Origin of the sequence: Shinella daejeonensis (assembly GCF_024281235.1) — a bacterium.
Classification (GTDB): domain Bacteria; phylum Pseudomonadota; class Alphaproteobacteria; order Rhizobiales; family Rhizobiaceae; genus Shinella; species Shinella daejeonensis.
On record NZ_JAHWXY010000015.1, the window covers coordinates 1 to 52,065 of the forward strand.

61 protein-coding genes and 3 pseudogenes are annotated in these 52,065 nt (G+C 58.6%); 34 read left to right on the plus strand and 30 right to left on the minus strand.

What is annotated here, in order from left to right; all coding sequences use genetic code 11:
• Positions 1-127 precede the first annotated feature (127 nt).
• The 3 genes and pseudogenes from KYK29_RS22585 to KYK29_RS20830 all read right to left on the minus strand — a co-directional run.
• Positions 128-427: pseudogene (locus KYK29_RS22585) on the minus strand (FRG domain-containing protein); the annotation flags it as partial.
• A gap of 93 nt (positions 428-520) precedes the next feature.
• The gene (locus KYK29_RS20825; protein ID WP_254692828.1) at positions 521-1,264 is read right to left on the minus strand and encodes a hypothetical protein; all 744 of its coding nucleotides are present in this window, start codon (positions 1,262-1,264) and stop codon (positions 521-523) included.
• On the minus strand, positions 1,261-1,506 hold the full coding sequence (locus KYK29_RS20830) for a helix-turn-helix domain-containing protein (protein ID WP_254692829.1): 246 nt from the start codon (positions 1,504-1,506) through the stop codon (positions 1,261-1,263). Before KYK29_RS20830 ends, KYK29_RS20825 begins: the two co-directional genes overlap by 4 nt.
• A 117-nt stretch (positions 1,507-1,623) precedes the next feature.
• Here KYK29_RS20830 and KYK29_RS20835 point away from each other — a divergent pair, with 117 nt between their 5' ends.
• From KYK29_RS20835 to KYK29_RS20845, 3 genes are read left to right on the plus strand one after another with little or no spacing between them, the layout of a single operon-like run.
• The gene (locus tag KYK29_RS20835; protein ID WP_254692830.1) at positions 1,624-1,875 is read left to right on the plus strand and encodes a hypothetical protein; all 252 of its coding nucleotides are present in this window, start codon (positions 1,624-1,626) and stop codon (positions 1,873-1,875) included.
• Positions 1,872-2,162: a hypothetical protein gene (locus tag KYK29_RS20840; protein WP_254692831.1), complete on the plus strand. Its 291-nt coding sequence runs from the start codon at positions 1,872-1,874 to the stop codon at positions 2,160-2,162. Before KYK29_RS20835 ends, KYK29_RS20840 begins: the two co-directional genes overlap by 4 nt.
• Entirely contained in the window at positions 2,162-2,362 is a 201-nt protein-coding gene (locus KYK29_RS20845) for a GcrA family cell cycle regulator (protein WP_254692862.1), read from the plus strand. Before KYK29_RS20840 ends, KYK29_RS20845 begins: the two co-directional genes overlap by 1 nt.
• A gap of 707 nt (positions 2,363-3,069) precedes the next feature.
• Here the strand turns inward: KYK29_RS20845 and KYK29_RS20850 are convergent.
• From KYK29_RS20850 to KYK29_RS20895, 10 genes and pseudogenes are all read right to left on the minus strand, one after another.
• Positions 3,070-5,058, minus strand: coding sequence for a heavy metal translocating P-type ATPase (locus KYK29_RS20850; protein ID WP_254692832.1), 1,989 nt, complete (start codon positions 5,056-5,058; stop codon positions 3,070-3,072).
• A gap of 114 nt (positions 5,059-5,172) precedes the next feature.
• Positions 5,173-6,408: a chromate efflux transporter gene (gene chrA / locus KYK29_RS20855; protein WP_254692833.1), complete on the minus strand. Its 1,236-nt coding sequence runs from the start codon at positions 6,406-6,408 to the stop codon at positions 5,173-5,175.
• A 184-nt stretch (positions 6,409-6,592) separates the two neighbouring features.
• Positions 6,593-6,889: a LysR substrate-binding domain-containing protein gene (locus KYK29_RS20860; protein WP_367881014.1), complete on the minus strand. Its 297-nt coding sequence runs from the start codon at positions 6,887-6,889 to the stop codon at positions 6,593-6,595.
• Positions 6,890-7,274: 385 nt separating this feature from the next.
• Entirely contained in the window at positions 7,275-8,069 is a 795-nt protein-coding gene (gene istB / locus KYK29_RS20865; protein ID WP_254692834.1) for an IS21-like element helper ATPase IstB, read from the minus strand.
• Positions 8,070-8,388: 319 nt separating this feature from the next.
• A pseudogene (locus tag KYK29_RS20870) lies at positions 8,389-8,559 on the minus strand (transcriptional repressor); the annotation flags it as partial.
• Between the two features lie 47 nt (positions 8,560-8,606).
• Positions 8,607-10,436: an ATP-dependent zinc metalloprotease FtsH gene (gene ftsH, locus KYK29_RS20875; RefSeq protein ID WP_254692835.1), complete on the minus strand. Its 1,830-nt coding sequence runs from the start codon at positions 10,434-10,436 to the stop codon at positions 8,607-8,609.
• 122 nt (positions 10,437-10,558) lie between these two features.
• Positions 10,559-10,918 (minus strand): SPW repeat protein, encoded by a 360-nt coding sequence (locus KYK29_RS20880; RefSeq protein WP_035029026.1) that lies wholly within the window; start codon positions 10,916-10,918, stop codon positions 10,559-10,561.
• A 354-nt stretch (positions 10,919-11,272) separates the two neighbouring features.
• Positions 11,273-11,977 (minus strand): NADH dehydrogenase ubiquinone Fe-S protein 4, encoded by a 705-nt coding sequence (locus KYK29_RS20885; RefSeq protein ID WP_254692864.1) that lies wholly within the window; start codon positions 11,975-11,977, stop codon positions 11,273-11,275.
• 98 nt (positions 11,978-12,075) lie between these two features.
• Positions 12,076-12,588 carry an Hsp20/alpha crystallin family protein gene (locus KYK29_RS20890; RefSeq protein WP_254692836.1) on the minus strand — a complete coding sequence of 171 codons (513 nt, stop codon included), beginning with the start codon at positions 12,586-12,588 and terminating at the stop codon, positions 12,076-12,078.
• 96 nt (positions 12,589-12,684) lie between these two features.
• The gene (locus tag KYK29_RS20895) at positions 12,685-13,161 is read right to left on the minus strand and encodes an Hsp20 family protein (RefSeq protein ID WP_254692837.1); all 477 of its coding nucleotides are present in this window, start codon (positions 13,159-13,161) and stop codon (positions 12,685-12,687) included.
• A gap of 219 nt (positions 13,162-13,380) precedes the next feature.
• Here KYK29_RS20895 and KYK29_RS20900 point away from each other — a divergent pair, with 219 nt between their 5' ends.
• Positions 13,381-13,596 carry a hypothetical protein gene (locus KYK29_RS20900; protein WP_035029037.1) on the plus strand — a complete coding sequence of 72 codons (216 nt, stop codon included), beginning with the start codon at positions 13,381-13,383 and terminating at the stop codon, positions 13,594-13,596.
• A gap of 111 nt (positions 13,597-13,707) precedes the next feature.
• Positions 13,708-14,016, plus strand: a complete 309-nt coding sequence (locus tag KYK29_RS20905) for a DUF982 domain-containing protein (protein WP_084496545.1) — start codon at positions 13,708-13,710, stop codon at positions 14,014-14,016.
• Here the strand turns inward: KYK29_RS20905 and KYK29_RS20910 are convergent.
• Complete coding sequence (locus KYK29_RS20910; protein ID WP_109708007.1) at positions 14,010-14,288, minus strand: usg protein; 279 nt, start codon at positions 14,286-14,288, stop codon at positions 14,010-14,012. The genes KYK29_RS20905 and KYK29_RS20910 overlap by 7 nt on opposite strands.
• A 19-nt stretch (positions 14,289-14,307) precedes the next feature.
• Entirely contained in the window at positions 14,308-14,652 is a 345-nt protein-coding gene (locus KYK29_RS20915; protein ID WP_183824455.1) for a hypothetical protein, read from the minus strand.
• Positions 14,653-15,072: 420 nt separating this feature from the next.
• Between KYK29_RS20915 and KYK29_RS20920 the strand changes: the two genes are divergently transcribed.
• From KYK29_RS20920 to KYK29_RS20935, 4 genes and pseudogenes are all read left to right on the plus strand, one after another.
• Positions 15,073-15,387, plus strand: coding sequence for a co-chaperone GroES (locus KYK29_RS20920; protein ID WP_254692838.1), 315 nt, complete (start codon positions 15,073-15,075; stop codon positions 15,385-15,387).
• 56 nt (positions 15,388-15,443) lie between these two features.
• Complete coding sequence (groL, locus tag KYK29_RS20925; protein ID WP_254692839.1) at positions 15,444-17,069, plus strand: chaperonin GroEL; 1,626 nt, start codon at positions 15,444-15,446, stop codon at positions 17,067-17,069.
• A 71-nt stretch (positions 17,070-17,140) separates the two neighbouring features.
• Positions 17,141-17,365, plus strand: a complete 225-nt coding sequence (locus KYK29_RS20930; RefSeq protein ID WP_254692840.1) for a hypothetical protein — start codon at positions 17,141-17,143, stop codon at positions 17,363-17,365.
• 134 nt (positions 17,366-17,499) lie between these two features.
• A pseudogene (locus KYK29_RS20935) lies at positions 17,500-17,919 on the plus strand (trypsin-like peptidase domain-containing protein); the annotation flags it as partial.
• Between the two features lie 88 nt (positions 17,920-18,007).
• Here the strand turns inward: KYK29_RS20935 and KYK29_RS20940 are convergent.
• The 4 genes from KYK29_RS20940 to KYK29_RS20955 are packed head-to-tail and all read right to left on the minus strand — an operon-like array spanning position 18,008 to position 22,367.
• Positions 18,008-18,478 (minus strand): hypothetical protein, encoded by a 471-nt coding sequence (locus tag KYK29_RS20940; protein ID WP_193731088.1) that lies wholly within the window; start codon positions 18,476-18,478, stop codon positions 18,008-18,010.
• 36 nt (positions 18,479-18,514) lie between these two features.
• The gene (locus KYK29_RS20945; RefSeq protein ID WP_254692841.1) at positions 18,515-19,333 is read right to left on the minus strand and encodes an SH3 domain-containing protein; all 819 of its coding nucleotides are present in this window, start codon (positions 19,331-19,333) and stop codon (positions 18,515-18,517) included.
• On the minus strand, positions 19,330-21,360 hold the full coding sequence (locus KYK29_RS20950) for a vWA domain-containing protein (RefSeq protein ID WP_254692842.1): 2,031 nt from the start codon (positions 21,358-21,360) through the stop codon (positions 19,330-19,332). Before KYK29_RS20950 ends, KYK29_RS20945 begins: the two co-directional genes overlap by 4 nt.
• A 23-nt stretch (positions 21,361-21,383) precedes the next feature.
• The gene (locus tag KYK29_RS20955; protein WP_239800555.1) at positions 21,384-22,367 is read right to left on the minus strand and encodes a hypothetical protein; all 984 of its coding nucleotides are present in this window, start codon (positions 22,365-22,367) and stop codon (positions 21,384-21,386) included.
• Positions 22,368-22,446: 79 nt separating this feature from the next.
• On the opposite strand from KYK29_RS20955, the gene KYK29_RS20960 reads away from it, so the two are divergent.
• Genes KYK29_RS20960 through KYK29_RS20970 form a run of 3 tightly spaced genes read left to right on the plus strand, consistent with a single transcriptional unit; the run spans position 22,447 to position 25,519 of the window.
• Positions 22,447-23,067, plus strand: a complete 621-nt coding sequence (locus KYK29_RS20960) for a putative pterin-binding protein (protein WP_254692843.1) — start codon at positions 22,447-22,449, stop codon at positions 23,065-23,067.
• A complete protein-coding gene (locus KYK29_RS20965) occupies positions 23,064-24,875 on the plus strand; it encodes a sensor histidine kinase (RefSeq protein WP_193731093.1) in 1,812 nt (603 codons plus the stop codon). Before KYK29_RS20960 ends, KYK29_RS20965 begins: the two co-directional genes overlap by 4 nt.
• Positions 24,872-25,519 carry a response regulator transcription factor gene (locus KYK29_RS20970; RefSeq protein ID WP_193731094.1) on the plus strand — a complete coding sequence of 216 codons (648 nt, stop codon included), beginning with the start codon at positions 24,872-24,874 and terminating at the stop codon, positions 25,517-25,519. Before KYK29_RS20965 ends, KYK29_RS20970 begins: the two co-directional genes overlap by 4 nt.
• Positions 25,520-26,036: 517 nt before the next feature.
• On the opposite strand, the gene KYK29_RS20975 is transcribed toward KYK29_RS20970, so the two are convergent.
• The 3 genes from KYK29_RS20975 to KYK29_RS20985 are packed head-to-tail and all read right to left on the minus strand — an operon-like array spanning position 26,037 to position 28,336.
• Complete coding sequence (locus tag KYK29_RS20975; RefSeq protein WP_254692844.1) at positions 26,037-26,651, minus strand: SCO family protein; 615 nt, start codon at positions 26,649-26,651, stop codon at positions 26,037-26,039.
• Between the two features lies 1 nt (position 26,652).
• Positions 26,653-27,447 carry a copper uptake system-associated protein gene (locus KYK29_RS20980; RefSeq protein ID WP_254692845.1) on the minus strand — a complete coding sequence of 265 codons (795 nt, stop codon included), beginning with the start codon at positions 27,445-27,447 and terminating at the stop codon, positions 26,653-26,655.
• Entirely contained in the window at positions 27,425-28,336 is a 912-nt protein-coding gene (locus tag KYK29_RS20985) for a hypothetical protein (RefSeq protein ID WP_254692846.1), read from the minus strand. Before KYK29_RS20985 ends, KYK29_RS20980 begins: the two co-directional genes overlap by 23 nt.
• A gap of 555 nt (positions 28,337-28,891) precedes the next feature.
• Between KYK29_RS20985 and KYK29_RS20990 the strand changes: the two genes are divergently transcribed.
• The 5 genes from KYK29_RS20990 to arsH are packed head-to-tail and all read left to right on the plus strand — an operon-like array spanning position 28,892 to position 31,977.
• The gene (locus KYK29_RS20990) at positions 28,892-29,254 is read left to right on the plus strand and encodes an ArsR/SmtB family transcription factor (RefSeq protein ID WP_183827035.1); all 363 of its coding nucleotides are present in this window, start codon (positions 28,892-28,894) and stop codon (positions 29,252-29,254) included.
• A complete protein-coding gene (locus tag KYK29_RS20995) occupies positions 29,247-29,786 on the plus strand; it encodes an arsenate reductase ArsC (protein ID WP_254692847.1) in 540 nt (179 codons plus the stop codon). The genes KYK29_RS20990 and KYK29_RS20995 overlap by 8 nt, the downstream gene beginning before the upstream one ends.
• 8 nt (positions 29,787-29,794) lie before the next feature.
• The gene (gene arsC / locus KYK29_RS21000) at positions 29,795-30,220 is read left to right on the plus strand and encodes an arsenate reductase (glutaredoxin) (protein WP_024846003.1); all 426 of its coding nucleotides are present in this window, start codon (positions 29,795-29,797) and stop codon (positions 30,218-30,220) included.
• A 9-nt stretch (positions 30,221-30,229) separates the two neighbouring features.
• The gene (arsB, locus tag KYK29_RS21005; RefSeq protein ID WP_024846004.1) at positions 30,230-31,285 is read left to right on the plus strand and encodes an ACR3 family arsenite efflux transporter; all 1,056 of its coding nucleotides are present in this window, start codon (positions 30,230-30,232) and stop codon (positions 31,283-31,285) included.
• Positions 31,285-31,977, plus strand: a complete 693-nt coding sequence (arsH, locus tag KYK29_RS21010) for an arsenical resistance protein ArsH (RefSeq protein WP_036748515.1) — start codon at positions 31,285-31,287, stop codon at positions 31,975-31,977. The genes arsB and arsH overlap by 1 nt, the downstream gene beginning before the upstream one ends.
• 149 nt (positions 31,978-32,126) lie before the next feature.
• On the opposite strand, the gene KYK29_RS21015 is transcribed toward arsH, so the two are convergent.
• The 4 genes from KYK29_RS21015 to KYK29_RS21030 form a co-directional block, all read right to left on the minus strand.
• The gene (locus KYK29_RS21015) at positions 32,127-32,267 is read right to left on the minus strand and encodes a hypothetical protein (RefSeq protein ID WP_183831609.1); all 141 of its coding nucleotides are present in this window, start codon (positions 32,265-32,267) and stop codon (positions 32,127-32,129) included.
• Between the two features lie 94 nt (positions 32,268-32,361).
• On the minus strand, positions 32,362-32,754 hold the full coding sequence (locus KYK29_RS21020; protein WP_040673268.1) for a hypothetical protein: 393 nt from the start codon (positions 32,752-32,754) through the stop codon (positions 32,362-32,364).
• A gap of 74 nt (positions 32,755-32,828) precedes the next feature.
• Positions 32,829-34,463 carry a chaperonin GroEL gene (groL, locus tag KYK29_RS21025; RefSeq protein ID WP_254692848.1) on the minus strand — a complete coding sequence of 545 codons (1,635 nt, stop codon included), beginning with the start codon at positions 34,461-34,463 and terminating at the stop codon, positions 32,829-32,831.
• 51 nt (positions 34,464-34,514) lie between these two features.
• Positions 34,515-34,832 (minus strand): co-chaperone GroES, encoded by a 318-nt coding sequence (locus KYK29_RS21030; RefSeq protein ID WP_009452379.1) that lies wholly within the window; start codon positions 34,830-34,832, stop codon positions 34,515-34,517.
• Between the two features lie 505 nt (positions 34,833-35,337).
• Between KYK29_RS21030 and KYK29_RS21035 the strand changes: the two genes are divergently transcribed.
• The 12 genes from KYK29_RS21035 to KYK29_RS21090 all read left to right on the plus strand — a co-directional run bounded on the left by KYK29_RS21035 (position 35,338) and on the right by KYK29_RS21090 (position 45,293).
• Positions 35,338-35,601, plus strand: coding sequence for a hypothetical protein (locus tag KYK29_RS21035; protein WP_056246011.1), 264 nt, complete (start codon positions 35,338-35,340; stop codon positions 35,599-35,601).
• Positions 35,598-35,900 carry a hypothetical protein gene (locus tag KYK29_RS21040; protein ID WP_056246015.1) on the plus strand — a complete coding sequence of 101 codons (303 nt, stop codon included), beginning with the start codon at positions 35,598-35,600 and terminating at the stop codon, positions 35,898-35,900. Before KYK29_RS21035 ends, KYK29_RS21040 begins: the two co-directional genes overlap by 4 nt.
• The gene (locus tag KYK29_RS21045) at positions 35,893-36,036 is read left to right on the plus strand and encodes a hypothetical protein (RefSeq protein WP_183827057.1); all 144 of its coding nucleotides are present in this window, start codon (positions 35,893-35,895) and stop codon (positions 36,034-36,036) included. The genes KYK29_RS21040 and KYK29_RS21045 overlap by 8 nt, the downstream gene beginning before the upstream one ends.
• Positions 36,037-36,072: 36 nt before the next feature.
• The gene (locus KYK29_RS21050) at positions 36,073-36,315 is read left to right on the plus strand and encodes a hypothetical protein (RefSeq protein ID WP_039194737.1); all 243 of its coding nucleotides are present in this window, start codon (positions 36,073-36,075) and stop codon (positions 36,313-36,315) included.
• Positions 36,312-36,584, plus strand: coding sequence for a hypothetical protein (locus tag KYK29_RS21055; RefSeq protein WP_183827060.1), 273 nt, complete (start codon positions 36,312-36,314; stop codon positions 36,582-36,584). Before KYK29_RS21050 ends, KYK29_RS21055 begins: the two co-directional genes overlap by 4 nt.
• A gap of 52 nt (positions 36,585-36,636) precedes the next feature.
• The gene (locus KYK29_RS21060; protein ID WP_183827063.1) at positions 36,637-36,912 is read left to right on the plus strand and encodes a DUF1488 family protein; all 276 of its coding nucleotides are present in this window, start codon (positions 36,637-36,639) and stop codon (positions 36,910-36,912) included.
• A 12-nt stretch (positions 36,913-36,924) separates the two neighbouring features.
• The gene (locus KYK29_RS21065) at positions 36,925-37,737 is read left to right on the plus strand and encodes a transglutaminase-like domain-containing protein (protein ID WP_254692849.1); all 813 of its coding nucleotides are present in this window, start codon (positions 36,925-36,927) and stop codon (positions 37,735-37,737) included.
• Positions 37,738-38,321: 584 nt separating this feature from the next.
• The gene (locus KYK29_RS21070; RefSeq protein ID WP_254692850.1) at positions 38,322-40,301 is read left to right on the plus strand and encodes a DUF6119 family protein; all 1,980 of its coding nucleotides are present in this window, start codon (positions 38,322-38,324) and stop codon (positions 40,299-40,301) included.
• A 72-nt stretch (positions 40,302-40,373) separates the two neighbouring features.
• Entirely contained in the window at positions 40,374-41,654 is a 1,281-nt protein-coding gene (locus tag KYK29_RS21075) for a phosphoribosyltransferase-like protein (RefSeq protein ID WP_254692851.1), read from the plus strand.
• A gap of 179 nt (positions 41,655-41,833) precedes the next feature.
• Positions 41,834-42,985, plus strand: a complete 1,152-nt coding sequence (locus tag KYK29_RS21080; RefSeq protein ID WP_254692852.1) for a reverse transcriptase family protein — start codon at positions 41,834-41,836, stop codon at positions 42,983-42,985.
• A gap of 105 nt (positions 42,986-43,090) precedes the next feature.
• On the plus strand, positions 43,091-44,482 hold the full coding sequence (locus KYK29_RS21085; protein ID WP_254692853.1) for an ATP-dependent nuclease: 1,392 nt from the start codon (positions 43,091-43,093) through the stop codon (positions 44,480-44,482).
• A complete protein-coding gene (locus KYK29_RS21090; protein ID WP_254692854.1) occupies positions 44,469-45,293 on the plus strand; it encodes an ATP-binding domain-containing protein in 825 nt (274 codons plus the stop codon). Before KYK29_RS21085 ends, KYK29_RS21090 begins: the two co-directional genes overlap by 14 nt.
• 302 nt (positions 45,294-45,595) lie before the next feature.
• Here the strand turns inward: KYK29_RS21090 and KYK29_RS21095 are convergent, their stop codons facing one another.
• Genes KYK29_RS21095 through KYK29_RS21105 form a run of 3 tightly spaced genes read right to left on the minus strand, consistent with a single transcriptional unit; the run spans position 45,596 to position 48,650 of the window.
• Positions 45,596-47,146 carry a hypothetical protein gene (locus tag KYK29_RS21095; RefSeq protein WP_254692855.1) on the minus strand — a complete coding sequence of 517 codons (1,551 nt, stop codon included), beginning with the start codon at positions 47,144-47,146 and terminating at the stop codon, positions 45,596-45,598.
• Between the two features lie 8 nt (positions 47,147-47,154).
• The gene (locus KYK29_RS21100; protein WP_254692856.1) at positions 47,155-47,709 is read right to left on the minus strand and encodes a DEAD/DEAH box helicase; all 555 of its coding nucleotides are present in this window, start codon (positions 47,707-47,709) and stop codon (positions 47,155-47,157) included.
• Entirely contained in the window at positions 47,709-48,650 is a 942-nt protein-coding gene (locus KYK29_RS21105; RefSeq protein WP_254692857.1) for a HamA C-terminal domain-containing protein, read from the minus strand. The genes KYK29_RS21100 and KYK29_RS21105 overlap by 1 nt, the downstream gene beginning before the upstream one ends.
• A gap of 308 nt (positions 48,651-48,958) precedes the next feature.
• On the opposite strand from KYK29_RS21105, the gene KYK29_RS21110 reads away from it, so the two are divergent.
• The 3 genes from KYK29_RS21110 to KYK29_RS21120 all read left to right on the plus strand — a co-directional run bounded on the left by KYK29_RS21110 (position 48,959) and on the right by KYK29_RS21120 (position 50,464).
• A complete protein-coding gene (locus tag KYK29_RS21110; RefSeq protein WP_254692858.1) occupies positions 48,959-49,486 on the plus strand; it encodes an antirestriction protein ArdA in 528 nt (175 codons plus the stop codon).
• Positions 49,487-49,680: 194 nt separating this feature from the next.
• Positions 49,681-49,896 (plus strand): transcriptional regulator domain-containing protein, encoded by a 216-nt coding sequence (locus KYK29_RS21115; RefSeq protein ID WP_254692859.1) that lies wholly within the window; start codon positions 49,681-49,683, stop codon positions 49,894-49,896.
• A gap of 49 nt (positions 49,897-49,945) precedes the next feature.
• Entirely contained in the window at positions 49,946-50,464 is a 519-nt protein-coding gene (locus KYK29_RS21120; protein WP_254692860.1) for a DUF2285 domain-containing protein, read from the plus strand.
• 17 nt (positions 50,465-50,481) lie between these two features.
• Here KYK29_RS21120 and KYK29_RS21125 read toward each other — a convergent pair whose 3' ends face one another.
• Positions 50,482-50,769, minus strand: a complete 288-nt coding sequence (locus tag KYK29_RS21125; RefSeq protein ID WP_254692865.1) for a DNA -binding domain-containing protein — start codon at positions 50,767-50,769, stop codon at positions 50,482-50,484.
• Positions 50,770-51,231: 462 nt separating this feature from the next.
• Between KYK29_RS21125 and KYK29_RS21130 the strand changes: the two genes are divergently transcribed.
• Positions 51,232-51,501, plus strand: coding sequence for a helix-turn-helix transcriptional regulator (locus tag KYK29_RS21130; protein WP_018426335.1), 270 nt, complete (start codon positions 51,232-51,234; stop codon positions 51,499-51,501).
• A partial coding sequence (locus KYK29_RS21135) for a replication initiator protein A (protein ID WP_254692861.1) occupies positions 51,502-52,065 on the plus strand: 564 nt, incomplete at its 3' end.

Below are 52,065 nucleotides of genomic sequence, written 5' to 3' on the forward strand. Positions count from 1 at the left end.
GTTCGTCGTCTTGCTTGTCATAGACCCTACTTCTCACGAGTTGGGGTCTCCGGCAAAGCCGGGGCGGTTCATCTGAGCAGGCAAAGAATAAGCCAACCAAGGGATTGAGTGAGACATCCAGAAGCCGGGTAGGAAGTCCGTAATGCTGCGCACGAACCAAGCGACCAAACATGGTTTTATCGTCCGCAAAATCTGCCGGTGCTTCCGCCATCAGCTCGCTGATGATGTTGTTTTCAGCATCGGGACGGAGACCGCGCATCACTGACGGCATCAGTTTCCATGAAGCATCAGCCTCGCCTCTAAAGCACCGGACGCCTTCTACGGCTTGGAGCTTGTAAATCTCAGTGAGAAATGAGGTAACGCTTGTGGCTGTTGCCAACGCGGGTTTCGTTGCCTTTCGAAATTCTGGTTTCAGTGCTCTGGCCATGTTTTTCCACCTCAACTGAACGAAGGGCTTCCTAGCCTCGTTCAGTCCTTCCCCAAACGTCCAGGCAGAGCCTCATGTAGCCAAGGCGCAAAGTCAATCTGACTGTTTCGGTGCTTCCTGCTTTACAGTGAAGTCAAACGATGGCGCCACGTTTACGAGAATGGCTGCCAAATTCATTAGAGAGACCGATAGGCAAAAAAGGATCGATATCCAGTTAAACGCGAGGCTTTTCCACACGCCGTATCCGACGACCGACATATGAAGCAGAAGTACGCTGAGCATAGCCATAGAAAGCAAAACTGAAAGGCTGGAGTAGAAGGCCTTATACCCGCGACCGGCGACAAAAAAATCCTCCCCAAATATATTCATCTTGGGGCGGAAAAGCTTGATGTAAAGCTCTGTCGATGTGTAAGCTGACGAGATGAAATCCGGGTCAATTCCTTTTTTTGCGGCCAATCTGATGGTGAATTGCTCGCATATTGCCTGATAGGCTTGGGCATTCATAAAGGCCAACGAAAGGACCATGAAGCTAAATGAGGCGAATACGGTCAGAACCTCGACCGCTGCCGGTAGATCCTGAAATCCAATCGATGTTCCCGGGATGGTGACATTTTTCCCGAAGAGCAAGAGCGCCAATAAGCCATCACTTAAAAGCGCGGTTTTCAACAGAGCCTCCTGTTTCGCCAAAGTTCGGCTGTGCATCTCCAAATACTTTTGATGAAGGGTATCGTTGAAAACGGTGCCATCGTCGTCAAGCAACATCTCTCTTTCGAAAGTCATGCGCAGCCGGACATTCGGAGATAGCTTTATTGCAAACTTCCGCTCCGGTTCTGTCATTTGGCTTGCCTTTTCAACGCCACGCCCGGGCCGTTTGCCACCTGTCCATCCTCAAGGAACTGGACACCCTGCGCTTCTAGCGCTGCTTTGACTTTTTCTACCGTGTCTTGCGACACAAGGCCGGCATGGTCTGGCTTCCCCTCAATCCGCCGTAGTGTGATGAGCGGAACGCCTGCCTTCTCGCATAATTCCGCCTGTGTCATGCCAAGCAAATCCCGGCCCGCCTTGATAAGCATTTTCATCCTCTGCCCTCTGATAACTTTTTATCACTGATGCACTTGCTATCAGTCATTGTCTAGTGATAAGTAGTTATCAGTTCGATAACGAGCGAAACAAAATCGAAATCGGAGAGATGACCAATGCCGAACACCACCGTTCCGGCCGCTGGCGAAGCCATGCCGAAAGTTACCGAGGAGCAAATCGCCCTGTCGCATGACGTGGTGTCGCTCTTGTCCGTCTGCTCATTCGTGGCCGAGCGTATGACGGATGACGACGGGCCGAACCTCGCTGGCGACCTCGCCCGGGTCCTCATCAGTGGCTACCATCTGGCGAGGCAGGTTCGTGACGACTTGGAAATGATGCGCCGTATCAGCGAGAGTGTGCGGGCATGAGCAGCGTCCGATTGACTGATGGCCGCGTGCTGCACTTTCCTGACTATGATGCGCTCAACGTGGAAGGCGATATCCCGGTGGCCGACGACGGCGACCTTGCCGCCTGCGTTCCGCTCATTCCTTCATGCGAGCTGCTTCTATTCACTGGCCGTCTTGTGTCCAGTGCGAGGAAGCGGCGACGGCAACCACGATGGGCAGAGGTGAACGCGGCACGGCTCCGGCTGGCCCGCCTCTGCATCGATCAAGCCTCGAGCGAATGGGATAGTGTGCAGGAGGTGACGCAATGATGCACCAGCCTTCCCCTTCTCGATCCTCTCTGCCTCTTGCCGATCTGTCACGCTACGCCTGCCGGTGGCCAGTGAACGATGCCAAGCCGGCCGAGCTGCACCTTTTCTGTGGTCAGCGAACCGAAGGGACAAAGCCATATTGCAAGGCGCATTGCCTGCTGGCCTACCGCAAGCGTGGAGCCGAAACCGATGCGGCGTGACCCCATACCCCCGGGGGGTGGTTCCAGACTTTTGCGACCGCTCGGGGACCGGCGCGGGGAGCATCACGCAAGATATGACCGAATTGGGATTTTTTTGTCTGGCGCTGAAATCAGACCGGCATTCGTCCTGCGCCGTCCAGCGAGATTTGCCACCTTCCGAAACGCATTGGGGGAACTATTGGGGGAAGGCGAAAAGAAGCGCTCGAAAAAGCGCAGTTCCATCAGTTATTTAGCGAAAGGAAGTGGCGCGCCGCACCGGGTGAAGATGACAACTACATCTACTCTATAGCCCTCTAAGGCGCGCTTTAGTGGGGATGCCTGAGGTCGAGGCTCTGGATGTGAACTTCCTGTTCATGAGTTTTCTTCGCTTGCGAAAAAAGAGGAGCGATCCCTTGCGTTCGAATCCCTCCCGTTCCGGCAGGTGGCACCACGATGCCTGCCGGGCCGAAGAACTACACCTACGCTATTTCCCTCCCTAGTCCTCGTTAACGCTGTCAACGGCCGTGAACGCAGTTTGACCCAGTTAGCCTGTCGCTTTGGCGCATCATGGCGCGATGGGTGCAGTCATGAAGACGCAGGTCGAACTGGATACCGCACTCGGTTGGACCCTCCGGCGAAATGGTCCGTCTGGAAGAGCCCTTCGGGCGCAATTCGCACGACAGGTTCTTGACTGGCAATCGACACCTGCTGAAGATCGGTCGGTTTCCTCATTTACGCGCGCTTCGAGCGGGATAGCCGTCATCCGGTAAAACCCCTGACTGGTATGACGGCTCTACTGGGCCGGCGTCGGGTTGGCATCGCAGTGAGGTGGCACTGCGCGCCCGGATCGGGTCGGCGAGCAGCCTGAGACCATTCAGCACCACCAGCACCGTCCCGCCCTCATGCCCCAGAACCGCGAGCGGCAGCGGCAGGGCGAAGAACAGGCTTGATGCGACCAGAAGCAGCATCATGCCGATGGCGAAGGCGAGGTTCTGGCGGATGATCCGCCGGGTACGCCGCGCCAGAAAATGCGCGGCGGCAAGACGCGCCATGTCCTCCGACAGCAGCGCGACATCGGCCGCCTGCAACGCGACATCGCTGCCCGCCGCGCCCATGGCGATGCCGACATCGGCGCGCGCCAGCGCGGCGGCGTCGTTCACCCCGTCGCCGACAAAGGCGACTTTCCCATTCCTCGCCAGTTCGCCCACCAGCCGGACCTTGTCCTTGGGCAACAGGTCGGCATGGACGTCCTTTGCTTCCAGTTCGAGCTCCGCGGCGATCCGCAAGCCGACAGAGCGCCGGTCGCCGGTCATCATGGCGATGGTGCCCACCCCAGCCGCTCTGAGCGCAGCCAATCCCGCGGCCGAGGTCGCGCGCGGACGGTCGGCGACGGTGAGCGCCCCAGAGACCCGATCTCCCCGCCCTAGCCACACCACGGTCTGGCTGCCGTCCGTCAATTGTGCATATTCGGGTGCGTCGAGCGATGCGCCCATACGTGCGGCCATCCGCGGATTGCCGGCCCAGAGCGGGCCCACGGCATCCTCCCCCGTAATCCCCTCACTGGGAACAGTTTCCACATCGCGCACCTCGGCGGCGGTTATGCCTTTTTCGTCGATGTGGCGGCGGATGGCACCGGCAATCGGGTGCTCGGAATGCGCCTCGAGACCGGCGATCAATGATAGGAACCGCTCTTCGGGTTCCCGCGTCACGACCTGCGTCACCTCGGCCTTGCCAGTGGTTAGCGTACCGGTCTTGTCGAAGGCAAATATATCGACCTCGGCCAACGTCTCCAGCGCCGCGCCGCCCTTGAACAGCACGCCGCCGCGCGCGGCCGCCGCCAGCGCCGAGAGGATTGCGGCCGGAACCGATATCACCACCGCGCAGGGGCTGGCCGCGACCAGCAGCGTCGCGGCGCGATAAAGCGCATCCTGCATCGTCCAGCCGAGCGTCAGGAAGATCGCGAAGGCGGCCACCGCGCCCGCCAGAACCGCGATGGTATAGCGCTGGCCGAACCAGGCGCTGAACCGTTCGGACGGCGCGCGCGCCGCCTGCGCCTCGGTCACCAGTGCGATCATCCGCGCCACGGTGCTTTCCGCGACCGGGCGGGTGACGCGCACCGCCAGCACGGCGTTGAGGTTCACCGTGGCCTCGAACACTTTTGCACCGGGGCTTTTGCCGACCGGCATCGATTCGCCGGTGATCGTCGCCTCGTCGAGCGATCCCTCTCCCTCGACGATCTCGCCATCGGCCGGCACGCGCGCGCCGGGGCGCAGCACCACCATGTCGCCGGCCACGAGATCGCCCACCGGAACTTCCGTGACGGTGCCGTCAGGAGTGCGCTTGAGCGCGGTGTCAGGACGCAGCGCCATCAGCGCCTCGACGGCATGGCGCGCCCGGCCCATCGCCCGCTGCTCCAACGTGGTCGACAGGCTGAAGAGCGTCAGCAGCACGGCCCCTTCGAGCGCAGCGCCCACGGCAGCGGCGGCAAGGGCGGCCACAATCATCAGAAGATCGATGTCGAGAACCCGCTCGCGCCAGAGGGCGTTTAGGGCCCGCACCGCCGTCGGCACGCCGCCGGCCAGATAGACCAGCGCGTGGCCAATTGGTCCCCAAGGGCCGGGGTTCAAAAAGGCATCGACGGTCGCAAGCGCCATCCCGGCAAGCGTGATGCCGGTCAATGCCGTCATGAAGCGGTCGGAGGAAAGGTCGATTTGCAAATTATGTTCCTGGCTGTGCCGCGACGGCGGCAATGGCTGGGGAGACCGGCGATGACGCGCCGGATGGGCTGGCGTGATTCGCCCGGTCGATCGGGTTCCGTTATTCCTTTTCCATCACGGCATCGAGCTTACCCCCAGGATCGCGCCGCCGGCAGCCGCAATCAGCACCACGAGCCATGGCGGGAACTTCCAGCTCATCAGGGCGACGAAACAGGACAGCGCCAGCGCAAAGTCGCGGGGCGACCCGACCGCGCTGGTCCAGAGCGGATCGTAGAGCGCGGCGCCCAGAATGCCAACTACCGCGGCGTTCGCCCCCGCCATCGGCGCCCGCACGCCGGAGCGTGCGCGCAGCGTGTTCCAGAACGGCAACGCGCCGACAAGCAGCAAGAAGCCCGGCAGGAAGATCGCAAGAAGGGCAAGTGTCACGCCGACGATCCCGTTCGGGCCGGGTTCGAGCAGCATTCCGAGATAGGCGGCGAAGGTGAACAGCGGCCCCGGCACCGCCTGGGCCGCGCCATAGCCGGCTAGGAACGCATCGGGCGTGACCCAGCCCGGGCGAACCACTTCGGCTTCCAGCAAAGGCAAGACCACGTGGCCGCCGCCGAACACCAGCGCACCGGCGCGATAGAAGGCGTCGATCATCGCCAGCCACTGCGCGGGAAACATCGCCGCCGCCAGCGGTAAGCCGAAGATCAGGATGAAGAACAGGGCCAGCGCGATTATTCCCGCCTGCCGCGAGACCGGGAAATGCAGCGCTTCACCCGAAACTCCCCCCGTGTTGCGGCAAAGCCGGAGCCCGGCGAGCCCACCGAGCAGGATTGCACCCAACTGACCCGTCGTGCCCCCGATCAGCACCACCATCAGGACGGCGGCGAGCGCGATCGTCTGGCGTGAACGGTCGGGACAGAGCGTGCGCGCCATCCCCCAGACCGCCTGCGCCACGATGGCCACCGCGACGAGTTTCAGCCCGTGCAATACCCAGCTGCCGAGCGGGCCTGAAAACGCCGCCGCACCGAGTGCGAACAGCATCAGAAGCAGGGCGGAAGGCAAGGTAAAGGCCGCCCAGGCAGCGAGCGCGCCCGTCGGCCCGGCACGCTGCAAGCCCAATGCGAAGCCGACCTGGCTGGATGCCGGTCCCGGAAGGAATTGACACAGCGCAACCAGATCGGCATAGCCACGATCGTCGATCCAGCCGCGCCGGGCAACGAATTCCTCGCGGAAATAGCCCAGATGCGCGATCGGTCCGCCGTAGGAGGTCAGGCCCAGTTTCAGGAAAGCGGCCAGAACCTCGCCGGGCGTGCCTTGTCGTCGGCTTAGGGCCACGGCCTTCAGCGTGTCATTGGCGGGCATGATGTCTCCGTGACGCTCGCGATTTCCGGGACTCGCCAGACGCCCTGAAAGGGCGTATGCGATCATTGTACCTGTAATGGGGCAATGAAACAGACAGGTGACTGCCGAAACACGCCCTCGTCGTTGCCTCATATCGCAAGTGGTGTCCACAAGACCGCACCCCGCAAGAGAGATAACGGAGGAATCATGGCGTGGTTGTCGGGAGAGGACCAGCCTGCGGACGACGGCCCTCCAGCAGGTCGGCGTCGGTGGCCAGCGCATCAGCCATGAAGTCCATGAAGGCACGAACACGGGTGGTGTTGCGCAGACCCTCATGGGTCAGCAGCCACAGATCGAGCCGGAAATCTTCCGGAAACATGGCGGTTCGGAAAAGGTCGAGGGTGCGGTCGGCTACGGCGCAAGGCAGCGGCGCAAAGTCGATCCCGGCCCTAGCCGCGGCAATCGCGGCCGAGATTGAATTGGTGCGATAGATCGGCCGTATTTTCGGTAGTCAAGTCACCAACTGATGGCTGATTGCTCAATGTGAACGCTCGGATCACACCCAGAAAGAAGCGCAGATCATCCCAGTTCGCATCGATCAAGACAAATCAATTGGCAAGTGCAGCTGATTATCTGATTTACGATCGTCTCCCTCCAGAGGATTGGATAAAAGCTCCGGCTCACGCGACGAAGAACCTGTCGCAAATTACATTAAGGATAAAGCCCTTTGAGGACTGTATCAAAATGGGTATGAAGACGGCGGTTGCATTCGCACTCCCGATTGCGAAAATTGTCCGCTTTCAGAATTGTTACACTGTTGGTTTCCACGCAGAACTGAGCCGGTTTTTCCACCGAGAAGTGAGCCACCTCCGAGTATGGTTTTCTGATCAGGGTTTGGTCAAGGGATTGGCCTTTTCTCCTCTCTTCTGCGCTGCTGCGGACGAGCTGGCCTTGAAGCGGAAGCTGTCGTTACCGGTTTCCAGGATGTGGCAACAGTGGGTCAGGCGATCGAGCAAAGCTGTCGTCATCTTGGCGTCGCCGAAGACGGTTGCCCATTCGCTGAAGCTGAGGTTGGTGGTGATGACGACGCTGGTGCGCTCATAGAGCTTGCTCAGCAGGTGGAAGAGCAGCGCTCCGCCGGAAGCACTGAACGGAAGGTATCCGAGTTCATCGAGGATCAGCAGATCGAGACGGACCAGCGTCTCGGCGATCTGGCCTGCCTTTCCTTTGGCCTTTTCCTGCTCGAGAGCGTTGACCAATTCGATGGTCGAGAAGAAGTGGACCTTTCGGCGATGGTGCTCGATAGCCTGAACACCGAGGGCGGTCGCGACATGTGTTTTTCCTGTTCCGGGCCCGCCGACAAGCACGATATTCTGCGCTCCGTCCATGAACTCGTATCGATGCAGTTGGCGCACTGTCGCCTCGTTGATCTCGCTGGCGGCGAAGTCGTAGCCAGAGATATCCTTGTAGGCTGGGAAGCGTGCAGCCTTCATATGATAGGCAATCGAGCGAACCTCGCGCTCGGCCATCTCGGCTTTCAGCAACTGAGACAGGATCGGCACGGCCGCATCGAAGGCTGGTGCTCCTTGCTCGATCAGGTCGGTGACCGCTTGGGCCATGCCATACATCTTCAGGCTACGCAGCATGATGACGACGGCGGCGCTGGCAGGATCATGACGCATGACGACCTCCCACGATCCGGACACGCAGGCCATCGTAACGTTCGACGTTGGCCTTGGGCGCGCTTCTTTTTCGCACACGGGTCGTGCAGCGTTTGCTTGGAGATTCGTTCGTTGCACCCCCTGGACCGGCAAATCCCGTCCAGGATACTGATTGCACCAGAGCCCAAAACTGCAATGAGAATGCTGCTGCCTCCGAGCAGCGTGGGGTCAACATGGACGCGGAAGAAATCAGCCGGCTCAGACAGCAGGCTCTGATCTCGTCTTTGCAAAGCTCCTTGCGCCGCTGGGGCAGGCAGTAAGGCAGGGAGGTGATTTTAACTCATCCGTCTGGTTTGCTGCCACGCATTTCGCGCCGCTGCCTGCGGCGCTTCTTCAGCGGCCTGACATAGAGTTCCAGCCTGTGACTCACGATTTCGAAGCCATGTGCACGCGCTATCTCTTCCTGGAGGCGCTCGATCTCGTCTGACCGGAATTCAACCACCCGCCCTGAATAGCGTCGAAAAGACATTTGCAATAGATAATCAAACTTTCCTCAGATCAATTACCGCTCCTACTCTTAACATATTTTCTCAGAATTTCCCGCAACTCTTCCTCGCCTAAAGTCTCGCGCTCCAACAGCAGTCTCGACGATTTCTCAAGGATTTCGCGGCGTTCCTGAAGCAGCGCTACGGTACGCCCAAACGTTTCCTCGACGATACGTTTGACCTCTTCGTCTACGGCCGCCGCGGTCTCGTCGGAATAGTCGCGCTCCTGCGGCCCGTAATAGGGCTGGTCCGTGATCAGGAACGAGCGGCGGTCCTTCTCCAGCGCCACATGGCCCAGCCGTTCGGTCATGCCGTAGCGCGTGACCATGGCGCGGGCAATGTCGGTGACCTTGACGAGGTCGTCGGCCGCGCCGGTGGAAAGATGCTCGAAGACGATCCACTCGGCGGCGCGGCCGCCGAGCAGCACCGCCATCTTGTTCGCAAGCTCCTGGCGCGTCATCAGGAAGCGGTCCTCGGTCGGACGCTGGATGGTGTAGCCGAGCGCGCCGATGCCGCGCGGGATGATCGACACCTTGTGCACGGGATCGACGCCCGGCAGCGCCATGGCGACGAGCGCATGGCCCATCTCGTGATAGGCGACGATCTCGCGCTCCCTGGGGTTGAGCAGGCGGTTGCGCTTCTCCAGCCCGGCGATGATGCGCTCGATGGCGTTGTTGAAATCCTCCATCGTCACCGCGTCGGCCTTGCGGCGGGTGGCGAGCAGAGTCGCCTCGTTGACGAGGTTGGCGAGGTCCGCGCCGGTGAAGCCGGGCGTCAGCGCCGCGATCTGCTCCGGCGACACGTCCCGCGCGAGCTTTGCCTTCTTCATGTGGACATGCAGGATGGCGATGCGGCCCTGCTTGTCCGGCCGGTCGACCAGGACCTGCCGGTCGAAGCGCCCAGCGCGCAGCAGCGCCGGGTCGAGGATCTCCGGCCGGTTGGTGGCGGCGAGCAGCACCAGCCCGCTCGACGGGTCGAAGCCGTCGAGCTCGACCAGAAGCTGGTTGAGCGTCTGCTCCTTCTCGTCGTGGCCGCCGGCCATCGGACCGATGCCGCGGGCGCGGCCGAGCGCGTCGAGCTCGTCGATGAAGATGATGGCCGGCGCCTTGGCGCGCGCCTGCTCGAACAGGTCACGAACGCGCGCGGCGCCGACGCCGACGAACATCTCGACGAATTCGGAGCCGGAGATGGAGAAGAAGGGCACGCCCGCCTCGCCGGCCACCGCTCTCGCGAGCAGCGTCTTGCCGGTGCCGGGCGGGCCGACTAGAAGCACGCCCTTGGGCATTCGCCCGCCGAGCCGGCCGTACTCCTCCGGGTCCTTCAGGAAATCGACGATCTCCTGCAACTCGGCCTTGGCCTCGTCGACGCCGGCGACGTCGGCGAAGGTCACGCCGGTGTCCGTCTGCACATAGACTTTGGCCTTGGACTTGCCGATCTGCATCAGGCCGCCGCCCATGCCGCCGCCCATTCGCCTCAAGATGAACATCCACAACCCGACGAACAGCGCGACGGGAACGACCCACGACAGGAGGTCGCGCAGGAAGGTGCTCTCGACCTGGCCGGTGACGACGACGTCGTGCTGCTGGAGATCGCGCGCCAGATCGGGCTCGACGCGGGTGGTGATGAACATCGGCCGGCCGTCCACCGGTTCGGTGAAGCGACCCTGGATGAAGCGGTCGGAGACGGCGACCTCGGCGATGCGCCCCTGCGTAAGATAGGTCTGGAACTCGCTGTAGGGAATTTGCGCGACTTGCGTCGCCGCCGCGAAGAGGTACTGGAAGACCATCAGGCCGAGAAAGGCCGCGATCCAGTACCAGATATTGAACTGCGTCTTCTTGTCCATTCTCTATCGCCATGCATCTGCGTGGGGCACGCCGCCCCTACCGACATCACTTTAGCCAGACCACCCTGTCCTCGTTTGAGGCAGATCAACGTGAAAGGGCCCGGCAGAGCCGGGCCCCTCGGTCAGGCCGTTGAGAACGGTTTGTCGGAGCCTTTCCAAAGGCTGTAGCCCGCAGCAGCAGCCACGATCAGGCCGACGACGACATGGGAGATCGTCGCGCTGCTGTTGGTCGAGAATGGCAACACCCATGGCGCCGCGACCGACCAGACGCCTAATGCCGTGTTAACCCACTGTTGCCATTCGCTGAACGCGAACAGCGCAATGCATGCAACAACGGCGATCGCCGCTCCTACAAGCCATGCGTTCCAGGCCGCAGTCGTTAGAGCCGCATAACCCAGAATCCATGGCGTTATGGCCAGTCCGAGGCCGGCGGCAATATTCACAACATCAAAGGCAGAGCGGTTTTCGAATGTCTTCATCATCGTTTTCCTCCTTTCCGGTTTGATGCGTCGTCAATGAGCGGTCCGCCTGTCGGGCGGAACGCAGGTGCCGGTGTCACGAGATGGGAAGCCGGCACCCAACTGCTGATGTGGGGCGCGCAGACGCCCCACAGGCTGCTGTCCGATACGGAACGGAGCAAGCTCCGCATCGGTGAAAGCACCCGCAGCAATCTCATGCAGCGCAAGATCCTGCGTTGTCATTCCTTCCAGCGCCAGTCGAGGCTCATCGCCCCGCCTCAGCGCTCTACAACGCATGGCCCCTGCGAGAGCCAGCCCGAACCTGTTAGGCAGAACCTTTTGTGCATCGATCGTGACAAATGGATCCATGGAATCACCTCATGCTGCTTCGAGATGCCCCGGACCAGCCGACTGGGCATCCACGCCTCTTTCGAGAGCGAGCAGCGCCTGCTCGACCTCATCAAGGCGCGAGGGGCGGCCGTTCTCAGGCATGCCCTCGTTGGTGGCCTGATCGATCAGGAATTCGGTCCAGGCCCAGTTCATCAGGATCGACCGCCTCGCATCAAGGGGGAGCCGGTTGTCAGTCACGACATCCATCGGCGAAGCCCAGCCGCCATCCCCATCATTGCGATTGGCGTCATTCGACATGGCTCGACGGTACTTGTCCGAAAGCCCGACGAGGCCAAGCTTGCCGAGCGTCGCATCGGAGAATGTGTTTCGCTGTTCTCCAGACTTATCCATGGTAATCCTAGCCTTATCCTTTGGTACGTCCACGACATAGCAAAGACCCTGCCGCTGCGCGTAACGGATCGCAGACGCCAGCGTCGGGAACTTAAGCTCGACCTGCTTCAGTGTGTCCCGGCTGCCCGTGTAGCCCATGAGCGGTTCGATAAAAGACGGGCTGCGCGCCTCGAACACGAGCTTCCATTGATCGCGCGACGGAGCACTGGTAGTCGCCGAGCGAGATGGGCGGTAGATCCGGGCCATGGCATCGCTGGGGAATAAGGAGCGTCCCATTGACAGCATCGTGCGACGATTGTCGTTGGCTCCCGGCACGGCCCGGTCGACAGGACCATCTGCCATTGATGTCCTTCTTGCGGCAATGTTCATGGTTCTTCCTCCGTGATCGGTGAAGATCGACGCCTACGGGCGCAACGAACCCGCCGGCGCCGAAACCCTCGTCAGCTCTTGATCGCTATGCGTTTTACCTGCGACTGTGCCTTTTCGGTCTTGGGAAGCACGAGGCTCAGCACGCCATTTCTGAACCTGGCGTCTATCTTGTCCTCGACGATTTCCCTTCCAACCGGGATACGGCGCTCGAAACGGCCGTAGAAGCGTTCCGAGAACTGCTTATCCTTGTCCTCGGTCTCAGATCGCTTTTCGCCGCGCAGCGTCAACACACCGTCATCCAGAACCAGTTCAATGTCCTTTTCCTCAAGTCCTGGCACTTCCGCGGTTATGCGGATCTCCTTTTCAGTCTCGGAGATCTCGACGCTCGGCCACCCCCGTCCGAAGGAGGCCAGAGAGTCAAAAGCTGGCAGGTTTCGATCAAACGAGCGAAAGACATCATCGAACAGGCGATTGACTTCCCGGTGCAGCGACAGGAACGGACTGCGGTCCTCTTCACGATAGGCAGCGGGAGCCTGATTGCTGCTTGTGTCACGACCCCAGGGGATCAGGTCACGTACGCTCATGGTTGTTCTCCTTCTGTTCTGAACAATTGGACACAGCTTCGCCGATGGCGCCAGACGCGTGGCCCGGCGCTGGCGATCCGTAGACTGACAAAAGCGTCAGGCTGCGATCTGCTCGTTGGTGTGCGAAGAGGCTTCAATCTGCATCGTCTTCTCCTGCGACGAGATCGCAATCCGACGAGGCTTCATCTCCTCCGGGATCTCACGCCGAAGATCGATTGTCAGGAGGCCGTTGACGAGAGTCGCGCCTTCAACTCGCACGTGGTCGGCGAGCTGGAAGCGACGCTGGAACGAGCGTCCGGCAATGCCGCGATGCAGATACTGCGCATTCTCGTCGGTGGCTTTGCTACCCGCCACGAGAAGCATGTTCTGCTCCTGCGTGATGGAAAGCTCGTCTTCGCTGAAGCCGGCCACCGCCATGGTGATGCGGTAGTCGTCTTCGTCAGTCTTTGCGATGTCATAGGGAGGCCAATTGTCGATGCTCTCGACGCGGCTGGCTGCCTCCAGCGCATTGACCAGACGGTCGAAGCCGATGCTCGACCGGAACAGGGGAGAAAAATCGAAAGTGGTTCTCATAGCCACATCCTCCTTGAAGCAACATGGGTACAAGATTGTCCGGCTTTTTTAACCGGCGCCGCCCCGTAGTGGCAGCGGCGCACAATCGATCTGGTTTCGTCATCTCTGAGTTTCAAGAGGGTGACGGCAGAAAATTTCTACAGCTATTTCAGGCTGTTGGAATTTGAGAACAACTACACCATGTGATGAGTTGGTTGGTAATATGAATGGAGGCCTGCCATGACCTATGACGACATCGTTTCAGTGCTCGGCTCCATAGACGACGATCTGGCGGCGGGGCTTATCGCAACCGGGGCGAGTGTTGATGAACTGCGAGAAGCGTGGAACTGGCTTAACAATGACGAGGCGCTGATGGGCGAAGGGCGACCGCTCCCGGACACACGCGTCAGCCAACTCATCGATCTGCTTGAACCTGATGATGACGGCGTTGACTGAGATACGGATGGAGGGTTGAAGAGGCCCGTCGGTATGCCCAGATCACAAGAGATCGTACAGAACGATCAGTTACTTGCTCTTAAAAGACGATCAGAAAACAAGGAGGAAGTGATGTCTGATGTCGTGTTCCAAGAACCCGTAATTCTGCGCATGCCAAAAACTGGCCTCCGAAAGGTGGCGACAGGTTTTGAAGCACTGGAATGCCTTGAGCGCGAATGGCCGGACTGGGCACGTGGACGTCGTTGGCGGAATGCCATTGCTGCCTGTCGGGACGCACTCGATGGATGGCGCTCTGCGAAGGAGGCGCGCCGGAGCTTCATGAAGGCTGCAATGCGAGCGGGCCTCGTTCAGGGAGCACGACGCACGCGAGTTCGGGGTACTCTCGGTAGCTATCAGGGAATTCCCGCCGGGCTTCAGTGAACGGATATGATCCCGTCGACGGCTTTCCATTCTGATGGCTGGATCAGACGGTGGTGGGCGACGCGCACGGAGTGCAGCGCGCCCTCCAGCGTCTCGGTCCAGTAGTCCAGAAAGCCGCGCAGTTCGGGAAATTTCGGGGCGAGGTCGTAATCCTGCCAGACATAGACCTGCAACAGGCTCGGGTGATCCGGCAGGTGATAGTGGATTTCGGCTGTGGTCAGGCCGTAGCCTTCCATCTGCATCCGGAATTCACGACTGACGATCGCTGGCATATGTCTCTCCTTTGTCGTTTCATGCGTGAAGACGATGGTGATGGTCTGCGGATCCGCATACGGCATCGTCCGCCCCGATGTCGTCGCGATCAAGTCGCCGCAGCGCATCCATGATGACATCGAATGGGATGGGGCTTTCTGCGCCCGGCGGCTGGCGCAGTGCGGGCATCGATTCGACCGCGCATGCGTCGGATGCCCATGACGAGAGAATGGCGCGCTTTTCGCTGCGTTCGAGCGTGTCGTCGCGCAGCACATCCTCGGGATGCCTGTAGTGGCGCGCCGGCGACAGGAGCCGGTCGAGCGCAATGTCTTCGGCTCGTGGCGCGAGAGAGGGAATGATCGTCGAAAAATCGGCTCGGCGCATCGCTGTCCTCCTTCCGTTTTCAGCCGTTCCAAAAACTCCGTTTCGATCAGGACTCCGGACCGCACCTCCCGGCACGGCACGGCACGGCACGGCACGGCACGGCACGGCACGGCACGGCACGGCACGGCACGGCACGGCACGGCACGGCACGGCACGGCACAGAAGGAAGTTCGGCCAATCGAGCGAATTTTTCAAGTGCCCGGATGCTCGATGGTGTCAATTTCGGCTGCGATTACATCGCACTAGCAGTGAACTGCTGCGAGTGCCAAAAATTTTGCATTCCGCTCTTGAAATCGAAAATCGCCAAAACCAGATCGATACGCGCGTGACGCCGACAAGGGTTGCGCGGCCCCGCTCCGGCTCTCACCGGGCCGGAGCGGAGGGACCTCTCAAAATCTGTTTGTCCTTGAGGAGAACGATATGACGTTCCGTCCATTGCATGACCGTATCCTGGTTCGCCGCATCGAAGCCGACGAGAAAACCGCAGGCGGCATCATCATTCCCGATACCGCCAAGGAAAAGCCGAGCGAAGGCGAAGTGATCGCGGTCGGCCCCGGTGCCCGCGACGATGCGGGCAAGATCATTGAGCTCGACGTAAAGGTCGGCGACCGCATTTTGTTCGGCAAATGGTCCGGCACCGAGATCCGGCTCGACGGCGAAGACCTGCTCATCATGAAGGAAAGCGACGTGATGGGTGTGATCGAACAGACCGCCGCACTGAAGAAGGCCGCCTGACGGATTCTTCGACCATCAACCAGTCAATGAAAGCTGCCTATTGAAGGAGTGATCCAATGGCTGCCAAGGAAGTCAAGTTCAACACCGAAGCCCGCGAGAAGATGCTGCGCGGCGTCGACATTCTCGCCAATGCGGTGAAGGTGACGCTCGGCCCTAAGGGGCGCAATGTCGTCATCGACAAGTCGTTCGGCGCGCCGCGCATCACCAAGGACGGCGTGTCGGTCGCGAAGGAGATCGAGCTTGAGGACAAGTTCGAGAACATGGGCGCCCAGATGGTCCGCGAAGTGGCGTCGAAGACCAACGACCTTGCCGGCGACGGCACCACAACCGCGACTGTTCTGGCGCAGGCCATCGTCAAGGAAGGCGCCAAGGCCGTCGCCTCCGGCATGAACCCGATGGATCTGAAGCGCGGCATCGACAAGGCCGTGGATGCGGTTGTCGCCGAACTCAAGGCCAATGCGCGGAAGATCTCGAAGAATGACGAGATCGCCCAGGTCGGAACCATCTCGGCCAATGGCGATTCGGAGATCGGTCGCTTCCTCGCCGAAGCCATGCATAAGGTCGGCAATGAGGGTGTCATCACCGTCGAAGAAGCCAAGACCGCCGAGACCGAGCTCGAGGTGGTCGAGGGCATGCAGTTCGACCGCGGTTATCTCTCGCCCTACTTCATCACCAATCAGGACAAGATGCGGGTCGAGTTCGAGGATCCCTATGTCCTTATTCATGAAAAGAAGCTCTCCAACCTTCAGGCCATGCTTCCCGTCCTCGAAGCGGTCGTCCAGTCCGGCAAGCCGCTGGTCATCATCGCCGAGGATGTCGAGGGCGAGGCTCTGGCCACGCTCGTCGTCAACCGTCTGCGCGGCGGGCTCAAGGTTGCGGCTGTCAAGGCGCCGGGCTTCGGCGACCGCCGCAAGGCCATGCTGGAGGATATTGCAATCCTCACCGGCGGCACGGCGATCAGTGAGGATCTCGGCATCAAGCTGGAAAATGTCACGCTGGAGATGCTCGGGCGCGCCAAGAAGGTGGTGATCGAGAAGGAGAATACCACCATCGTCGATGGCGCCGGTTCAAAGGCCGAGATCGAAGGCCGCGTGAAGCAGATCAAGGCGCAGATCGAGGAGACGACCTCCGATTACGACCGCGAGAAGCTTCAGGAGCGTCTGGCGAAGCTCGCCGGCGGCGTCGCGGTGATCCGCGTCGGTGGCGCGACCGAGGTCGAGGTCAAGGAGAAGAAGGATCGCGTCGACGACGCGCTGCACGCCACCCGCGCGGCGGTCGAGGAAGGCATTTTGCCGGGTGGCGGCGTGGCGCTGCTGCGTGCGCAGAAGGCTCTCGACAGTATCCAGACCGACAATGTCGACCAGAAACACGGCGTCGAGATCGTGCGCCGCGCAATCGAGGCGCCGGTGCGCCAGATCGCCGAGAATGCCGGCGCCGAAGGCTCCATCATCGTGGGCAAGCTGCGCGAGAAGGCCGACTTCGCCTTCGGCTGGAATGCCCAGACCGACGAATATGGCGACCTGTTCGCACAGGGGGTCATAGACCCGGCCAAGGTGGTGCGCACTGCCTTACAGGACGCGGCGTCTGTCGCCGGCCTGCTGGTGACCACCGAGGCGATGATCGCCGAGAAGCCGAAGAAGGAAGCAGCCCCGGCAATGCCAGCGGGCGGCATGGACTTCTGACCATCTCGCGCTGAAAGTGACCGCTCCCATGTCGGGGGCGGTCAGGAGCAAAGCATAGATCGGAGACTGACATGAGCCTCATGCCGGACTTTGACCATGTACCTGTGCCGCATCATCCCCCGGCCGAGTTCCTGTCGCACGATGCGGAAGCGCGCACGGCATTGGCCCCGCTGTTCGAATCTCTGCTCGACAGACTGGTGATGGCTGGATGGGATCGGCGCACAGCGGCCTCCGCGCTGATGTTCCATGCGGCGGCGCAGGTGTCGGCCCTCTCGCGAGACGGCCGGCCACAATGATCCAGGAACCTCGCCTCCGGGCGGGGTTCCTTTCCAATCGAACCAGACGCGCGAAGGACCGGCGGCGGAAGATCTCTTCCGGCGCGACGGCATCGCCGCATCCAACACGAAGGAACCAAATCGGGAGATCGACAATGTTCATCGGCCTGCCTCGCGCCCCGCAGATTGTCGCCGTCCTTGTCACGTGCCTTGCATTGTCATTTTCCGGTGGCGCTGTGCCGCCCGCTGCCGCACAGGATGTGGCATCCGGCGTGCGTGGCGAGCGTTCGTTGCCCGATGTTCTGGAGGAGATCACGCCCGCGGTGGTCAACATCGCCGTCGCGTCTCGCGCGTCTGCCGAAACCAACCCGCTCTTCAACGATCCCTACTTCCGACGCTACTTCGATCTGTCTCAGATGCCACAGCAAAGGCCCCGCATGAGCGCCGGGTCCGGCGTCATCGTTGACGCGGATAAGGGTTACATTCTCACTAACCACCATGTCGTCGACGGCGCGAGCGAGATCGCGGTGACGCTGAAAGATCGCCGCCGCTTCAATGCCGAACTGGTCGGCAGCTACAAGACACGCAACCCAATCCATGAAAGCTTTCATTTCTGGGCGAAAACTACGTGTTAAACCTCGCAGGAAATCAAGACCCTGTTCCTTACTGCGCGCCGCAATCGATGGTTAGTGTAGCACCGTCATCGATAGATGCGCCATTTTCGTCCACCAAGACCAGACCGGCAACGGACAGCTGTCTCCCGGAAGCCACGATTGTGAACTCCTGTGAATAGACACGTCCGGCCTGGATCCGACGCTCGGGACTGGCGAACGGGCCATCGACGCCGAGGCCGATGGTCATTGCATTTGCAGTAGACGACAGTTCGAAAAAGAACTTTTCTCCATCCGGTGTCGTCCCTGGCCCCTGGATTTCAATATCGTCGAAACCATCCTGGCTATGGATGCCGCATGTGGTCGGCGTAAATTCGTAGCGCCCTGCGGATGTTTCCAAAACACTTATTGCGACGGCGGCGCTTTCTGATGTCGGCGCTTCCGCCTCCGCGCTACAACCTGTCAGCATCAAGCTGCTGAACAAGCCGATCATGACAACGGATCCGGTTCTACGCTCGTCCATTCCGAAGTTTCCTGTGATCACTTCTTTCTCCATTGCCTACGGATAGGACCAACCGTTGTGTTCGACGCGGAAAATGCGTAACGGCGCGCCGGGTTTTGTGGTGTCGGCGCGCAGGTAGAAGACCGCGCGCTGGTCCTTGCCGAAATTGGTGAAATCGACATTGATGGTGATCATGCCGCGCAGCATCGGCTGGTCGGGGTCGGGCATGGGGTCTTCGATGGCGCCGTCGAAGTCCTGCGCGCCATAAAGAGGATGCGCACCGACATTGCCGGAGGCCAGCCAGGCGACGATGTCGTCGGTGAAGTAGTTTCTGGATACGGCAGGATCGAATGCGCTCGGCAGATTGCTGTTTTCCGACTGGAACTGGCGTTCGTAGAGCTCACGCACCAGGTCCTGCGCCTGAGCAACCGGATCGATGCCGGGGGCTGCTGCATAGGGTTCGGGCGCTGGCTGTGCCGGGCGGGGCTTCGTCGCTGCGGCGATGGGCTCGCTGCCATCGGGGGTGATATAGCGTTGCGCCACCCAGCCCGCCTTGCTCATCGCCTTGTTGCGCATCAGACACCAGCGGGGCGGCAGCGCGCTGATTTGCGCCTGCGTCATCGCCATGTAGTGGGCAGCGGTGTAGAACGGAACACAGGTGATCTGCTGCATGTTGCGTTCATTGTGGGCGAATGTCTCGATCACCGGATAGTTGGTGCCGGGGCCCATCCGAGCGTTGAGAACATCGTTGCCGGAGACGCCCGTGACACGCCAGGCATCCGGTCCGTGACCATCGATTTCGGCATGGGCGGCAGACACGGCCAGGCCGAGCGCCATGACAAGCAATGTGGCCTTGAATGTGTGCGGCATGGTCATTTCACCTCTACGATCGCACGGCCCAGAACCTTGCGGCCGCTGACGTCAAGAAATCGGATTTCATAGGTTCCAGCCTGTGCCGGCATCTGCAGCTCCAGCGATTTTTCTGCTCCGACCTTGTGCGCGGCAATCCAGCTGAAATCGGCCTGATCGGCGCGGGCAAGGGCAACGCGTTGGTCCGCGCTCTCGCCTTCCGTGCGCCACGACACGGTGATTGTCTCTCCGGCTCCGGCTTCTGACGGTGCCGCCAGTCCGGCCCCGTCATCCAGCGGCGCGTCTTGCGCCACCACTTCCAGCTGGTGGCTGGCAAGAGTGCGGGCGCCTTCGCGCAACACATAGCGGATTTCGTAAAGCCCTGTTTCAGCTGGCGCTTTCATCTCGCCGGCACGTGCGTCCCGAACCCGGATATAGTCGGCATATTCGCCCTCGGCGGTCCCGGCGGGAACAATGGTGATATAGTCTTCCGGGTGGATCGAGATCGACCAGGTCACCTGAATCTTAGTTCCGGCCCGGACGACATCAGGGCCGCTCACCACCACTTCGGCCTCAACGACTTCCACCGGGGCGGACGCCATGGTGCGTCCCCCTTCGCGCAGCACATAGCGTACCTCGTAAAGACCCGGCTCTGCGGGCGCGATCAATCGGTTTTCGGTGACATCGCGCACGCGCTGATAGTTGGTGTATTTTCCTTCCTCGGCTCCCACTGGAACGATGGTGACATAGTCTTCCGGATGGATCGACGCCGACCAGGTCACCTTGAAGCTTGCACCAGTGGTCACCTCTTTCGGTGCCGCGACCCCTATCTCGGCCTCAACGACCTCCACAGGGGTAGACGCCATGGTGCGGCCTCCTTCGCGCAGCACGTAGCGTACTTCGTAAAGGCCGGGCTCTGCGGGCGCGGTCAGTCTGTTTTCGGTGACATCGCGCACGCGCTGATAGTTGGTGTATTTTCCTTCCTCGGTTCCGGTGGGAACGATGGTGACATAGTCTTCCGGATGGATCGACGTCGACCATGTCACCTTGAAGCTTGCGCCTGTGGTCACCTGTTGCGGCGCAGTGATACCGATTTCGGCCTCGACGACCTCGACGGGAGTTGCTCCCAGCGTATGGCCATCTTTCCGTGTGACGTAACGTACCTCGTACAAACCGGGCTGGGCGGGCGCGATCAACCTGTTTTCGGTGACATCACGCACGCGCTGATAGTTGGTGTATTTTCCTTCCTCGGCTCCGACCGGAACGATGGTGACATAGTCTTCCGGATGGATCGACGCCGACCAGGTTACCTTGAAGCTTGATCCGGTCGTCACCTGTTCCGGCGCCTGGATCGCTATTTCCGCTTGTGGCTCCGGCTCCGGCTCGGGCGCCACTTCGGCCTCTGGCGGCGTCATTGGCTGCAAATCCATCACCGACTGGACATGGGCCAGCGCGGCCTTCAATTCATCGGCATTCTGCGCCGGAACGAAGACGCCGCCGGTGTTTTCGGCAATACAGGCAAGGCTTTCATGGGCCTGATCCTCAAGGTCGAAGCCGACGACATGGGTCGTGAACTTCACGCCCTGCCGCGCCAGTTGCTCGGCCAGCGCACAAGGGTCGGCCTGACAGGTTTCCAGACCATCGGAAATGAGCACCACGGTGGCGGGGTTGTCGCGATAGGACAGGAGTTCCGCGGCGTGCTGAACCGCGGCGGAAATCGGCGTCTTTCCTTTCGGGCGGATGCGGTTCACCGTGCTGATGAAGCTTGCCCGGTCGAGCGGCCCCGGCTCGATCAGGGTCTCGATGTCGCGGCAGTCGCCTTCCGAGCGATGCCCGTAGGCGACGAGGCCGAGATTGATGTCGTCGGACCAGCCGGTCACGAGATCGGCCATCACGTCGCGCGCGATTTCAATCTTGCTGGTGCCGTCGATCTGGCCCCACATCGAGCCGGAGGCGTCATAGACGATCACCACATCCTCAGCCGCCGAGGCGTCCGAAATGGACATCGTCACTGCCGTGGCCGCGACCAGCGCTGCCTTCAGAACTTTCATCATTGTCTCCTGTCGTGAATGGCGCGTCACGCCTGACGCCAGCTGCTTTCGGCTGCGGCGGAAGGTCGTGCTTCACCCAGGGCCCGGGCCTTCAGCTTGCGGAATTTGGCCGACATCTGTTCCAGCCTTGCGTCCCATTCGGGGTTTGGCTGCTGGCCTTCAATGGTCCTGAAGTAGACCTGCATCATGCAGGCGATGGCGAAGGGTTCCAGAAGCGCCGCCTTGACACTCCAGGCAAACAGCAGTGCGAAGACGAAGCCGCCTGCCGCCCAGGCTCCCGGCATCAGATAGACGACGAGAGCCGCCGGCGCGAGCATGACCAGAAACACGAGAAAGCTCATGAGGTAGACAATGATCGCCAGCCAGGCGGCGTTCTTGAGCATCACCTTGTAATTCTGGCCATAGAGCACCAGCGCTTCCCTGGCCGATCCCCATGGGTTGGTCGAACCAGTGCGAATTGCGTAGGCGAGGATGACCTCGTCGATGAAGCCGACGGCGACCCGCAGGAAGGCATGCAGGATACCGGAAAGCTGCTGCGCGCCAGGTATGGGCAGGATGGTCAGAATTCCGCGCACCAGCCCCGTGATCGCGCCGATCACGCCCTTGACGAGCTGATCGATGGCAAACAGCACGCTGGCCTGAGCGAAACGCTCCTTTACCACCGCTGTCGCATGGCTGACTTGCGACTTTCCGTCTGGCATTGGCTTGCCGTCGATCAGCTCGACCAGCACCGCTATATGGCCCGCCTTGACGATATAAAGGATGTATTCGCGCGCCCAGTACATGATGGCGCCAAACAGGCCGAACCCCATGATGGCGCCCCACATGGTCGTATTGGCCTGAAATCCTTCGTCACCGAAGCCGCCAACGCCATAGCCGATGCCCGCACCGGTTCCGGTTACCAGAACGTAGCCAGCGGCGATGCCGAAATAGACGACCATCCGCAGCACGATGAACGGCATGGTCCGCGCCATCATTGCCAGCGCATTGCCGACATTGAAATCCCACATGCTCTGCTCCGCCCTATATGCCTGTTGCGCAAGCTTAGCAGGCGCAAACCCAATATGCCCCGTTCATTTGGATAGGGACATGCCGGCAAGCCTGGGTATAATTGGCCCCAGCTATCCGAGCTGCAGAACGGATGGAATAAACTGGCAGAAAAAATACACGGAAAAGCCTGGGAGGCGGCGCGTCAATTTGCGAAGATTTTTGTTTTCTACCTTGGCGGCCACGTTGTTTTGCTTCTCTGACGTCCATGGACGTGACATGGAAAAAATCCCGCCGCCAACGTCTCCCCCAATACTTGAGGTTCGGGGGGCGATTTCCAGGATCACTACGCAAGGAGCGGCGTATTTCGACATGGAGATGCTGAGGGCGTTGCCTGTCGCCCGGCTGGAAACAGCGACGGCCGTCACAGATGGTGTGCGTCGCTTTAGCGGATTTCTGATGAGAGACCTTCTGGCGCATATCGGTGCCCGGGGCACAACCGTGACGGCGAGAGCCCTGAACGATTACGCAATTGACATTGCGATCGAGGAATTCGACCGGTTTGATGTCCTCGTAGCCTATGAAATGGATGGCGAACCGTTGTTGCCGAGCGACAAGGGGCCGTTATGGATAATCTATCCGCGTGACCAGCATGCGGAGTTGCAGGATATCCGCTTCGACTATCGCTGGGTCTGGCAATTGCGATGGCTGGATATTCAATGAGCCGTCAGGCGCGTGCATTGCTTGGCGTCGCGCTGCCGGTTTCGGCCATCGTCATCTTCGTTGCTCTGCTGGCGTTTTCGCTGATGCGTCTTTCCGACCTTGAGCGGGATATGCGCATCGAGGCCACCCAGAACATGCTTTGGGTGATCTCCAGGGCGCATATTTCAAGCCTTCAGCTGGGTGAGGCCGTCGTGGGCAGCGTAGCCGGAGAGGTTGATCACGCGCAGATGGAGTTGCGTTACAACGTATTCCTTAGCCGGCTTGCCTTGCTTGATGAGGGCCCGCAGCGTCGGCGGATGGAAGCACTTGGCGCTACCTCCGCGCTTGACGCCTTGCGTGGAAGCCTGGCTGATCTTGGCTCGCTGCTGATGAGCGCCAGACCAGAGGTGATACCCCGTATCAGGGCTCTGCTTGTCCCTTACAATGCAGCGCTCACGGAAGCGGCCAACAAGGCAATGGTGGCCGAATGGGACGACCTTGGCGCTACGCTCGACACAACACGCAAGCAGTTATGGCAGATCATCATCTCCATGATCGGTATATCGCTGGCAGGCACCGTGCTTTGCGTCCATTTTTTGCTGGCGATACGGGATGCAAGGCAACGGACTCGCCTGCTCAACAAGGAAAAGGCGTTCTCCGAACTTTTGATCGGCTCCAGTGGCGAAGGCATAATCGCCGTGGATATGGATCGGCGCTGCACGGTTTGGAACGAGGCTGCCGAACGGTTGTTTGGGGTCACCGCTGACGTGGCTACAGGCGCAATACTGAGCGAAATCTCAGGCTTTTTCGAGGTCGGCAGGATTGAGCAGGCGATCAGCGATGCCCTTCAGGGACAGGCTGTTGCACTGCTGGATCAGCCGTTCTTTCCGTCTCATCAGTCCAACCCGCTTTATGTCGACTTGCGCTGCTTCTCTCTGCGTGACGGCGGACGCATCATCGGCATGATCCTGCTGATGTCGGACGTGACCGAGCGGAGGGCAGCGCAGCGGGAGATAGCCAATCATCGCGACCATCTGGAGCAGCTGGTGCAGGCGCGCACGCAGGAGCTTGACGCTGCCCTGACCCGAGAGCGGGCTACAGCGGATCTTTATCGGAACTTCGGCACCATGATCTCGCACCAGTTCCGCACGCCGCTCGCCCTTGTCGATTCCGCGCTTCAGCGCCTGATGCGCCGGCGTGACCGGCTGACTCCGGAAGAAATCCTGGAACGGGGCGAGGAAGCCCGCAGCGCTGTCGCGCGTCTGGTCAGGTTGGTGGAAAGCACCCTCGACGCCGCACGCCTCGATGCCGGCCAGATCGAAGTCCGCAGTCAGCTTTGCGATCTCGGTGACCTCGTAGCAGAGATCTGCTCCCGGTCGACAGAAAACACTGGCTCGGGGCGGATCACTGTCACGCTTCCAGACGGCGCTTCTCCCATTGCCTATTGTGATCCCGTGCATGCGGAACACATCCTCACGAATCTGCTGTCCAATGCCGTCAAATACTCACCGGCAAAGACACCGATAAGCATTACCCTCACCGACAGCGGCACGCAGATCGAATGCGTAGTAGCCAACACTGGACCTCAGGAGGGGTCATTCGAACGGGAGGCGCTGTTCGAACGCTATTATCGCGGCAGCAATACGGAAGGCCGTCCCGGTATCGGAGTCGGCCTCTATATGGCCAGAGCGCTTGCCCGCTTGCAGGGCGGTGATGTGCAATTGCAAAATTCGGAGCCTGGCATGGTTCGAATGGCGATGCTGCTGCCCAGTAGTGCCTCCGGTTCCGGCTCCGTTACAGCCATGGCCCTACGAAAGGAACCGGCATGACATTCGCGCCGTCTCCGAACCGGAAGCGCTTTGTGATCCTTTGCATCGAGGATGAAGCGCAACTGAGGCGTGACATCAGGGATGAACTGGTCGAGGCAGGCTATGATGTGGTAGAAGCCGACAATGGCAAGCATGCGCTCGGCAAGCTGGCGCGTGTCTGCCCCGATCTGGTTCTTTGCGACATCTCCATGCCCGAACTTAACGGCTATGGCGTGCTTAAGGCCCTGCATGAAAGGGGACCGGACTATGCCGAAATTCCGTTCGTGTTCCTCTCTGCCCTTGCCGATCCTAGGCACATCGTCGATGGAAAGCGGCTTGGTGCCGATGATTATCTCGTCAAACCAATAGATTATGATCTCTTACTAGTGACAATCGAAGCGCGTTTGCGCCAGATCGATCGAATCCGTTCAGCGCGCCCACTGGAGCCGACCGATACAGATTTTTCAACGCTGGCTCAATCATACGGCCTCACGCCCGCAGAAATACGGATAACCCAAGCGCTTACACAAGGCAGGAAATTGACGCAGATCGCGGCTGACCTTGGTGTATCCCGGTCTACCGTTGCCTTTCATATGCGCAATATATTCCAGAAGACTAATACCGGCAGGCAGGCGGAACTGGTTGCTCTCCTGCTCAAGAAATAACAGCGCCTGCGAGGCTTTCGTATATGGAGGTCGTCATGTGACCACCGAGCCGGTGTTTTCTCCGCCGTTTCTTTTACTGCCGCTACTTCCCAAGTGAGAGGTGCCGAGACAAAAGTATAACCACACTCGATAGGAGGTCTCGACTTTGCTATCGACCGATGAAGGCAGGCAACTGCCATTCAGAGCTTCATGCACAACGTCGTTTGCGAAAAACCATCAATCGGGCCGGAAGCGATTCGAACTTCTCCACCGCCAAACGCCGCCGTTTCTACTCTCCCTCACATGACGCCACCTCTCGCTCCTGGCACAAGCGTACTTTCGGCGGTTATAGCGTACTGTGGAGGGAAATCGGCGGTATTTGGCGCGCCGCACCGGGGGAAGATGAGAACTATGTCTACGCTATAGCCCTCTAAATTTAGGCACGAGCGAATGGCATCTATGGGGTGGAAACCGGCTAGGTAGCTTTTTGGGTCGAAGTTCAAGAAAGCCGACATCTCTGTCAATATTCCGGGCTCGATCAACCAGGGCCAAGCAGCCGCCGGAGCTTCCCAATCGCTGTTTCCGTGTTCTCCATATAGGCGATAGTGCCGAAGAACCCGCCCTGCGGGTCGATGAGGAACACCGAGGCGGTGTGATCGACATTGTACCCGTCTCCGTCGTTCTCGACGCGCCGGGCATAGACGCCCCATGCCGAGATTGCCTTGTCGATCTCGGCCCGATCTCCGGTCACCCCGACCACCCGTTCGGTCCAGCCGACGTAGTTGCCGATGATCTCTGGCGTATCGCGCTCGGGATCCACCGAGACGAAGTATGCGGCCAGATCGTCCGCATCGGCTCCAAGCCGTTCGTACCAGACCGTCATGTCCGCCAGCGTTGTGGGGCAGACATCGGGGCAATGGGTGAAGCCGAAGAACACCATGGCCGGGCGGCCAAGAAGGGATTGATAGGTAAAGGGCTCGCCATTGTGGTCAACGAGCTGGTAGTCGCCCGTTCCATAGGCTGAGCCCGCGATAGTTCGGGGCTGAGGCTGGAGCACTGTCTGAGAGACGTAGACCCAGCCGACGCCGAGCGCGGCGACCGCGACCAGCGTCCAGAGGACGGTTCGTGCAGTCCTGAGCGTCGATGATGCCATCTTACCTCTCCTCGAACAGATCTTCTTCGACGATCACGGTCCCATCGAATAGCGAGAACAGAGCGACATGAGCCGGGTCCAACGCGGCTTCCGCTTCGGCGAGCCGGTCGGCCAAGACCTGGGCATCGGTCTCGGGAATACCGATCTGGATGAGATTGGCCGCTTCCCGAAGGCCGTCGCCGGCGCAAAGATGCACGGCCCAGCCGCGATCCGCCGTCTTGCGCAGCAGTGCCCGGCCACCCGTCCCGCCTTGTGCCCATCCGGCAATGGCGAACTCGCCCTCGACTACGACAGGACGAATGTCGAGCGGGCTGTCAGGGGTCTCAAAGATCGACTTGAGCAGGCCGGAGATCGCGTCTTCGTCGGTAGCGGCCGATGCCTGATCGAACTGCCCGCTATGCCCGTGATGGTCCGCCGCGCCGTGATGATCGGCCGCCGCATCGCCATGTGCGTCATGTCCGCCGTGGTCGCCCTGCTCGCCGTGCGGCATGGAGCGCGCCCCGGCGGCGGCGATGGCCAGCTCGATCTCGACCGTTCCGGCGTTCTCGAAGTCCAGTGTCACGGGAACCGTCTCGCCTTCGACCAGCGGTTCACGCAACTGCATGAACATGAGGTGCAGCCCACCCGGTTGGAGCACGACGGTCTCTCCGGCCGGGATGGTAAGGCCATCGGGCAACTCGCGCATGGTCATGACATCGTTGGTCACGGCCATTTCATGAATCTGCACCTCGCCGGCGACCGGCGAGGATGCGGAAACCAGCCGGTCCTCGGTTTCACCGGTGTTGGTGATCGTCACATAACCTCCCGCCACCGGCGCGTTCGGCAAGGTGGCGCGGGCGAAGGCGCTGCGGATCAGGCGTGTCCGCCATGTCGGCATAGACGGCAAGCGACGGATCGAGGCTTCGCGCACCGATGGCCGGATCGAAAAGCGCCTGGACAAAGCGGGTCTTCCCGACGCCTGAAAGTCCGACCAAACGCACGACTTTACCAGGTTGGCCCAGAAGATCGCGGATTCTCTCAAGGCCGGTGAGCGCGGCGACGCCATCGCCATTCTCAGCGCTGCTAGTCTGGATACGCAATGCGTCATCGACAAGGTAGCTATCGTCGCTGCCGGCAGGCGCCTGCGCCCACTGCCCATAGGGTTGCCACGCCGACAGGGATTTGCCGATGCGAGTGCGGACCCATGGGATGAGGCCCGGATGACCGCGTACCCATGTTGCGACGCGCCCGCGATCATAGAAATCGAGGACGAGCTCATCCCGCTGTGCGATGTCCTCGACCGCATCCGCCATCGCCTTCCGCCGATTGGCGAGCGCTCCGTCCGCAGTCGATCCGGTTGCGCTGACAATAATGTAGGCGCCGGCTTGCGCCGCCAGCTCCTGAATGACGAACCGAACCGTTCCCGCAGGGCGCATTTCTGCGAGAATTTCGCTGCGCGGCATGTCGGGCTTCTTCACCTGAAAGCCCGTAGCGGCGCGCGGTACGAACCCGTCGATCGGCGTTCCGGCGGGGAGAGAAACGCGGACATCGAGGCCGCCGTCGGGGGCAGTCTGGTTGCCGCCCCAGGTCACGGCCGACGCAGGCAGGCTGCGGTGACGCAATTCCGCTTCGCAAAGAAGAGCGACAAGATCTCTGAGATCTTTGTCATTCAGAAGAGCGATATCATTGCCCGTGATCTCAAACATGCCGCCGCGTAACCAAACCCTCGATTCTGGTCAAATACGTACGGGCCAAATCTTTTCGTTAATAGGCCCAATCGCCCATATTTCACCGAAGTCAATTGGCGTCATTCGTGCAGCCAAAGCCCAACGGCAACTTACGGGGAACGATCTATTGGACTTGAACGACTAGGATGAGGGCGAATAGAGGCCGTTTAATGCACCATAAACAAGTCTGCGCAGGGTCAAAATCGACCAATCGACCGGAAGCGATTCGAACTTTTTCACCGCCAGACACCGCCGTTTCTACGCTTTTTCGCGCAAGGACCGTCTGATGCTCTTTGTTCGGGCGTAGTTTCGCCGGTTATCGGCGGCAACAGAGGGCAATCGGCGGTATTTGGCGCGCCATACCGGGTGATGATGAGAACTATATCTACTCTATTCCCCTCCATAGCCCTCCTTAAGGCTGTTGCCGCCGCCAACGCGGCCTCACTCGGTTAGGCCATCGCGAATTTCCGCTAGCACTCAGCGGCATTCTGCCATATGAGTTATCTCAATGATTCTTGAGTTATTGAGATTATGATGCACGAGAAGCAAGCCCTCAATGCCTTCGCCGCGCTGTCGCAGGAAACGAGATTGCGCATCGTCCGGCTGCTGGTGACTGCCGGCCCGGAAGGCATGTCGGCCGGAGCAATCGGCGAAGCGATGGATGGCGCATCTTCGTCCCGTATGTCGTTCCATCTGAGCCATCTCGAACAGGCCGGGCTTGTCGAGTCCCGCCGTGACGGGCGGTCGATCATCTACAGCGCCGCGCTGACCACGCTGGCCGGTCTCGTCGAATTCCTCATGCGCGATTGCTGTCAGGGCCACCCGGAGGTCTGCAATCCGGCAATGGCCGCGCTGTCTTCCTGTTGCGAACCCACGAAAGGAACCTCCCATGTCTGACGGACAAGAGCATCGCGTCTTCAACGTCCTGTTCCTCTGCACCGGCAACTCGGCACGCTCGATCCTCGCGGAAAGCATCCTGAACAAGGATGGCGAGGGTCGCTTTCGTGCCTTCTCTGCGGGTTCGCAACCGAAGGGGACGATCAATCCCTTCGCGCTGAAGGTATTGAAGAGTTTCGACTACCCCTCTGAAGGCTTCCGCTCGAAGGGTTGGGAGGAGTTCGCGGGGCCTGACGCGCCTGTCATGGATTTCGTGTTCACCGTCTGCGACAACGCTGCCGGCGAAGCCTGCCCGGTCTGGCCCGGCCAGCCCATGACCGCCCATTGGGGTATCGAAGATCCGGCGGCCGTCGATGGAGCGGATATCCAGAAGGAAGCCGCCTTCGTTGCGGCCTTCCGCTACATGAAGAACCGTATCTCGGCTTTCACGTCCCTGCCGGTCGCCAGTCTCGACAAGGCGTCGCTGCGCACTAAACTGACCGAGATCGGCCAGTCCGATGGCGCGTCGTCTCCACGCAACAGCGCAGCGTGAAGCCGGCCATGGACGTCATCATCTATCACAATCCCGATTGCGGCACCTCGCGCAACACGCTGGCGATGATCCGCAATGCGGGCGTCGAGCCGCATGTCATCGAATATCTGAAGACACCGCCGTCGCGCGAGATGCTGACCCGACTTATTGCGCGCATGGGCATATCGGTGCGGGAACTGCTGCGCGAGAAGGGCACGCCCTATGCGGAACTGGGCCTTGGCGACCCGGCTTTGAGTGACGCGCAGTTGCTCGACGCCATGATGGCGCATCCCATCCTGATCAACCGACCCATCGTCGTCAGTCCGAAGGGCGTCAAGCTCTGCCGGCCGTCCGAGGACGTGCTCGACCTGTTGCCGCCGCAGCGCGGCGCGTTCGTCAAGGAAGATGGTGAGCGGGTGATCGACGAACACGGTCGGCGCGTGGCCACGACCTGAGGGAATTGCATGTCTACCTTCGAACGCTATCTCACCCTTTGGGTCGCATTGTGCATCGTCGTTGGCATCGCGCTCGGCCACTTCCTGCCGGGCGCATTTCAGGCCATCGGCGCGATGGAAATTGCCAGCGTCAACTTGCCCGTCGCCGTGCTGATCTGGCTGATGGTCATCCCCATGCTGCTCAAGATCGACTTCGCAGCACTGGGCGAGGTCGGCCGCCACTGGCGCGGCATCGGCGTGACGCTGTTCATCAACTGGGCTGTGAAGCCGTTCTCGATGGCGCTGCTGGGATGGCTGTTCATCGGCTGGCTGTTCCGCCCCTATCTGCCGGCGGACCAGATCGACAGCTACATTGCCGGCCTCATCATCCTTGCCGCCGCACCCTGCACGGCCATGGTGTTCGTCTGGTCGAACCTGACGAAAGGCGAACCGCATTTCACCTTGAGCCAGGTTGCCCTCAACGACGCCATCATGGTCGTCGCCTTCGCGCCCATCGTCGGCCTGCTGCTGGGCCTGTCAGCCATCACCGTGCCATGGGGCACACTGGTCCTGTCGGTGGTGCTCTATATCGTCATTCCCGTTATCATCGCGCAGATCATCCGTCGCCGGATGCTGGCGAGCGGCGGGCAGGCCGCGCTCGACCACCTGCTTGCAAAGCTCGGCCCGGCCTCCCTCGTTGCGCTGCTGGCGACGCTGGTTCTGCTCTTCGGGTTTCAGGGCGAGCAGATTATCGCGCAGCCCGCAATCATCGGCCTGCTGGCCGTGCCGATCCTGATTCAGGTCTATTTCAACTCCGGTCTTGCCTATCTGCTCAACCGGCTGGCCGGCGAGCAGCATTGCGTGGCTGGACCCTCGGCGCTAATCGGCGCATCGAACTTCTTCGAACTGGCGGTTGCCGCCGCCATCAGCCTGTTCGGCTTTCATTCGGGCGCGGCGCTCGCCACTGTGGTCGGCGTGCTGATCGAAGTGCCGGTGATGCTCTCGGTCGTCTGGATCGTGAACCGCTCCAAAGGCTGGTATGAGCGCGGCGGCAAGGTGTCCGAACTTGCGAAAGAGCAGCGTTGATGCCGGGCGATCTTCCCAATCTTGCTGCCGGCTGCGTTGCTACTCCCAGCCTTGGTCGGCTGCGCGTAACCGAACCCTCTACCCATCCGCCGCGTATCCTGCTGCTATATGGCTCGCTCCGCGCGCGATCCTACAGCCGTTTCCTGACATACGAGGCCGAGCGCCTGCTGAAACATTTCGGGGCGGAAACACGCATCTTCAATCCGTCCGGCCTGCCGCTGCCGGACGGCGCTCCCGTCGATCATCCCAAGGTGCAGGAGCTTCGCGAGCTCTCGCTCTGGTCGGAAGGTCAAGTCTGGACCAGCCCGGAGCGTCACGGTGCGATGAGCGCGGTGATGAAGGCACAGATCGACTGGATTCCCCTTTCGGTCGGCGCGGTAAGGCCGACGCAGGGCCGGACACTCGCCGTCATGCAAGTCTCCGGCGGCTCGCAGAGCTTCAACGCCGTCAACCAGATGCGGGTGCTCGGCCGCTGGATGCGGATGGTGACGATCCCCAACCAGTCGTCCGTCGCCAAAGCATATCAGGAGTTCGATGAAGCCGGCCGGATGATACCATCGTCATATTATGATCGAGTGGTCGACGTGATGGAGGAGTTGGTGAAGTTCACGCTGCTAACGCGCGATGTATCATCCTACCTGACCGACCGCTATTCCGAGCGAAAGGAAAGCAGCGACGTTCACCTCCGATGACGAACGGCACTGTCGGATACCTGCTTTAAGGTGCATGGAGCGATTCTCTGCCGCGCCGAACTCACCGGAAGTATTCTGTCTATCGGGAGCTGTGCGAGTGAAGTTGAAGGTTATGCCACTGGGGAGCTCAGCCCGAAAATTCCGACAACTCAAATGAGCCGGTTGTCCTCGGCCTTCTGGCGGGCGCGGCGACGTGTGCCGTCGGTGTCCGCCTTCCGGTGACGTTCGGCAGCCGCCTTGCGGATCTGCTCGAAACGATTGTCTTCGACCTGCGGGGCTATCGGCTGCATATCTGTCTTCTTGACAAACGAAATCATTGCTGACGTTCCTTCCTGGGGCGGGTGGAAACGCCCTGGCGCCTGCCTGAGCGCTTTAAGCGGGGTATTATGCGCCAAGTCCGGTGACACAGCCCTGGACTCCAAGCCGGTCGGCAGTCGTCTGGCCCGGCATCGTTGCCCAGCCACCGGCTTCGACGAACTGCCGTTTCTTGTAGCTGTCGGATATAGCCTTGAACTCAGCAAGTTTCGCGGCCGCATCCGGCGCTGCGTTGAACCGTTCAACGCATATGGCGGACGCCAGTTCGCCACGCGCCGTGTCGCCAGCGGTCACGGCCATCTTCTGTGATGTGCCGCCGGTGACCCAGCCGCCCCAGGCGAATCCGACGACGATCGTTGCGATGATCGCGGCGATGCATGCCCAGACCAGCATGGTCTTTGAAGGTTGGTAGTTCTCCCAACGGCGGGAGAGAGACGGGTTCGTTGTGCTCTGCGTAGCCATGGTGGTCTTCCTTCCAGATTGTGGTGAGGATTGCTTCATCCGACCGTGCCGGCCGAACGGTTCAGGCACTGCTCTCAGTATCCCATTCCACCCATGCCACCGTTGCCGGCCGTTAACGTGGAATCCTTCGCTGGGACGTCGGCGATCATCGCCTCGGCGGTGATCAGGAGCGCCGCGATCGAGCCGGCGTCCTGCAGGGCGGTTCTGACAACCTTGGCGGGATCGACGATGCCGGCCTTGATCATGTCGACATAGGTTTCGGTCTGGGCATCAAAGCCCTGGTTGGGGTCCTTGCTGTCCGTGAGCTTGCCGACCACGATCGAGCCCTCGACGCCTGCATTCTCGGCGATCTGTCGGACCGGCGCTTCAAGCGCCCGCCGCACGATCGAAATGCCTGCGGTTATATCGGCGTTGTCACCTGTCAGAGGGGCAAGCACCGCTATGGCACGCAGCAGCGCCACGCCGCCGCCCGGCACGATGCCTTCCTCGACAGCCGCGCGGGTGGCATTCAGCGCGTCGTCTATGCGGTCCTTCTTCTCTTTGACCTCGGTCTCAGTCACGCCACCAACACGGATGACAGCGACGCCGCCGGCGAGTTTGGCCAGCCGCTCCTGCAGCTTCTCCTTGTCGTAGTCGGAAGTCGTTTCCTCGATCTGCGCCTTGATCTGGCTGATGCGCGCCGCGATGCTTGGCTTGTCGCCGGAGCCGTCGATGATTGTCGTGGTATCCTTCTCGATCACGATGCGCTTGGCACGGCCGAGCATGTCGAGCGTGACATTCTCCAGCTTGATGCCGTGATCCTCGGAGATTATCTGGCCGGCGGCCAGCACCGCGATGTCCTCGAGCATGGCTTTGCGGCGGTCTCCGAAGCCGGGAGCCTTGACCGCCGCTACCTTGAGGCCACCACGCAGCTTGTTGACGACCAGCGTGGCGAGCGCCTCGCCCTCGACGTCTTCGGAGATAATCAGCAGCGGCTTTCCGCTTTGCACCACTGCTTCCAGTACGGGCAGCATGGCCTGCAGATTGCCAAGCCTCTTCTCATGAATGAGGATGTAAGGGTCATCCAGTTCCACGCGCATCTTCTCGGGATCGGTCACAAAGTAGGGCGAGAGATAGCCGCGATCGAACTGCATGCCCTCGACCACGTCGAGCTCAGTCTCGGCCGTCTTGGCTTCCTCGACGGTGATGACGCCTTCGTTGCCGACCTTGTCCATCGCCCTCGCAATCATCTCGCCCACGGTCGCGTCGCCGTTAGCCGCGATCGTGCCAACTTGGGCGACCTCTGCCGACGACTTGACCTTCCTGGCGCGAGTCTGGATTTCCCTGACGACGGCAGCGACACCGAGATCGATGCCGCGCTTCAGGTCCATCGGGTTCATGCCGGCAGCGACCAGCTTGGCACCCTCGCGCAGGATGGAAGCGGCGAGAACCGTCGCGGTGGTGGTTCCGTCGCCGGCGAGGTCGTTGGTTTTCGAGGCCACCTCGCGCACCATCTGCGCGCCCATGTTCTCGAACTTGTCGGAAAGCTCGATCTCCTTGGCGACGGTCACACCATCCTTGGTGATGCGCGGCGCGCCATAGGCTTTGTCGATGACGACGTTGCGGCCCTTCGGCCCGAGCGTCACCTTGACGGCGTTGTTCAGCAGCTCGACGCCGCGCAGCATGCGGTCGCGGGCGTCATTAGAGAATCTGATTTCCTTGGCAGACATGATGTCGGGTCCAGTTCGGTTGTGAGGATCACAGGATCGGAAGCTGGCCGCTCAGGCACTTTTCCTGCTCGCAGCTTCGGTCTTCTCAACGATTCCCATGATGTCACTCTCCTTCATGATCAGAAGGTCTTCGTGATCGATCTTGACCTCGGTCCCAGACCATTTGCTGAACAGGATGAGATCGCCCGGCTTGACGTCGAGCGGGATCAGCTTGCCGCTTTCGTCGCGGGAACCTGGGCCGACGGCGATGACCTCGCCTTCCTGAGGTTTTTCTTTCGCGGTGTCGGGAATGATGATCCCGCCTTTGGATTTGAGATCGCCTTCCGCACGTCGAATGACGACGCGGTCATGGAGAGGCCGGAATTTCATGTGGTTCTTTCTGAGGCCGGCGCATAGGGCGGCCACCTCAGATACATAACCCCGTTGGCACTCGAATGATAGGAGTGCCAAATGTATTTCTTTGAAAAGGCGCAACTGGGGAAAATTTATGTCGTTTCTATCGATGCAGCATTTGTTGTTTTCAATACGTATTTTCTGATTTTTCAATGCGATTTATTTTTATGGAAGAGCCATTATTCAATTCCAGATAAAATAATATCGACCCGCTCCTTGCTTACCGGGTAGGGACAGCCCATATATAAAACTCGTTGATTTGGCCGACTTGGCTTTTTGCGGTGTCAGAGACCCGCCATTCACCACCGAATTCTCGATAGCGAATGCATCAAGCGCCGACCCGGCGCGCATATCGCTCTGTTCGAACCTTGGAATGAACGCGCCGCTGACCACGGATGTACTGGCAGCACGGAAGTTCGTTCCGGTTCGAACGGGAATGATGCAGGAGGCGCGTTTGCGTGCTCCTGCGGAGGTATCGACCATGACAACGCGCACCACACAAACCATCGTCCGGTTCTCCGCACCCTTCATGCTGCCCGGCTTCGACGCCGCACAGCCCGCCGGCGAATATCGCGTGGACCAGGATGAGGAACTGCTGGAGGTATCCTCCCGCCTTGCCTGGAGACGTGTAGGCGCCTTCATCCACCTGCCCGCCATCGGCATTGATGGCCACACACATCAGATGGCGCCGATCGATCCCGCCGATCTCGACGCCGCTCTCGAAAAGGATCACCAACAATCATGATATCGACCAACCCAATCCGACGCACAATCCGTCCCGCCCGCCACGAGGCTCCTGCTCATCTCTTCGCGATCGGACAGGCTGTCCGGCTCAAGGGCGGTTTCATGAGACCAGCTTTGCCCGCCGATATCTACCGCATAACCGGCAGACTGCCGGCTCGGGGAGATTCACTGCAATATCGCATCCGCAACGACGACGAACGCCATGAGCGAGTGACGACGCAGGACAGCCTCGAGCCGGTCGACATGTCGCAATCCGGTAATGGCGCAACCCTCATCGAAAGGACGTTCGGACATGGCTAAAGGCCAGAAACGAAGCAATCGCGAGATCAGAAAGCCGAAGCAGGAGAAGGCTCCGCCAAAGCCTGAAAGCACCTTCGGCAACCAGATCAAGGTCGCTGCAAATGCCAACGCGTCACAAGGTAAAGGCAAGCGCTGAGGCAGTGCTGCTCCGGCTGAAAGAGCAATGGGCGCCATGAAAGTTGTCATCGAGTTTTACCGCACGCGGGAGACAGATGACGCTCATGCCGTCGTGGGCCGAGAGGCGGTAGAAGCCGTCGATCTCGCTAACGCCATTGAGATTGCGCAACTGCTTTCGCAGACGCTCGATATGCCTCAACGGCCCGACGCCATCGCGATCACCGACTTATCCGGTAACGCGCTATTTTCCGGCATCATTGATGCCGACGTGACCACTAGAGAAAGGCCACGATCATGACCCGATACATAGATGAAACCGAACGGGAGCGGCACGACCGCGCGATCGGCGTTTGGGACAATGAAGGTGGCGCATCTGTCCGGACACCAGGCGACGAACAATATGGCCGCCGTATCGAAGCCGACCGGTCCTGGACCATCTACCATGTCTTCACCGGCATTCCAGCCAGCCGGGAAGGGCTGGAGATGATCGGCCTTAGCCACTCGGTCGCAACCGACGGCATGCTTTCCCTGAATCGTCGGAATGAGGGGGACGCAAAGAGCAAATGAACGGTCTTTTGCGTGTGCCGCCGCTATTGCAAACAGCCAGAGCAGATCGACGATGACCCTTGAATTTCCGAACCCCAGCCGGAGCTTCGACGAAGTGCGCAACGCCATTCGTTTTATCGGACACGACGGCATGTTCGAAGTGCCGTTCTTTGTCGAAGTGGAGGCGCTCGCCAAGTCCTCAGCAGGATTGCGCAACATGGAGCTATCGGAGGAGATGTATCTTTCGACTTTCGATTCGGCGCGCAGGTCGATCGAAGATGTCGCACGCGAGGCCTACTCCCATCGTCGCCAAACCTCCTATACGCTTACTGCCGCTGATTTCCGGTAAAGACATCACTCGATGCTGATCCGCTACGGGTATGAGATCACACTGACCTGTCAGCAGCCGACCGCCCTGGTTTGCCTGCTATCGGTCCATGAGGACCGCGCGGCCGACATCACGGTGCCGGAAACGACGTTTACCAACCCCGACGTACCGGTCTCGACCTACCGCGATCTCTTCGGCAACCGCTGCCGCCGTCTTGTCGCGCCGGCTGGCGACATGACCATGTGGGGCGACGCAACAATCCGGGACAGCGGACAACTGGACAGGGTGCTGCTTAGCGCGCGCGAACTCGCGGTGTGGGACCTGCCGGACGATTGCTTCGTTTACCTCATGGGCAGCCGCTATTGCGAAACCGATCGGCTCAGCCAGATCGCATGGGACCTCTTTGGTGCGATCCCTCCGGGTTGGGGTCGCGTGCAAGCGATCTGCGACTTCGTGCACAACCACATCCGCTTCGACTACATGCAGGCTCGATCTACGCGGACGGCTTTCGAGACATTCAGTGAGCGGGTTGGCGTCTGTCGCGATTTTGCGCATCTGGCAGTAACCTTCTGCCGATGCCTCAACATCCCCGCTCGCTATATCAACGGCCATCTCGGCGACATCGGCGTGCCGGTCGTCGATCCGATGGATTTCAGCGCCTGGATGGAAGTGTTCCTCGATGGCGAATGGCACACCTTCGATCCGCGCAACAACGTCCCTCGGATCGGCAGGATCGTGGTGGCGCGCGGCCGTGACGCAGCCGACATACCGCTCGTCAATTCCTTCGGACCACACGTCCTGAAGGGGTTTAGGGTATGGACCTACGAGATCGCAGGAACAAGCTGATGCTGTCGATGTGCATGTTCCCAAACTCGGTAAGATCCCGACCGAGTCCAGGCTATCTATGCGCGCTTTAGCGCTCCCCTATTGAATTTTCGTTAGGGCGCTGACATCAGGGGCACAGCTGCCATTCACAGCCGCACAAGTGGCTACTGCGAAGGATCAAGGCGACTAATCGACGGTAAGCGATTCGAACTTTTTTACCGCCAAACGCCGCCTTTTCTACGCATTCCGATATACAGGCTATCCTCTCTTCCCTTTTACAGGCGTAGTTTCGGCGGCTGGAGCGTATTGTGGAGGGTAATCGGCGGTATTTGGCGCGCCGCACCGGGTGAAGATGACAGCTACGTCTACTCCATAGCCCTCTAAAGGCACGCTTTCTTTGGGATGCCGGAGGTCGTGGCTTTGAATGTGAGGTTACTGCTCAAGAGATTTCTTCGATCACGTCAAAGACGAAGCGATCCCCTGCGTTCGAATCCCTCCCGTTCCGGCAGGTGACAGCATTTTGCCTGCCGGGCCGAAGCCGATGAAACAGAGAACTACGTCCACGCTATAGCCCTCCAAAATCCTCCTGAATAGGACAGAGGCTCATGGCAACCCCGCTGGATACCGCCATTTCCAGACTGTCGCGCAATGTAGGTTACACGCTTTTCCTTCCGTCGACTTATGGTAGTGTTTTGGTGGGCCTTGGGGGGATTATCATGGGAAAAGCGCGACCATTCTCTATTTATCTACTGAAAGAAGATTTCGACCCGACAAATTCTCTGAGAGAAGATCACGATCTTGAGGCAGCCGAAGCAACCGACCTGCCAGAAGGTGCAGCGCTTTACATACTCGACGCCGCTCCGAAACCTCCATGGTGGAGAGGTTATTTCGGCGTCACAGAACCTCTCATGCAGCAATTTAAGGGAGCGCTCGTCTTCCTTCCGGTCGGTGGACGCTGGTTTGCTCTATCTTTCGGGCCGGTTTTCCATCATCTGAACGACGCCGCCTATGAATACGATTTTGGCCTAAGGGTAACGCTGAACAGCGTCGATCCTAACGAATTGAAGAGCGCCGACATGGTCGCGCCCGGCGTAGCGCGCCGAAAAAGAACTCAGGTGCCGGTTTCGACCGAACTGACCTATCTTGATTTCGATGGAAATAGCGAAATCATCAAGAGTCTCACCGGTAGGGTTAAGGAAGAATATGAAGAGCTGTTCAAGAACGCGACTGGCTCGGTATCGCTAAAAGTAAGTCTAAACCTCGAACCCGGCGAATTACCGGGCATATGCGAGACTTTGCTCACTCTCTATAGTGCGGACGATTACAAGACCTCATTTCCTAACATACAGAATATATCGCCGGTCAACGATCCGCTAAAAATCGCCGAACTTGATAATTTACTGTTAAATTCCCTGAGGGCGAAGGACGGTAAAGCCACACTGACCATCCCTGACATCATCGATTATCGGGATAATACGTGTTGCATCTTCCAAGGTGATGGACGAGCCAGCGATGTCTTCCCGGACATTTCGCTGGAGGAATTCTACCAGTTCCTCGGGCAAGACTATGATCTCGCCGGAATGACGGTTGAGAGCTTCAAGAACTTTCGAATGATGTTGACGGATATCGATGGAGCGCCCGGCCGGAGCTATAGCGTCTATCGATCTCTGATTTACGATGGAGAGCCCGAGGGAGAGGGCCTCGTCTACCATTTGTGTGAGGGAAAATGGTATCGCGTCGAAAAAAGCTACATTGATCGGTTGAAGAATTATCTCGACGCAAAATGCGCAAACTCCGATCTACCGCCTTACAATCACGACGCCGTTAAAGACGGAAAAGCCGTTTATAGCGAGGAAGGATACAACGCAGCCATTCCGGGCTGGAACAATGCTTTTATCTGCCTTGACCAGACCGATATCAGCCCAGCAGGTAGCACGCAAATCGAGCCATGTGATATCTATACGGTTAGTGCCGACGATGGGGCCTCATGCGGCCAACGGTCGTTCTTCTACCACCTTAAGATTTCAACCCGTTCTTCTCACCTGAGTCATTTATTCAATCAAGGTGTCAATTCGGCTGACCTTATCCAATTGGAGTCGGCATCTCGCGAAAAGCTGAAGGTACTGGTGACGGAGAAATTAAACGGAAACGATCCAGAAATATTTCTCGCGCCCCTAGATTCCTTCGACTTCAAGGTCGTTTTCGGCATCATCACACATAAGAACATAGACGATAGATCGGATAACCTGCCACTATTTTCGAAAATCAGCCTCATGCGTAACATGCAGCAGCTTGATGTTCGAAAGATACCTTCCGTTCTAATGTTCATAGAAGACCAAAGTCCGAAGAAGCACGGTCATCCCAAACACGAGAAAATAGTTATCGAGATCGTTGGGCTGGATAACGGCAAGACCGAAGTAAGAGCGGTCGATGGTCAGGGATACGATCCTGCGATTCCGATAAAATCGTGCCCGAAGGAGGTTCGAGAAAGCCCCGCCGGAACGCGCTACAGGTTGATAGTGAAAAGAGCGGAGGACGGCGCGCTCTCAAGCTATCATGGCTGGCCATTCGAAATTGCAGCATAGTCTTGGCTGATTCCATCAGGCTGCTTCTGAAACAATAGCTCGAGTCAGGTTCGCGGGAGGCACTCCGAGGTTATGGACGACGATACTGCTTCTAGAAAGCTGATCCTTACCCAACAAGGCCAGCGCTGGTTAAGTCAATTTGATCCGTTGGATCAGGACGCAGCTACGCTGCTAGCGAGTTCGCTCGCCTTGGTTTCACACAATGAGTTCAGACGAAAACTCGAAGATCAGATCAACGAGGCTGCGACGGCGGTTGAAGGTCCCGTTGCGCTCTTTGCTGTCCGCGAACTTCCTAAGCACTCCCCCGAACCCTGGATGACACCAATGGTGCAGGCATTTTACAGCTGCGCTGTGCCTAGTGCCGACGGTCGTAGCGTCAATCCGCTCGATCAAACTACCGACTTGGGTAGTGAAGCGATCATCGTCCAAATAATTCGCCAGATTACTAAGGCCAACACAAATAAATTTATTAATCATCCAACTCTAGAAGAAATGCGTGTTCGTCGATGTAGAGCCATAATTTTGGTGGATGATTTCATTGGATCTGGCGGACGAATTATTGATTTCATCCAAAGTCTATGGATGGAGCCAACCATAAAGTCGTGGCACTCAACAAGATTTATCGCGTTTCATGTTGTGACGTATTCAGCGATGGAAAGCGGTGCTGCACATGTGCGCCGTCACAAAGCGAATCCTACAATCAATTTCCATCGAGAAGCTCCGACCCTCTATACTCTTCCAGTTAGTCAAGAACGAAAAAATCTCCTCGAATCGCTTTGCCGAAACTACGGAAAGCGCGCTCTAAAAGGGCGCAAAAACATGTGGCTCGGATACAAGGGAGGAATGTGCTCACTGATATTTGAGCATGGATGCCCAAACAACACGCCAGCTATTCTGTGGGAAACGAAGGACACTCCAGTCGGCTGGGTAGGGCTGTTTCCTCATAGAACAATTAGCGGAGAGGTTGCTTCAGTTTTTCCGCCCGAGATCATCCGAGGTGATGCCGTAAGCATATTGATGGGATCAGGGCAGAAACAACTGGCGAGGTCCGGCGCCTTATCACGCGCAGGCGAAGTGGGGCAGACGGTCCTACTAATTCTGGCCTTGGTCGCTGGGGGGCATCGAAAACGCTCCACAATCTCCTTTGCCACAGGACTGAGTACAAAGGACAGCGAGAGGATTCTTGAGCGATGCATCAAATGGAATTTCCTCACTCCCCAACGCAGAATAACACCGCAAGGTTTGGCGGAACTCCGGGCCGCCAAAAAATTCAGACCGGGGAGCAAAGATGCCATTGAGCGCGGCTCGGATTATTACTATCCTCGGCAGTTGAGAGGGGCGCAGGCTGATTAGTGTAAGCAAGCAACGCAAGTTGCTTGCGGCCGTCTTTGGACGGTCGTCGGGGCAAGGATTTCCTGTACCTCGTGGAATAGCTCAAGCTTGGCTGGAGACGAAGCGCTCTGCAAGACTCCAGCGTAAGCCTTGGGCAGCAGAGCGCTTCGTCGCCTGCGGCGACGCATCGGAGTAACAGCGTGTGGTCCTCTCAACTTTACCGATCAGAAGCAAAAAACAAGGGAATCCCTGCTGGGACCATACATGAGGCAATAGTTCAGTCTGAAAGGCTGATCTATGGCGATCCCAGCCTTCCCTCGATTTTGTCACTGAATCATCTCTCTGTTCGCTGTGGCGTTCACTACACAGAACTGCGCACGTTTGTTGCCAGAACAACGGTAGATGCCGACGAACGGGCATTCCCCTATGAAAAATTTTCTATTCGAAAACGCTCCGGCGGACGCCGGTTTATCTACGTCCCAAATCGCTCGCTGATGAAGGCTCAGCGCTGGATAAATGAGCATATTCTAAAGCCAATCAAGCCGCACAGCGCGAGTTATGCGTTTGTCGAAAAAAGCTCGATTATGAAATGCGCAGCAGTTCATTGCGGTTCATCTTGGCTCATAAAACTCGACATATCAGATTTTTTTGAATCTGTATCGGAGATACAAGTCTATCGAGTTTTCAGGAAGGTAGGTTACTCGGCGCTTGTCGCTTTCGAGCTTGCAAGAATCTGCACAATCCAAACTCCATTTCGTAGTCCACGAGAAAAATTTAGGCAATGGCAGGTCCGATCAGCTAACCATAAAATCTCATCCTATAATGAAAGGCTGCTTGGGTACTTACCTCAAGGGGCCGCAAGCAGCCCGCTCCTATCGAACTTGGTGATGCGCGATTGCGACGCTGCTTTGTCGCAGATCGCGGCTCGGTTCGGCTTGAAGTACACACGCTATAGCGATGATCTGACTTTTTCCTCGTCGAACCCAGATTTCGGCCGCGATAATTGCCAAAAAGTAATTTTTGAGGCTTATGCTGTCCTTTCTAAAGCAGGATACCGACCAAATGCGAGGAAGAGTACAGTTATTCCTCCCTCGGCCAAAAAAATAGTACTTGGACTTTATGTTGACGGGGCTGCACCTAGACTTAGGAAGGAATATAAAGATCGGATTCGTCAGCACCTTTATTTTATTGAGAAGCATGGTCCCGTGAGGCACGCATTTGAACGAAAATTTGATTCTACTTGGGGAATGAAAGCGCACGTCAAGGGATTGATAGATTTTGCGAAGATGATCGAGCCTGATTACGCAGAAGTTTGTAATCAGAAATTTCAAAGGATTGACTGGCCCGTGTAACCGATCCCACTTGGCTGGGCTGCTTGACACGCCACCCCTTCGTCTTTGCGGCGAGTGAATGCTAGAATTGCGCCCAATACAATACCGGACACGGGGGAAGCCGGAATGCACGTTGTAGGTCTCAAAATCTCCGGCTTCCGGGGTGTTCGTTCAGCGGAAATCTCGCTTGGCCGACATACGGTGCTGGTTGGCCCCAACAACAGCGGCAAGACAACTATCATTGAGGCGCTGGCCTTGCTGTTCGGGCGCGACCGACTAGTGCGCCGTCTCACCGAGCATGACTTTCACGGCAGCGCGCCGGACGAGCAGGCTCGCATCTTGTGCATCGCCACCGTCGCAGGCTTCACGTCCAACGACCCGCAACACCATTCCTCTTGGTTTAGTCCCGAACGCGGCGTGGAGAAATGGTTCGATCCGCATGCCAAAACCCTAAGCGCTACGCCGAACGCGCAGCACACCGATCTGGCCGTGCAGATCGGCTTTGCGGCACGCTTCGATCTTGACGAACTTGAGGCCGAGACGATCCGCTTCTTTGTGGACGACGAAGCTACTTTGGGCGACCCGTTCGCAGAAGACGCGCACTTGCGCACTATCTATACCAAAGCGCTTCAAGAGTTGGGTTTCTTTCTAGTCCCGGCGTCGCGCACATGGGATCGCTGGATTTCCTTTTCGTCGGAGCTATTCCGCCGCGTCGTAGCAACGCGCGGGGACATGCCCGCGCAGGCCGTCCGCACCGAACGGGCACGCCTTTGGACGCCGCCCGAAGGCGCGCGGCTCGAAGACCAACCGGGCCTGTCCGAGATCATCGGCGCGGCCAATGACGAGTTGCGCACCCTCATGGCTAGCGCGCCCAAACTCCAGTTACGCTTGACTTCGACCGACAGCGATTCCGTTCTAGAGAGCGTGGTGCCACATTTCGTGCACGGCGCGGGGCCGACCCTTCCCTCGCAGCGGCAAGGCACGGGACTTGTCTCGCTACAAAGCCTTCTCTTGCTAATGCAATTCGGCAAGGCGCGCGCCGAGACGGGGCAATCCTTCGTGCTCGCGGTCGAAGAGCCCGAACTGCATATCCAGCCTTCGCAGCAGAAGCGGCTGGTCAACCGCATCAATGCGTTGTGCAACCAGACCCTCGTAACGACGCATTCGCCTATCGTGGCTGCAATGTTTCCCGCGCCCGACACGCTATTCATCGAGACGCGCGGAGGCGTGCTGAACGCCAAGCCGCTCATGGACACGGTGCCCGCGCAGCCGACCAACCACCAGCAACACCTGCTCTTTGCATGGCGGCAGAAGCTAGTCGCCGCACTTATGCACGAATGCGTGCTGATCCCCGAAGGGGTTTCGGACGTGGCGTGGCTTGAGTCGCTTCAAACTGCCCTTGAGCTGAATCAGGGCTGGCAGGACGTCGACAACGATGCACCACTTCGTGGCAGCGGCGGACGCCTTCCAATGCCTTCACCACGGACGCGATACCACGCCCCTCATGGACTGGCTTGAAGGCGCGGGACAAACCCACCGTCTCACGCAGGTTCGGCGCACCACGCAGCAGGGCTTGCTGGCCGCCGCGCTCGCCGTGCGCGAAGGCCGCGATATGAAGACGGTTCTGGCAGCCAACACCTTCAACAACCGCACATCATGGAACGGCGCAGGTTTCCGCCTTCAAGACGCAGCGGCAACGCAGGCGAACACAGGGCTTCTCGCATGGGCGATTGCCAATGATATAGCGCAGCGCCAAGGCCCGGTTGTCATTCTCACCCCGGATGGAAGCAATGCAATTATCCGCGCGGCGCTTGCTACCGTTCAGACAAGACAGTGGACGCGCAACAATGGCGCGACCTTCGGGCCGTATCCGCACACATGGGACCGACACGACAACGAAGAAGCGAACGCCTTGCTGGCTGATATCGCCTTGCCGGAAACGGCGTCCTACGCCGATCTTCGTGCGCTTCTCACGCCTTTGGCCGGACATGCGCCAATCGCGCAAGCCATCAATCGCATGGACCGCTTGCGCCGCGCGCACGGGCAAGCGGCTTTCACCGCCGCGCAAGTCACCGAATTTGTGCTGGAGTCCGTGCGCAACCGTTCGCGTTTGGGCTTCCGGCAGCAACGCGGTCATCTTGTTATGACAATCCAGCGCGCGAAGAACCGCGAGTTTCCAAACGTCATCGTGCTTTGGCCGCACACCGCCACAGGCGGCGCGGAACATCTGCGCAGGTTGCTCTACAACGGCATCACGCGCGCGCAGAACCATTGCACGGTTATCGTGCTGGGCCAGAACCGGATGAACGTACCGCCATTCGCGCCATAGCCTGTGATCGGCTGTCGCAGCGAAGGGCCATGCTAACTGGTAGGGCGGGCGAGAATTCCTGCCCATAGGGCAACCCACCCAAAATCCGCTATCCATTTGAAAATTAAAGAGATAGCCGGTCAATTTGTGCGGTAATCGGCGGTGTTTGGCGGGCCGAAGCCGACGAAACCGAAAACTACACCTACGCTATAGCCCTACAAAATGGAGGCTAGAAAGAGGTGTCAACGGGGGCGGAGAGATGCCGGGACGCTCCCGTTCCGGCCCTAAACGTTCGCGCACCCGCTAAAAACCTACAGGCTAGTCTAGATCGCCTTTTCCGTCGGCTCCGGATCGTCAAGCGTGATCCCATCGAAAAAGAAGCGAACTACGTAGCGATCAAAGGGACCAAGTGACCTAATCGCTAACACTGCATCTTTTCCAAGATTCTTAAAGCGATCAATTGCCTTCAATAGGTCCATGCTGGGGTCTTGAAAGTCAATCAAACCTGATGTGTGAATTTTTTTGGAAATCATGCGCGGCAAGCCATATTCTTCAAGATGGTAGACTGCACTCGGTAAAAATGCTCTGCTCATTCTGCCTATAAAGGCAGAAATGTCGATTGACGGATTAATAATCATCTTATGCAGTTCGTTTGTATCGCTCAGAAGGGCCGCCAACTTAAACGTCATCGTCCGTTCGAGCTTGAAAAAATCTTCAATATCAACGCCATCGCCTTTAAGACTCGATATTAGTTGAGGCAAATCGCGATCCCAATTGTGAGCCATCGCCTTAGTTGCCGTCACAAGTTTTCCAAATTGCGTATCCCAATTACCGGGCTTAAGCCGTAAGACCCTGTAGAGCATATTGTCCCAGTGATCGGGGTTGCTGGAGTTCAGATAGCCAAAGCCACGCCATTCGTCGGGATTATCTCTCATATCCATTGCTAGCCTAAGCAAGAAATCCGCGTCGCTATCTTGTAGGATGTTGTCGCGCTTGATTCGCGAAAAATTTGCGTCGCCAATGATCGCGGACATTTGTGTGCGATACTCAATTATCCGCTCCACTTGCCGATCCGTGAGTTGATCCGAATCCCGCACCTCATCGAGCGTTCCCAATATTTCCTCTGGGAAATCAATATCAAGCTGAACGTCCTCAGATTTTGGCGGGGCGTCGAGAAGGTATATATTTCCGACGAAATACTTAAACATTCGTCCGCCCCGGCCAATTATGTTCTTATATGTAAAGTCCTTAAGGTTTGTATTTCCTAGCTTGCTTTTCCACACAATGACATTTTGAGCAGACGTATTGACGCCTTCTATTATTGACGATGTGGATACGATGCTATCGAATCCATCTTCATACTCGAAAAGACGTATTTGGAGCTGACTGAGGCATCGATGCATGCTGCCGTTATGAACGCCAATCGCTCGATCAACCAAATCAGCCAAGCTCCAGTCCGGCTGATAATTTTGCCTAAGCCACTTTGAGAAGTGGCTTGTATATATGCGATCAACGGGTTGAATTTTTGATATAACAAGTTCTGAAATTTTCTTTATTTCAGAATACGTCCCTGCATATATCAATGATTTTTGTGTTTGCTGAGAAATTAAATCTATTAATTTTTCGCCCTTCTTGATTTCGTCTTTTCCGAATTCCTTATACGGCTCCTTAATATCAAGATATACGGTATTAAAGTCTAGAAGCTCGACGAATTCCATGTCACGAGTAAAGGCGTTGTCGCTCAATCTTTTGATGTTTGGCGCAAGGTAATACCTCTGCTTTGCCTTCTTCGAGAGCTTCAGGATCGCTTTAATGAGCGCAGGCGCGCGATCACGGTCATGCTTTTGGCTTGCCTTGTAAAACTCATCGACCACTAGCAAGTCTATGCTATCAAGCGCATCCAGATAACCGAAAGCACGCTCCTGCGGAAATATAAGTATATTTTTATACCAAGTTTAGTATCTGGTGCTGTGACTATTGTATACTCCTCAGAGAATTTTTTGAACAATCGGCGGCGCGTTTCGTCCATCAGGGCGATAGTGGGCACGATAATCACTACATTGCTCGGCCTTTTGGCTGCAATGAATGCATCAATGACAAAACTCTTTCCGAAGCTAGTCGGAGCGCTAATCGCTATGTTCTTGCCATCCAAAAGCTTGGCGAGAACGCTCGACTGCTCGCGATGGAGTGTTGCGACGCGCCGACCAACATCAACTTCAAATGCATGATGAACATATTTCTGATCCCATGAAGCGTTTGCCAGTTGCAGGTAAGGGAATAGCCCAGTCGCGCGGATCATATGATTGACCACTTGCGGATAAGGGGTTTTGGAATGATCGAGGTCTGCCAGTAGGCGGATCAGGAGATTTCTGGCGGCGATCTCGTTCTTGAGCGTCAAAAGCCTGTTGATCTCGTAGCAGGTATCAAAAATATCCATTAGCTCTGCCCCTTATAGAAAGCGACGGCTTGGACGAAAGCGCTAACGATTTTCTTCTTGCTAGGGACTGGAAACAGGATGATGTGAAAATTTAGATCATCATATTTGTGGACCGAGCCAGATTTCGCGATTTGCTTAAGGAAATAAGCGTCTGCGCGGCTTTTATGAAATTTGATAATTTCCGCCTTGTAGGCTTCGCTTAGGTCTTTTGCCCCTGAAGTAATCGAGCATTCGTGCAATAGCAGAATTGGAATATGAATTTTTGCCTTCAAGTTGTCGATGGATTCTCTGTTATCCAAAGCGGCTTTTATTTTGGCCCGAAGATCTGGCGCGATTGGCAGGCCGTCAAGATCAGATACGCTGGTTATAATAGCATTTTCTTTTTTTAACTTGTTCGTCGAAAGCGAATTCATGACCGAGGTTACGACGGAATCCAAGCGAGCATCAGCAATGGAATTGTAGAATTTTGCCTCTCCAAACCACAGCGTAAAATCGTCTCCATCAATGACGATATGAACACTGTCCGCGCCTTTGGCGTTGTCCTGAACATTTTGCTTATAGAAAATTTTCGGGACTACGGGCAGTGCGCCAAAGCGATGACGCATCAGGCCATACAAAAAGACTTCGGCAATTTCACTGCCCTGTCCGATCTCATCATTGTCTGTAAGCCTCAGATTCTGAGCCGCTGCGATCAGACTGCTGTGGCTTTGATCCACAAGGGAAGATCGCTCTTTCTCAGATAGGGCAGTTTGAGCGATATTATCCCACAAGTAATTTTGAAACTTCGGGTAACGCCATTCCGCATCCTCAAAATCATTTATCAAACTTATTATACTATTATTGACTATTTCTGTGAGTTGCGCTGTCGATGTTACTGAAGAAAGAGAGTCATCTATCAAAACCTCAAATGCTAGCCCAGACATAAAAATAGACTCCCCCACCGAGACTTTCCCCGTCAGATGACGCTACAATTTGAGAGGATGCATGACTAGGTATTTTGTCGATGACCTCCGCGCAGATCATCGTCCTGTCCCTGACGCTCTCTTGTTGGTTCGTTAGCACAGGCCTTAGGGCTCCGCCCTCAGCGCACTTCGAAAGGCTTCCGCCCAGCTTCCTCCGCGCTTGACGCGCTCCGTGCAGCCGGTTCCCCGCGCAGCCTCCCTCCGTTTGCACACCCGGTCTCGGCGACGGCCAGAAGGTCAGGCGCGGCGTTCCGCTTCGCTGACCTTCAGACCCGAGGATCAGAGACATGACCAACGTATCCGACAGCAACCCCCGCATTTATGTTGCTTGCCTTGCAGCTTACAATAACGGCTTCCTGCATGGAGCTTGGATCGACGCGGATCAGGACGCCGGCCAGATCAGGGACGAGATTGCGGCAATGCTTGCCCGTTCCCCTGTCGAGCACGCGGAGGAATACGCCATTCACGACTACGAGGGCTTCGAGGGCGTCAGCATCTCCGAATATGCCGGCATCGACAGCGTGGCACGGATGGCCGCTTTCATTGCAGAGCATGGCGCACTCGGCGCGGGCCTGCTGGAGCAGTTCGGCGGCGAAATGGACCAAGCCGAATCCACCTTGGAGGACTGTTATCATGGTCAGTTCGCCAGCCTTGCCGACTACATGGAGGAGCTGACCAACGAAAGCGTCACGATCCCGGAGGCGCTGCGCTACTATGTCGATTGGGACGCGATGGCACGCGACGCCGAGATGGGCGGCGACCTGTTCACCATCGAGACCGCGCACGGCGAAGTGCATGTGTTTTCCAACAGCTGAAAACAAGGCTGCCTATCCGTGCTGATATGGGCAGGCGTCCGGGATTTACCGGCTGTCGCCAACCCAAAAGCACCAAAAAATGATCGGGTTAGCCGCTCAAGGTATCTGCTTTGAGCGGCTTCTATATTTCCAGTGATCCTTGAACCTCTCTTTGCCGGACGCTGCCCAGCGTCCCGGCTTGGGGAGGTGACGCCATGCTCAGCATCGATTGGCGATCACCGGCGGCATACGGGCATACAAAACACATCCCTGCCGCTGGTTTCGCTTGGGAATATTTGCGCCGCAACGACGAATATCGTCGGGACTGCCAGACCATTGCATCGACGGGAGGGATGGCTGCCCGCGACCTTGAAGCGATCACGGATCGCTGGGGGTTGCGATTTCCCATGCGATCCCGACGCGCCGCATGACCTGCAATCGCCGATCTGGAGTCCTCGCCTTCAACCGCAAGCCGTGAGGTTGTCGCCCGTCGATCACAAGAACGACGACACCGAACCAATATTGACGCTCGCGCATCTCGACGGTCTTGATCTGCGCCGCGCCGCCGATGGCTGGCACGGCATCTGGCACGTGGATGGCGTCGCGCACCAATTTTGGCTGCCCGAGTCAACGCCGGATGCCGCCGCTTTCTATTCCGTTACGCTGCCGATGGATGCTTTTCTGGAGCTTCGCGCTCATGCTGCCCGCCGTTTCTGGCGATCCCTCAACGGCCGCGCGCCCGGTCCCGATTTCCGGGCCGTTCCCGCCCAGCTCCGGCAACGGTACATGCTGTCGCTGCGTGCGCTCGACGCCCGGCTGCGCGGCGAAAGTTATCGCACCATCGCCGAAGTCCTGCTCGGCTTTCGCGGCACCAAGGAAGACTTTGAGAACGACCCGCGCAAGAACAAGGCACGCCGCCTGGTCGCGCATGGCATTAGGATGATGCGCGGCGGCTATCGCCTGCTGCTCCACTACCCGATCAAGCTCGGCAAGCGTTGATCATGCGGGCGTGGTCCTCACGCCTTGTTACCTGCCGCCTGCTCCAGAATCTTCCGATAGCCTTCACGCGATAGCCATTGCGCACGTTCTAGGTGGCTTTGCCAGCAACGATAGGTCCGAAGTTCCTCGGCCACCGGATCGCGGTGCAACACGATCCGCGCGACTTCCTTCCAGTCCGCATCTTCGGCCTTCGCATCGAGAAGGCGCAGATAGGTGACGTAATGCCGTTGGTCATAGACGGTTATGGTGTCGCCGGTCGGCGCTTCATCGTCCACATCTGGATCGAGTTCGACGGGCACCCGCATAGTCATTCCCCGTATCCGAGAGAGCTTTGTCTGCGGTGCGCCCCCGCAAACGATTCTCTCTGACTCTTGGTGATCGGGGAGTTCGAAACCGTCACGAAACGGCCCCATGGCCTTTAGCTCGGAAAGCCTGTTGTATACGCCACAGGCTCCCCGACCATAGGTCAAGGAGTTGGTGCCGTTCTGGCCAGCACCAGCCATTCGTGAGGGGTTTCGACGCCCCAGAGCAGCGCGTCTGCTCCGCTGCTATTCTTAGCCGAACCGCGTGCGAATGTCTCTGGCTTTTCGGTGCGGCAGGTGTTGAGCCGCTGAAATCCCTCATCTATTGGCCGCGCACCGCCCCGGAGGGGGGGCCGCCAGCGCATAGGCGCAAATGCGGCACGCTACGCACCGCCGATCCCTCGCCATGGTTCGCCACAGTCCGCTGCCGCCCCTCGGCAGCCGAATCCCGACTGGAGGTGATCCATGCCCAACCCGCTTGCGGGCCTGCCGCCGCGCCTGCTGCGCACCAAGGAAGCCGCGCGCTTCCTTGGCATATCCATCAGAACCCTTGAGAAGCATCGCACCTACGGCACCGGACCAACCTATCGCAAGGTCGGCGGTCGCGTCCTCTACACCGTCCGCGATCTGGAAGACTGGAGCGCGGCCGGCGAGCGCAAATCCACCCGCGACAAGACCGCCGGCACCGTCTTTCCCGCGCGTCCTCTCACGCCCGAAGAACGGGGCGACTGCTAGATGCTACGCGAGGACGATCACGACCCCGCGCAGCCGGCCGAGGATAGCGAGCGCAGCCGCCTGGACCCCTTCGTGGTCGCAACGGGCGACGCGCCGCCGCGCGACCAGCGCGACTTGATGGAACGGCCGTTTTTCTCGCTGGCGAAGACCCCGCGCACCAAGCCGATTCTCTACAAGGCCGCCGATATAGAGGTGCAGGTGTTCGGGATGCCCGAGCACGGCATGGCGACCATTTGGGACGCCGATGTGCTGATATGGGCGGCCTCGCAGATCGTCGCGGCCGAGAACAACGGCCTCACCACTTCGCGCTTTGTCCGATTTACGCCTTACCATCTGTTGCGCGCCATCGGGCGACCTACCGGCAATCACCAATACCGGCTTCTGAAAGCCGCGCTGGCACGGCTCCAATCGACAGTCATCGCCACCACCATCCGCAACGGTCCGCATTGGCGTCGCCGGCAATTCTCATGGATCAACGAGTGGGAGGAAATGGCGACGCGCGCCGGCCGCGTCGAGGGCATGGAGTTCGTCCTGCCCGAATGGTTCTACAACAGCGTCATCGAC

What these genes read in the sequence shown, in the direction of transcription:
- KYK29_RS21130 (WP_018426335.1), top strand. Translation starts at nt 51,232, where the DNA reads ATGCCCAACCCGCTTGCGGGCCTGCCGCCGCGCCTGCTGCGCACCAAG.
- arsC (WP_024846003.1), top strand. Translation starts at nt 29,795, where the DNA reads ATGGACGTCATCATCTATCACAATCCCGATTGCGGCACCTCGCGCAAC.
- KYK29_RS21090 (WP_254692854.1), top strand. Translation starts at nt 44,469, where the DNA reads ATGGACTGGCTTGAAGGCGCGGGACAAACCCACCGTCTCACGCAGGTT.
- KYK29_RS20845 (WP_254692862.1), top strand. Translation starts at nt 2,162, where the DNA reads ATGCACCAGCCTTCCCCTTCTCGATCCTCTCTGCCTCTTGCCGATCTG.
- KYK29_RS21015 (WP_183831609.1), bottom strand. Translation starts at nt 32,267, where the DNA reads ATGCAGCCGATAGCCCCGCAGGTCGAAGACAATCGTTTCGAGCAGATC.
- KYK29_RS20940 (WP_193731088.1), bottom strand. Translation starts at nt 18,478, where the DNA reads ATGGACGAGCGTAGAACCGGATCCGTTGTCATGATCGGCTTGTTCAGC.
- KYK29_RS20965 (WP_193731093.1), top strand. Translation starts at nt 23,064, where the DNA reads ATGAGCCGTCAGGCGCGTGCATTGCTTGGCGTCGCGCTGCCGGTTTCG.
- KYK29_RS21050 (WP_039194737.1), top strand. Translation starts at nt 36,073, where the DNA reads ATGAAAGTTGTCATCGAGTTTTACCGCACGCGGGAGACAGATGACGCT.
- KYK29_RS20890 (WP_254692836.1), bottom strand. Translation starts at nt 12,588, where the DNA reads ATGAGCGTACGTGACCTGATCCCCTGGGGTCGTGACACAAGCAGCAAT.
- KYK29_RS21065 (WP_254692849.1), top strand. Translation starts at nt 36,925, where the DNA reads ATGCTGATCCGCTACGGGTATGAGATCACACTGACCTGTCAGCAGCCG.
- KYK29_RS20835 (WP_254692830.1), top strand. Translation starts at nt 1,624, where the DNA reads ATGCCGAACACCACCGTTCCGGCCGCTGGCGAAGCCATGCCGAAAGTT.
- KYK29_RS20985 (WP_254692846.1), bottom strand. Translation starts at nt 28,336, where the DNA reads ATGTTTGAGATCACGGGCAATGATATCGCTCTTCTGAATGACAAAGAT.
- KYK29_RS20950 (WP_254692842.1), bottom strand. Translation starts at nt 21,360, where the DNA reads ATGATGAAAGTTCTGAAGGCAGCGCTGGTCGCGGCCACGGCAGTGACG.
- KYK29_RS20960 (WP_254692843.1), top strand. Translation starts at nt 22,447, where the DNA reads ATGCCGGCAAGCCTGGGTATAATTGGCCCCAGCTATCCGAGCTGCAGA.
- KYK29_RS20840 (WP_254692831.1), top strand. Translation starts at nt 1,872, where the DNA reads ATGAGCAGCGTCCGATTGACTGATGGCCGCGTGCTGCACTTTCCTGAC.
- KYK29_RS21055 (WP_183827060.1), top strand. Translation starts at nt 36,312, where the DNA reads ATGACCCGATACATAGATGAAACCGAACGGGAGCGGCACGACCGCGCG.
- KYK29_RS20880 (WP_035029026.1), bottom strand. Translation starts at nt 10,918, where the DNA reads ATGATGAAGACATTCGAAAACCGCTCTGCCTTTGATGTTGTGAATATT.
- KYK29_RS20905 (WP_084496545.1), top strand. Translation starts at nt 13,708, where the DNA reads ATGTCTGATGTCGTGTTCCAAGAACCCGTAATTCTGCGCATGCCAAAA.
- KYK29_RS21100 (WP_254692856.1), bottom strand. Translation starts at nt 47,709, where the DNA reads ATGGATATTTTTGATACCTGCTACGAGATCAACAGGCTTTTGACGCTC.
- KYK29_RS20920 (WP_254692838.1), top strand. Translation starts at nt 15,073, where the DNA reads ATGACGTTCCGTCCATTGCATGACCGTATCCTGGTTCGCCGCATCGAA.
- KYK29_RS21075 (WP_254692851.1), top strand. Translation starts at nt 40,374, where the DNA reads ATGGACGACGATACTGCTTCTAGAAAGCTGATCCTTACCCAACAAGGC.
- KYK29_RS21020 (WP_040673268.1), bottom strand. Translation starts at nt 32,754, where the DNA reads ATGGCTACGCAGAGCACAACGAACCCGTCTCTCTCCCGCCGTTGGGAG.
- KYK29_RS20970 (WP_193731094.1), top strand. Translation starts at nt 24,872, where the DNA reads ATGACATTCGCGCCGTCTCCGAACCGGAAGCGCTTTGTGATCCTTTGC.
- arsH (WP_036748515.1), top strand. Translation starts at nt 31,285, where the DNA reads ATGCCGGGCGATCTTCCCAATCTTGCTGCCGGCTGCGTTGCTACTCCC.
- KYK29_RS20915 (WP_183824455.1), bottom strand. Translation starts at nt 14,652, where the DNA reads ATGCGCCGAGCCGATTTTTCGACGATCATTCCCTCTCTCGCGCCACGA.
- KYK29_RS20990 (WP_183827035.1), top strand. Translation starts at nt 28,892, where the DNA reads ATGCACGAGAAGCAAGCCCTCAATGCCTTCGCCGCGCTGTCGCAGGAA.
- KYK29_RS21040 (WP_056246015.1), top strand. Translation starts at nt 35,598, where the DNA reads ATGATATCGACCAACCCAATCCGACGCACAATCCGTCCCGCCCGCCAC.
- arsB (WP_024846004.1), top strand. Translation starts at nt 30,230, where the DNA reads ATGTCTACCTTCGAACGCTATCTCACCCTTTGGGTCGCATTGTGCATC.
- KYK29_RS21085 (WP_254692853.1), top strand. Translation starts at nt 43,091, where the DNA reads ATGCACGTTGTAGGTCTCAAAATCTCCGGCTTCCGGGGTGTTCGTTCA.
- KYK29_RS20895 (WP_254692837.1), bottom strand. Translation starts at nt 13,161, where the DNA reads ATGAGAACCACTTTCGATTTTTCTCCCCTGTTCCGGTCGAGCATCGGC.
- KYK29_RS21110 (WP_254692858.1), top strand. Translation starts at nt 48,959, where the DNA reads ATGACCAACGTATCCGACAGCAACCCCCGCATTTATGTTGCTTGCCTT.
- KYK29_RS21035 (WP_056246011.1), top strand. Translation starts at nt 35,338, where the DNA reads ATGACAACGCGCACCACACAAACCATCGTCCGGTTCTCCGCACCCTTC.
- istB (WP_254692834.1), bottom strand. Translation starts at nt 8,069, where the DNA reads ATGCGTCATGATCCTGCCAGCGCCGCCGTCGTCATCATGCTGCGTAGC.
- KYK29_RS21030 (WP_009452379.1), bottom strand. Translation starts at nt 34,832, where the DNA reads ATGAAATTCCGGCCTCTCCATGACCGCGTCGTCATTCGACGTGCGGAA.
- groL (WP_254692848.1), bottom strand. Translation starts at nt 34,463, where the DNA reads ATGTCTGCCAAGGAAATCAGATTCTCTAATGACGCCCGCGACCGCATG.
- ftsH (WP_254692835.1), bottom strand. Translation starts at nt 10,436, where the DNA reads ATGGACAAGAAGACGCAGTTCAATATCTGGTACTGGATCGCGGCCTTT.
- KYK29_RS21125 (WP_254692865.1), bottom strand. Translation starts at nt 50,769, where the DNA reads ATGCGGGTGCCCGTCGAACTCGATCCAGATGTGGACGATGAAGCGCCG.
- KYK29_RS20955 (WP_239800555.1), bottom strand. Translation starts at nt 22,367, where the DNA reads ATGTGGGATTTCAATGTCGGCAATGCGCTGGCAATGATGGCGCGGACC.
- KYK29_RS21045 (WP_183827057.1), top strand. Translation starts at nt 35,893, where the DNA reads ATGGCTAAAGGCCAGAAACGAAGCAATCGCGAGATCAGAAAGCCGAAG.
- KYK29_RS20995 (WP_254692847.1), top strand. Translation starts at nt 29,247, where the DNA reads ATGTCTGACGGACAAGAGCATCGCGTCTTCAACGTCCTGTTCCTCTGC.
- groL (WP_254692839.1), top strand. Translation starts at nt 15,444, where the DNA reads ATGGCTGCCAAGGAAGTCAAGTTCAACACCGAAGCCCGCGAGAAGATG.
- KYK29_RS21070 (WP_254692850.1), top strand. Translation starts at nt 38,322, where the DNA reads ATGGCAACCCCGCTGGATACCGCCATTTCCAGACTGTCGCGCAATGTA.
- KYK29_RS20900 (WP_035029037.1), top strand. Translation starts at nt 13,381, where the DNA reads ATGACCTATGACGACATCGTTTCAGTGCTCGGCTCCATAGACGACGAT.
- KYK29_RS20975 (WP_254692844.1), bottom strand. Translation starts at nt 26,651, where the DNA reads ATGGCATCATCGACGCTCAGGACTGCACGAACCGTCCTCTGGACGCTG.
- KYK29_RS21115 (WP_254692859.1), top strand. Translation starts at nt 49,681, where the DNA reads ATGCTCAGCATCGATTGGCGATCACCGGCGGCATACGGGCATACAAAA.
- KYK29_RS20930 (WP_254692840.1), top strand. Translation starts at nt 17,141, where the DNA reads ATGAGCCTCATGCCGGACTTTGACCATGTACCTGTGCCGCATCATCCC.
- KYK29_RS20830 (WP_254692829.1), bottom strand. Translation starts at nt 1,506, where the DNA reads ATGAAAATGCTTATCAAGGCGGGCCGGGATTTGCTTGGCATGACACAG.
- KYK29_RS20825 (WP_254692828.1), bottom strand. Translation starts at nt 1,264, where the DNA reads ATGACAGAACCGGAGCGGAAGTTTGCAATAAAGCTATCTCCGAATGTC.
- KYK29_RS20885 (WP_254692864.1), bottom strand. Translation starts at nt 11,977, where the DNA reads ATGGCAGATGGTCCTGTCGACCGGGCCGTGCCGGGAGCCAACGACAAT.
- chrA (WP_254692833.1), bottom strand. Translation starts at nt 6,408, where the DNA reads ATGCCCGCCAATGACACGCTGAAGGCCGTGGCCCTAAGCCGACGACAA.
- KYK29_RS20945 (WP_254692841.1), bottom strand. Translation starts at nt 19,333, where the DNA reads ATGACCATGCCGCACACATTCAAGGCCACATTGCTTGTCATGGCGCTC.
- KYK29_RS21060 (WP_183827063.1), top strand. Translation starts at nt 36,637, where the DNA reads ATGACCCTTGAATTTCCGAACCCCAGCCGGAGCTTCGACGAAGTGCGC.
- KYK29_RS20910 (WP_109708007.1), bottom strand. Translation starts at nt 14,288, where the DNA reads ATGCCAGCGATCGTCAGTCGTGAATTCCGGATGCAGATGGAAGGCTAC.